At 62.7% G+C, this 55,461-nt stretch carries 53 protein-coding genes (1 of these 53 only partly in view); 27 read left to right on the top strand and 26 right to left on the bottom strand.

Annotation, left to right across the window (positions count from 1 at the left end):
- The 4 genes from G1E_RS09190 to G1E_RS09175 all read left to right on the top strand — a co-directional run.
- On the top strand, nt 1–1,298 hold the 3' portion of the coding sequence (locus G1E_RS09190; RefSeq protein ID WP_009684483.1) for an acetyl-CoA carboxylase biotin carboxylase subunit. It extends 118 nt beyond the left edge of the window; only the last 1,298 of its 1,416 coding nucleotides appear in the window; its start codon lies off the left edge, out of view; its stop codon occupies nt 1,296–1,298.
- A gap of 98 nt (nt 1,299–1,396) precedes the next feature.
- Entirely contained in the window at nt 1,397–3,205 is a 1,809-nt protein-coding gene (gene oadA, locus G1E_RS09185) for a sodium-extruding oxaloacetate decarboxylase subunit alpha (RefSeq protein ID WP_047149780.1), read from the top strand.
- A 214-nt stretch (nt 3,206–3,419) separates the two neighbouring features.
- Nucleotides 3,420–4,745 carry a type II toxin-antitoxin system HipA family toxin gene (locus G1E_RS09180; RefSeq protein WP_009684486.1) on the top strand — a complete coding sequence of 442 codons (1,326 nt, stop codon included), beginning with the start codon at nt 3,420–3,422 and terminating at the stop codon, nt 4,743–4,745.
- Nucleotides 4,742–5,020 carry a helix-turn-helix domain-containing protein gene (locus G1E_RS09175; RefSeq protein WP_009684487.1) on the top strand — a complete coding sequence of 93 codons (279 nt, stop codon included), beginning with the start codon at nt 4,742–4,744 and terminating at the stop codon, nt 5,018–5,020. Before G1E_RS09180 ends, G1E_RS09175 begins: the two co-directional genes overlap by 4 nt.
- 48 nt (nt 5,021–5,068) lie before the next feature.
- On the opposite strand, the gene G1E_RS09170 is transcribed toward G1E_RS09175, so the two are convergent.
- From G1E_RS09170 to G1E_RS09160, 3 genes are read right to left on the bottom strand one after another with little or no spacing between them, the layout of a single operon-like run.
- Complete coding sequence (locus G1E_RS09170) at nt 5,069–5,740, bottom strand: GNAT family N-acetyltransferase (protein ID WP_009684488.1); 672 nt, start codon at nt 5,738–5,740, stop codon at nt 5,069–5,071.
- A gap of 5 nt (nt 5,741–5,745) precedes the next feature.
- Nucleotides 5,746–6,192: a GNAT family N-acetyltransferase gene (locus G1E_RS09165; RefSeq protein WP_009684489.1), complete on the bottom strand. Its 447-nt coding sequence runs from the start codon at nt 6,190–6,192 to the stop codon at nt 5,746–5,748.
- A 12-nt stretch (nt 6,193–6,204) separates the two neighbouring features.
- Nucleotides 6,205–6,834: an FMN-binding negative transcriptional regulator gene (locus G1E_RS09160; RefSeq protein WP_047149779.1), complete on the bottom strand. Its 630-nt coding sequence runs from the start codon at nt 6,832–6,834 to the stop codon at nt 6,205–6,207.
- Nucleotides 6,835–6,924: 90 nt separating this feature from the next.
- Between G1E_RS09160 and G1E_RS09155 the strand changes: the two genes are divergently transcribed.
- Nucleotides 6,925–8,457 carry a PLP-dependent aminotransferase family protein gene (locus tag G1E_RS09155; protein WP_009684491.1) on the top strand — a complete coding sequence of 511 codons (1,533 nt, stop codon included), beginning with the start codon at nt 6,925–6,927 and terminating at the stop codon, nt 8,455–8,457.
- 122 nt (nt 8,458–8,579) lie between these two features.
- Here the strand turns inward: G1E_RS09155 and G1E_RS09150 are convergent, their stop codons facing one another.
- The 4 genes from G1E_RS09150 to aspA all read right to left on the bottom strand — a co-directional run bounded on the left by G1E_RS09150 (nt 8,580) and on the right by aspA (nt 13,541).
- A complete protein-coding gene (locus G1E_RS09150) occupies nt 8,580–9,683 on the bottom strand; it encodes a polyamine ABC transporter substrate-binding protein (protein WP_009684492.1) in 1,104 nt (367 codons plus the stop codon).
- Nucleotides 9,683–10,726 carry a histone deacetylase family protein gene (locus G1E_RS09145; protein WP_009684493.1) on the bottom strand — a complete coding sequence of 348 codons (1,044 nt, stop codon included), beginning with the start codon at nt 10,724–10,726 and terminating at the stop codon, nt 9,683–9,685. The genes G1E_RS09150 and G1E_RS09145 overlap by 1 nt, the downstream gene beginning before the upstream one ends.
- 163 nt (nt 10,727–10,889) lie before the next feature.
- The gene (locus G1E_RS09140) at nt 10,890–11,882 is read right to left on the bottom strand and encodes an AraC family transcriptional regulator (protein ID WP_047149778.1); all 993 of its coding nucleotides are present in this window, start codon (nt 11,880–11,882) and stop codon (nt 10,890–10,892) included.
- Between the two features lie 234 nt (nt 11,883–12,116).
- Complete coding sequence (aspA, locus tag G1E_RS09135; protein WP_029886441.1) at nt 12,117–13,541, bottom strand: aspartate ammonia-lyase; 1,425 nt, start codon at nt 13,539–13,541, stop codon at nt 12,117–12,119.
- Between the two features lie 182 nt (nt 13,542–13,723).
- On the opposite strand from aspA, the gene G1E_RS09130 reads away from it, so the two are divergent.
- Entirely contained in the window at nt 13,724–14,629 is a 906-nt protein-coding gene (locus G1E_RS09130; protein ID WP_161891645.1) for a LysR substrate-binding domain-containing protein, read from the top strand.
- A gap of 6 nt (nt 14,630–14,635) precedes the next feature.
- Here G1E_RS09130 and G1E_RS09125 read toward each other — a convergent pair whose 3' ends face one another.
- Nucleotides 14,636–15,253 (bottom strand): hypothetical protein, encoded by a 618-nt coding sequence (locus G1E_RS09125; protein ID WP_009684499.1) that lies wholly within the window; start codon nt 15,251–15,253, stop codon nt 14,636–14,638.
- A gap of 269 nt (nt 15,254–15,522) precedes the next feature.
- Here G1E_RS09125 and purE point away from each other — a divergent pair, with 269 nt between their 5' ends.
- The 4 genes from purE (at nt 15,523) to G1E_RS09105 (ending at nt 18,031) form a co-directional block, all read left to right on the top strand.
- Nucleotides 15,523–16,014: a 5-(carboxyamino)imidazole ribonucleotide mutase gene (gene purE / locus G1E_RS09120; protein ID WP_009684500.1), complete on the top strand. Its 492-nt coding sequence runs from the start codon at nt 15,523–15,525 to the stop codon at nt 16,012–16,014.
- Between the two features lie 10 nt (nt 16,015–16,024).
- Complete coding sequence (locus G1E_RS09115; protein ID WP_009684501.1) at nt 16,025–17,107, top strand: 5-(carboxyamino)imidazole ribonucleotide synthase; 1,083 nt, start codon at nt 16,025–16,027, stop codon at nt 17,105–17,107.
- A 96-nt stretch (nt 17,108–17,203) separates the two neighbouring features.
- Nucleotides 17,204–17,449: a GlsB/YeaQ/YmgE family stress response membrane protein gene (locus tag G1E_RS09110; protein ID WP_009684502.1), complete on the top strand. Its 246-nt coding sequence runs from the start codon at nt 17,204–17,206 to the stop codon at nt 17,447–17,449.
- A 48-nt stretch (nt 17,450–17,497) separates the two neighbouring features.
- Nucleotides 17,498–18,031, top strand: coding sequence for a DUF3299 domain-containing protein (locus G1E_RS09105; RefSeq protein WP_033690729.1), 534 nt, complete (start codon nt 17,498–17,500; stop codon nt 18,029–18,031).
- 249 nt (nt 18,032–18,280) lie between these two features.
- Here the strand turns inward: G1E_RS09105 and G1E_RS09100 are convergent, their stop codons facing one another.
- Nucleotides 18,281–19,177 (bottom strand): D-hexose-6-phosphate mutarotase, encoded by an 897-nt coding sequence (locus tag G1E_RS09100; protein ID WP_009684504.1) that lies wholly within the window; start codon nt 19,175–19,177, stop codon nt 18,281–18,283.
- A gap of 71 nt (nt 19,178–19,248) precedes the next feature.
- Entirely contained in the window at nt 19,249–19,647 is a 399-nt protein-coding gene (locus G1E_RS09095; RefSeq protein ID WP_003253317.1) for an acyl-CoA thioesterase, read from the bottom strand.
- Between the two features lie 361 nt (nt 19,648–20,008).
- On the opposite strand from G1E_RS09095, the gene G1E_RS09090 reads away from it, so the two are divergent.
- The 8 genes from G1E_RS09090 to G1E_RS09055 all read left to right on the top strand — a co-directional run bounded on the left by G1E_RS09090 (nt 20,009) and on the right by G1E_RS09055 (nt 30,426).
- The gene (locus tag G1E_RS09090; protein ID WP_009684505.1) at nt 20,009–21,298 is read left to right on the top strand and encodes an MFS transporter; all 1,290 of its coding nucleotides are present in this window, start codon (nt 20,009–20,011) and stop codon (nt 21,296–21,298) included.
- A 141-nt stretch (nt 21,299–21,439) separates the two neighbouring features.
- Nucleotides 21,440–22,438, top strand: a complete 999-nt coding sequence (locus G1E_RS09085) for a phosphate ABC transporter substrate-binding protein PstS (RefSeq protein ID WP_009684506.1) — start codon at nt 21,440–21,442, stop codon at nt 22,436–22,438.
- Nucleotides 22,439–22,577: 139 nt separating this feature from the next.
- Nucleotides 22,578–24,866 (top strand): ABC transporter permease subunit, encoded by a 2,289-nt coding sequence (locus tag G1E_RS09080; RefSeq protein WP_009684507.1) that lies wholly within the window; start codon nt 22,578–22,580, stop codon nt 24,864–24,866.
- Between the two features lie 71 nt (nt 24,867–24,937).
- A complete protein-coding gene (pstA, locus tag G1E_RS09075) occupies nt 24,938–26,554 on the top strand; it encodes a phosphate ABC transporter permease PstA (protein ID WP_154211365.1) in 1,617 nt (538 codons plus the stop codon).
- A gap of 101 nt (nt 26,555–26,655) precedes the next feature.
- On the top strand, nt 26,656–27,489 hold the full coding sequence (gene pstB / locus G1E_RS09070; RefSeq protein ID WP_009684509.1) for a phosphate ABC transporter ATP-binding protein PstB: 834 nt from the start codon (nt 26,656–26,658) through the stop codon (nt 27,487–27,489).
- Between the two features lie 130 nt (nt 27,490–27,619).
- Nucleotides 27,620–28,390: a phosphate signaling complex protein PhoU gene (gene phoU / locus G1E_RS09065; protein ID WP_009684510.1), complete on the top strand. Its 771-nt coding sequence runs from the start codon at nt 27,620–27,622 to the stop codon at nt 28,388–28,390.
- A 162-nt stretch (nt 28,391–28,552) separates the two neighbouring features.
- Nucleotides 28,553–29,449 carry a response regulator gene (locus G1E_RS09060; protein WP_009684511.1) on the top strand — a complete coding sequence of 299 codons (897 nt, stop codon included), beginning with the start codon at nt 28,553–28,555 and terminating at the stop codon, nt 29,447–29,449.
- An 80-nt stretch (nt 29,450–29,529) separates the two neighbouring features.
- On the top strand, nt 29,530–30,426 hold the full coding sequence (locus tag G1E_RS09055; protein WP_009684512.1) for a peptidoglycan DD-metalloendopeptidase family protein: 897 nt from the start codon (nt 29,530–29,532) through the stop codon (nt 30,424–30,426).
- A gap of 94 nt (nt 30,427–30,520) precedes the next feature.
- On the opposite strand, the gene G1E_RS09050 is transcribed toward G1E_RS09055, so the two are convergent.
- From G1E_RS09050 to phoB, 3 genes are all read right to left on the bottom strand, one after another.
- On the bottom strand, nt 30,521–31,861 hold the full coding sequence (locus tag G1E_RS09050; protein WP_009684513.1) for a hemolysin family protein: 1,341 nt from the start codon (nt 31,859–31,861) through the stop codon (nt 30,521–30,523).
- 117 nt (nt 31,862–31,978) lie between these two features.
- Nucleotides 31,979–33,286 carry a phosphate regulon sensor histidine kinase PhoR gene (gene phoR / locus G1E_RS09045; RefSeq protein WP_009684514.1) on the bottom strand — a complete coding sequence of 436 codons (1,308 nt, stop codon included), beginning with the start codon at nt 33,284–33,286 and terminating at the stop codon, nt 31,979–31,981.
- 135 nt (nt 33,287–33,421) lie between these two features.
- Nucleotides 33,422–34,111 (bottom strand): phosphate regulon transcriptional regulator PhoB, encoded by a 690-nt coding sequence (phoB, locus tag G1E_RS09040; protein ID WP_003253341.1) that lies wholly within the window; start codon nt 34,109–34,111, stop codon nt 33,422–33,424.
- A 173-nt stretch (nt 34,112–34,284) separates the two neighbouring features.
- Between phoB and G1E_RS09035 the strand changes: the two genes are divergently transcribed.
- Nucleotides 34,285–34,653, top strand: a complete 369-nt coding sequence (locus tag G1E_RS09035) for a hypothetical protein (RefSeq protein ID WP_033690727.1) — start codon at nt 34,285–34,287, stop codon at nt 34,651–34,653.
- A 64-nt stretch (nt 34,654–34,717) separates the two neighbouring features.
- Here G1E_RS09035 and ubiA read toward each other — a convergent pair whose 3' ends face one another.
- Nucleotides 34,718–35,608, bottom strand: a complete 891-nt coding sequence (gene ubiA, locus G1E_RS09030) for a 4-hydroxybenzoate octaprenyltransferase (protein ID WP_009684516.1) — start codon at nt 35,606–35,608, stop codon at nt 34,718–34,720.
- Nucleotides 35,608–36,165 carry a chorismate lyase gene (locus G1E_RS09025; RefSeq protein ID WP_047149777.1) on the bottom strand — a complete coding sequence of 186 codons (558 nt, stop codon included), beginning with the start codon at nt 36,163–36,165 and terminating at the stop codon, nt 35,608–35,610. The genes ubiA and G1E_RS09025 overlap by 1 nt, the downstream gene beginning before the upstream one ends.
- 190 nt (nt 36,166–36,355) lie before the next feature.
- On the opposite strand from G1E_RS09025, the gene G1E_RS09020 reads away from it, so the two are divergent.
- The 4 genes from G1E_RS09020 to G1E_RS09005 all read left to right on the top strand — a co-directional run bounded on the left by G1E_RS09020 (nt 36,356) and on the right by G1E_RS09005 (nt 38,705).
- A complete protein-coding gene (locus tag G1E_RS09020) occupies nt 36,356–36,523 on the top strand; it encodes a rubredoxin (protein ID WP_003253349.1) in 168 nt (55 codons plus the stop codon).
- A gap of 16 nt (nt 36,524–36,539) precedes the next feature.
- Nucleotides 36,540–37,688, top strand: a complete 1,149-nt coding sequence (locus G1E_RS09015; RefSeq protein WP_009684518.1) for an NAD(P)/FAD-dependent oxidoreductase — start codon at nt 36,540–36,542, stop codon at nt 37,686–37,688.
- 187 nt (nt 37,689–37,875) lie between these two features.
- Complete coding sequence (locus tag G1E_RS09010; RefSeq protein WP_009684519.1) at nt 37,876–38,181, top strand: HU family DNA-binding protein; 306 nt, start codon at nt 37,876–37,878, stop codon at nt 38,179–38,181.
- A gap of 146 nt (nt 38,182–38,327) precedes the next feature.
- Nucleotides 38,328–38,705: an SCP2 sterol-binding domain-containing protein gene (locus G1E_RS09005; protein ID WP_009684520.1), complete on the top strand. Its 378-nt coding sequence runs from the start codon at nt 38,328–38,330 to the stop codon at nt 38,703–38,705.
- Nucleotides 38,706–38,736: 31 nt separating this feature from the next.
- Here the strand turns inward: G1E_RS09005 and G1E_RS09000 are convergent, their stop codons facing one another.
- The 6 genes from G1E_RS09000 to exbB form a co-directional block, all read right to left on the bottom strand.
- Nucleotides 38,737–40,140, bottom strand: a complete 1,404-nt coding sequence (locus G1E_RS09000) for an aminoacyl-tRNA deacylase and HDOD domain-containing protein (protein ID WP_009684521.1) — start codon at nt 40,138–40,140, stop codon at nt 38,737–38,739.
- A gap of 78 nt (nt 40,141–40,218) precedes the next feature.
- Complete coding sequence (gene recG, locus G1E_RS08995) at nt 40,219–42,297, bottom strand: ATP-dependent DNA helicase RecG (protein WP_009684522.1); 2,079 nt, start codon at nt 42,295–42,297, stop codon at nt 40,219–40,221.
- A gap of 3 nt (nt 42,298–42,300) precedes the next feature.
- Nucleotides 42,301–43,227, bottom strand: a complete 927-nt coding sequence (locus tag G1E_RS08990) for a hydrogen peroxide-inducible genes activator (protein ID WP_009684523.1) — start codon at nt 43,225–43,227, stop codon at nt 42,301–42,303.
- A 94-nt stretch (nt 43,228–43,321) separates the two neighbouring features.
- Nucleotides 43,322–44,053 carry an energy transducer TonB gene (locus tag G1E_RS08985; protein ID WP_033690730.1) on the bottom strand — a complete coding sequence of 244 codons (732 nt, stop codon included), beginning with the start codon at nt 44,051–44,053 and terminating at the stop codon, nt 43,322–43,324.
- Complete coding sequence (gene exbD, locus G1E_RS08980; RefSeq protein WP_009684525.1) at nt 44,050–44,478, bottom strand: TonB system transport protein ExbD; 429 nt, start codon at nt 44,476–44,478, stop codon at nt 44,050–44,052. Before exbD ends, G1E_RS08985 begins: the two co-directional genes overlap by 4 nt.
- Nucleotides 44,479–44,481: 3 nt before the next feature.
- Nucleotides 44,482–45,447 carry a tonB-system energizer ExbB gene (gene exbB, locus G1E_RS08975; protein WP_009684526.1) on the bottom strand — a complete coding sequence of 322 codons (966 nt, stop codon included), beginning with the start codon at nt 45,445–45,447 and terminating at the stop codon, nt 44,482–44,484.
- A gap of 191 nt (nt 45,448–45,638) precedes the next feature.
- Here exbB and G1E_RS08970 point away from each other — a divergent pair, with 191 nt between their 5' ends.
- A complete protein-coding gene (locus G1E_RS08970; RefSeq protein WP_047149776.1) occupies nt 45,639–46,496 on the top strand; it encodes an SDR family oxidoreductase in 858 nt (285 codons plus the stop codon).
- 142 nt (nt 46,497–46,638) lie between these two features.
- Here the strand turns inward: G1E_RS08970 and G1E_RS08965 are convergent, their stop codons facing one another.
- The 5 genes from G1E_RS08965 to G1E_RS08945 form a co-directional block, all read right to left on the bottom strand.
- A complete protein-coding gene (locus tag G1E_RS08965; RefSeq protein WP_009684530.1) occupies nt 46,639–47,370 on the bottom strand; it encodes a hypothetical protein in 732 nt (243 codons plus the stop codon).
- A 57-nt stretch (nt 47,371–47,427) separates the two neighbouring features.
- Nucleotides 47,428–47,808, bottom strand: coding sequence for a RidA family protein (locus G1E_RS08960; RefSeq protein WP_009684531.1), 381 nt, complete (start codon nt 47,806–47,808; stop codon nt 47,428–47,430).
- 23 nt (nt 47,809–47,831) lie between these two features.
- Nucleotides 47,832–49,940 (bottom strand): bifunctional GTP diphosphokinase/guanosine-3',5'-bis pyrophosphate 3'-pyrophosphohydrolase, encoded by a 2,109-nt coding sequence (gene spoT / locus G1E_RS08955; RefSeq protein WP_009684532.1) that lies wholly within the window; start codon nt 49,938–49,940, stop codon nt 47,832–47,834.
- Nucleotides 49,941–49,999: 59 nt separating this feature from the next.
- Nucleotides 50,000–50,263, bottom strand: coding sequence for a DNA-directed RNA polymerase subunit omega (rpoZ, locus tag G1E_RS08950; protein ID WP_003253383.1), 264 nt, complete (start codon nt 50,261–50,263; stop codon nt 50,000–50,002).
- Nucleotides 50,264–50,468: 205 nt separating this feature from the next.
- Entirely contained in the window at nt 50,469–51,341 is an 873-nt protein-coding gene (locus G1E_RS08945) for a LysR family transcriptional regulator (protein ID WP_009684533.1), read from the bottom strand.
- Between the two features lie 245 nt (nt 51,342–51,586).
- Between G1E_RS08945 and G1E_RS08940 the strand changes: the two genes are divergently transcribed.
- From G1E_RS08940 to G1E_RS08930, 3 genes are all read left to right on the top strand, one after another.
- Nucleotides 51,587–52,930 (top strand): glutamine synthetase family protein, encoded by a 1,344-nt coding sequence (locus tag G1E_RS08940; protein WP_370593786.1) that lies wholly within the window; start codon nt 51,587–51,589, stop codon nt 52,928–52,930.
- A 4-nt stretch (nt 52,931–52,934) separates the two neighbouring features.
- Nucleotides 52,935–53,708, top strand: a complete 774-nt coding sequence (locus G1E_RS08935) for a gamma-glutamyl-gamma-aminobutyrate hydrolase family protein (protein WP_047149775.1) — start codon at nt 52,935–52,937, stop codon at nt 53,706–53,708.
- Between the two features lie 79 nt (nt 53,709–53,787).
- Complete coding sequence (locus tag G1E_RS08930; RefSeq protein WP_047149774.1) at nt 53,788–55,329, top strand: APC family permease; 1,542 nt, start codon at nt 53,788–53,790, stop codon at nt 55,327–55,329.
- Nucleotides 55,330–55,461 lie beyond the last annotated feature (132 nt).

Raw genomic sequence — 55,461 nt, 5'->3', positions numbered from 1 at the left:
TGCACGTCAAGCGTGCCGACGAGGCGCACAGCATTGGTGCCGAGCCGCTGGCCGGGTACCTGAACCCGCGCAAACTGGTGAACCTGGCGGTGGAAACCGGTTGCGATGCCCTGCACCCGGGCTATGGCTTCCTGTCGGAAAATGCCGAGCTGGCAGAAATTTGCGCCGAACGCGGGATCAAGTTCATTGGCCCGGCCGCCGACGTGATTCGCCGCATGGGCGACAAGACCGAAGCACGCCGTACCATGATCGCCGCCGGTGTGCCGGTGACCCCGGGCACCGAAGGTAACGTTGCCGATATCCACGAAGCCCTGAGCGAAGGTGACCGCATCGGTTACCCGGTCATGCTCAAGGCCACTTCGGGTGGCGGTGGCCGTGGTATCCGCCGTTGCAACAGCCGTGAAGAACTGGAGCAGAACTTCCCGCGGGTCATTTCCGAAGCAACCAAGGCATTTGGCTCGGCCGAAGTCTTCCTGGAAAAGTGCATCGTCAACCCCAAGCACATCGAGGCGCAGATTCTCGGTGACAGCTTCGGCAATGTGGTGCACCTGTTCGAGCGCGACTGCTCGATCCAGCGCCGCAACCAGAAGCTCATCGAAATCGCCCCAAGCCCACAGCTCACCCCTGAGCAGCGCGCCTATATTGGCGACCTGGCGGTGCGTGCAGCCAAGGCAGTGGACTACGAAAACGCCGGCACCGTGGAGTTCCTGCTCGCCGATGGCGAGGTGTACTTCATGGAAATGAACACCCGGGTGCAGGTGGAGCACACCATCACCGAGGAAATCACCGGCATCGACATCGTCCGTGAACAGATCCGTATTGCTTCAGGCTTGCCGTTGTCGGTGAAGCAGGAAGACATCCACCACCGCGGCTACGCGTTGCAGTTCCGTATCAACGCCGAAGACCCGAAAAACAACTTCCTGCCCAGCTTCGGCAAGATCACCCGGTACTACGCCCCTGGCGGCCCGGGCGTGCGCACCGACACGGCGATTTATACCGGCTACACCATTCCACCGTTCTACGACTCCATGTGCCTGAAACTGGTGGTCTGGGCGCTGACCTGGGAAGAAGCCATGGACCGCGGCCTGCGGGCCCTGGATGACATGCGTGTACAAGGGGTGAAGACCACCGCTGCGTACTACCAGGAAATTTTGCGTAACCCGGAATTCCGTAGCGGCCAGTTCAACACCAGCTTCGTCGAAAGCCACCCTGAACTGACCAACTACTCGATCAAGCGCAAACCCGAAGAGCTGGCCTTGGCCATCGCCGCTGCCATCGCCGCCCACGCAGGCCTATGAATGCAGCAGCAAGCTGTAAGCGGCAAGCTGCAAGTAGAAGCAGATCAGCTTTTTCTAGCAGCTTGTAGCTTCAAGCTTGCCGCTACGAGGAGATAACAATGTCCAAGAAAATTCACGTAACCGACACGATCCTGCGCGACGCCCACCAGTCCTTGCTGGCCACCCGCATGCGTACCGAAGACATGCTGCCGATCTGCGAAAAGCTCGACAAGGTCGGCTACTGGTCGCTGGAAGTGTGGGGCGGTGCCACCTTCGACGCCTGCGTGCGCTTCCTCAAGGAAGACCCGTGGGAGCGCCTGCGCAAGCTGCGCGCTGCGCTGCCCAACACCCGCCTGCAAATGCTCCTGCGCGGCCAGAACCTGCTGGGCTACCGCCACTACAGCGACGACGTGGTCAGGGCCTTCGTGGCCAAGGCGGCAGTCAACGGCATCGATGTATTCCGTATTTTCGACGCCATGAACGATGTGCGTAACCTGCGCGTGGCCATCGAAGCGGTCAAGGCCGCTGGCAAGCACGCCCAGGGCACCATTGCCTACACCGTCAGCCCGGTGCACACCATCGAAGCCTTCGTGAACCAGGCCAAGCAGATGGAGGCCATGGGTTGCGACTCGATCGCGATCAAGGACATGGCCGGCTTGCTGACGCCGTTCGCCACCGGTGAACTGGTCAAGGCCCTGAAGGCCGAGCAGTCGCTGCCGGTGTTCATCCACTCCCACGACACGGCTGGCCTGGCTGCCATGTGCCAGCTCAAGGCAGTGGAAAACGGCGCCGATCACATCGACACCGCCATTTCCAGCTTCGCCTGGGGCACCAGCCACCCAGGTACCGAATCGATGGTCGCTGCGCTCAAAGGCAGTGAGTTCGACACCGGCCTGGACTTGGAGCTGTTGCAGGAAATCGGCCTGTACTTCTACGCGGTGCGCAAGAAATACCACCAGTTCGAAAGCGAATTCACCGCGGTGGACACCCGCGTGCAGGTCAACCAGGTTCCCGGCGGGATGATTTCCAACCTGGCCAACCAGCTCAAGGAGCAGGGCGCCCTCAACCGCATGAACGAGGTGCTGGCCGAGATTCCGCGGGTCCGCGAAGACCTTGGTTTCCCGCCGCTGGTCACCCCGACCTCGCAGATTGTCGGTACCCAGGCGTTCTTCAACGTGCTGGCCGGCGAGCGTTACAAGACCATCACCAACGAGGTGAAGCTTTACCTGCAGGGCGGCTACGGCAAGGCCCCGGGCGTAGTCAACGAGCAGTTGCGCCGCCAGGCCATCGGCAGCGAAGAGGTGATCGACGTGCGCCCGGCCGATCTGCTCAAGCCGGAGATGACCAAGCTGCGTGGCGATATCGGTGCCTTGGCCCGGTGCGAAGAAGACGTGCTGACCTTCGCCATGTTCCCGGATATCGGGCGTAAATTCCTCGAAGAGCGCGAAGCCGGCACCCTTACTCCGGAAGCGCTGCTGCCGATTCCGGAAGCCGGTGTGGCTGCCGCCCCAGGCGGTGAAGGCGTACCGACCGAATTCGTCATCGATGTGCACGGTGAAACATACCGCGTCGACATCACCGGTGTGGGTGTGAAGGCCGAAGGCAAACGCCACTTCTACCTGTCGATCGATGGCATGCCGGAAGAGGTGGTGTTCGAGCCGCTCAACGAGTTTGTCGGCGGCGGCAGCAGCAAGCGCAAGCAGGCCAGCGCCCCAGGCCACGTCAGCACCACCATGCCCGGCAACATCGTCGATGTGCTGGTCAAGGAAGGTGACATGGTCAAGGCAGGCCAGGCGGTGCTGATCACCGAAGCCATGAAGATGGAGACCGAAGTGCAGGCGGCCATCGCCGGCAAGGTCGTGGCCATCCACGTGGCCAAGGGCGATCGCGTTACACCGGGCGAGATCCTGATCGAAATCGAGGGCTGATACAGGCCCTCGTCTACAAGCGGTTTACCTCTGGGGAGCGGATGCTCCCCTTTTTTTGAGGTTGAATATGCATTTTAATGCAGGAATAGCGTGAATCTTGGTCCATATCTGCATTAAATTGCAGAATTCACACTGAAACATCAGGGAATCTGCACTATGATGCAGATTCATCGACCGAGTCGGTTGTCCGCATGCGGTAAATTGCAGGTGCACCATGTACAGACTCACGCTTCAACTCCATGATCAGGCGCAGTGGCATGATGCTGTTGCCATCGCCTTTGTCGAGCCTGAAAAGGGCCTCTCCAGCCCCTGCGAGTTCGGCTATACCTCCGAGTACGTCAAAACCCATCTGGAGGCATACGACAGCCTGTTCTGCCAGGCGGCAAGCGCGAGGCTGCCGGTGGATTTTGGTTCTCATCGTCTGCAGCATGCTCCCGCGTTCCTTTACGACATCGCGCCCGCCGGTGCCGCCAAGCGCTTCCTGCTCCGGCATATCGGCCGTGAGAAACCAGAAGGCATGGGGGATGACCTGTTTCTCCTGGGGCGGTCCACTCCGGCGCCAATCGGCAACCTGCGCATCAAGGAGTCGGCTGAGCTACTGGATTATGCCGACCCCATCGGGTTTGCCCGTCAGGATGTGATCACCCGCGATCAACGGTTTCTCGAATACGCCTATGAGCGAGGTGCGGCCATCGGTGGCGCGACAGGCGCCGGTGGGGAGGCGCCAAAGCTGTTGATGACCGAGGCAGAAAACGGCCTGTTGTATCCCGACGCGGTGCTGGCGGATGAACGTGCCCGGCGTCACTGGTTCATCAAGTTCGCCAGGAACCAGGCACTGGCTGATGATCAGCAGATACTGCGGGCCGAGTATCTCTACTACAAGGCGTTGCAGCAGCTTGGCATCGAAACGGTGGCCACTGAATACATGGCGCTGGAAGAAGGCTCCAAGCCCAGCCTGTGGCTGGAACGCTTCGACCGGCAGGTTTGCGCGCAGGGTGTGCAACGCTTTGCCGTGGAGTCGATGTACTCCCTGTGTGGCGTGACCGAGCCTGGCAGCCGAATGGGGCACCTGGAGGCGATTGAGGCGCTTGCCGTGGTGTGGAAACTGGCCGGGCAGGGTAGGCAGCTGCCTGACCTGGTTGCCGATTATCTGCGGCGCGACCTGATCAACAAGATCCTGGGTAATGCCGATAACCACGGGCGTAACACTGCGATCATCCGTACCCGTGACACCGTGCGCCTCGCACCGATCTACGACCTTGCACCGATGGTGATGGATCAGGAAGGGATAACGCGAACGACGAAGTGGCCAGCCTCGATAGAGCGGGCTGGCGATATCGACTGGCAGGCTGCCTGTGCTGCACTGGCCGAATTTGTCGACCCGGGCGAAGCTTTTGAGCGTCTGCGGCTGGATGCCCGGCACCTGTTGGCATTGCCGGATATCTTGTCCGCCCTGGGGCTGCCTGATGCGGTGATGAATCACCCGGCAATTGCGCTGGGCAGGCTTGAGCGCCGGATGGTTGAATGGGGGTTGGCATGACGGTTTCCATCGATGCCCGTGGGCTGCTGATCGACGGAGTACGCGAAGGTATCGCCAACGGCAGTCTTGAGCTGGGTGCTGCCGTGCGGCGGCTGCGTGTGGAGGTGGCGAAGATGCAGCAGACTCAGTTTGCACGCATGTGCAAGATTTCCGTGCGTACGCTGATCCAGATCGAGCAGGGCGGTGGTAACCCCACGCTGAACTCGTTGAACGCCGTGTTCAAGCCATTTGGCTTGCAGATGGGGGTTGTCAGGCGCGCGAGTCTGATCAGGTAAGCCACTGCACCGATCACAGGCCCGTGAGCCCGTGACCGGTTGTGCAGGTCAGCTCCTGCGGCAGGCCTCAAGTGTTCGTGCCTGCCCTTGCGGGCGCTGGTTCTCGGTACTCAACCACCGCTCGAAGCCAGCCGCCACCTGCGGCCACTCATCATCGGTAATCGAGTACCACGCCGTATCACGGTTGTGGTCCTTCACCACCAGGTGCTTGCGGAACACCCCTTCAAAGACGAACCCGAACCGCTGCGCTGCACGCTTGGAGCGGGCATTAGCGTTATTGCACTTCCATTCCAGGCGGCGGTTCCCGAGTGCGAAGCTCAGCTTGGCCAGCAGGTAGACGGCCTCGGTACTCCTGGGTGTGCGCTGCATGGGCGCGCCGAAGGCGATGTGGCCGATCTCGATGCGGCCATGATCAGGCACGATCGACATCAGGCTGAGGATGCCCTGAGCCTTGCCGCTGGCGCGGTCGATCACGGTGAAATACAGCGGGTCGTGGCCGGCGGCGTTACCTTGCAGCCAGCGGTCGAAGGCAGCGCGTTCGGTAAACGGGCCGTAGGGCAGGTAGTCCCACAGTACCGGGTCGGCGCCCGGGCCTTGCAGGGCAGCCCAAAGGTCGTCGCCGTGGCGCACCGGGTCGAGTTTTTCCAGGCGGATGAAGCGCCCGTCGATGGGCTCGGCCTTGGGGGATGCGGCGGGTTTCCAGTGCAGTGCGTCAGTCATGTGGCCTACAACCCTTTGCGGAATTGGATGAAGCCCGGGCGCTCGGCAACCTGCTCGTACAGGCTGATGGCGGTGGCGTTGGTTTCGTGGGTCAGCCAGTGCACCTTGTTGCAGTTGTCGGCCTTGGCTGCAGCATAGACATGTTCGATCAGCTGGCGACCGATGCCCAGGCCCCGCTGTGCGCTGTGCACGTAAAGGTCCTGCAGGTAGCAGGCATTTTCGATGCTCCAGTTGGAGCGGTGGTAGATGAAGTTGACCATGCCCACGGCCATGCCATCTACCCAGGCCAGGGCCGAATGGGTTGGCTCGTTGGGGTCGAGCAGGCGCTGCCAGGTACTGAGGCTGACGTCATCGGCCAGTTCGGTTTCGTAGAAGTGCAGGTAGGCCTGCCACAAGGCATGCCAGGCGGCGTGATCTTGAGCGGTGACAGGGCACAGGGTAACGCTGGGCATTGGGCTACTCCTTCACAGAAGGCGCATGTGCGCGGCAAGTTGGTTGTCCAGGTGATCGGGGCTGGCGCTCAGGCTTTCGCGCACGCCGGCAATGTCCTGCTCAGCGCGGTTCTGGCTCAGCTTGCGCGCGCCTTGCAACCGCTGGATCGGCAGGCGAATGCCAACAATGGCGCGGAGCATGCCGTCGATGTAGTCGGCGGGCGCATCGCTCACCTGCCACGGCTCACTGCGGCCGTGCTCATGGCGGTCGGTGAGCCGGCTGACAATTGCCAGCAATGGCTCGGCGTCGTGGATCACGTCGGCTACACCATAGGCGTGCACAGCCAGGTAATTCCAGGTTGGCACCACCCTGGGGTTATCGGCCTTGCTTGGGTAGTAACCGGGGCTGACATAGGCATCGGCCCCGGGAAACACCAGCAGCGCTTCGGCCCCCTGCGCCAAGTCCTGCCACTGGCGGTTGGCCCTGGCCAAGTGGGCGTACACGGTGCCGAACTCGCCTTCTGCGGGGTCGAGCAGCACCGGCAAGTGGGTGGCCAGCAGGCCCTGCTCGCCATGGCTGACCAGCACGGCCAGACGCGTGTCGAGCATGTGCCGCTGCAGCCGGGCGAGGTCGTGTTCCTGGTGAGGCTTACTGTTGTACATGGCCTGAGTCCTTGTCGAATGGTCCCATCCTAGGCAGGCTAATGGTTCTGGGTAAGAGCCATTACTGCCTGTTTTCATAGGTCCAATGCCATGCACGAAAAGCCCCTCATCCTGCCTTTCGACCCGGCCGGGATTTCGCTGGATCGCCGCCGCGGGTTGAGCCAGCAGCTTTACCAGGCGCTACGCGAGCGGGTGCTCGACGGGCGGCTGTGCAGCGGCACACGGCTGCCTGCCACCCGCGACCTGGCAGCCGTGCTGGGGCTGTCGCGCAACAGCGTGGTGCGCGCGTATGACCAGTTGTACGCGGAGGGCTATATCGAAAGCCGAGTCGGTGACGGCACCTACGTAACCCGGCTGCCGAAACTATCCACACAACTGTCCACAGGGTTATACCGGGGGTTATCAACAGGTTTATCCACATTTGGCCAGGAAAATACTGAGGATTTATCCAGCCAGCACAGCTGGAGCGAGCCTTTGCAGCGCCTGAAAAATCACCATCTGCCGCCCCCCAAACAGGGCGCGCCGCGGGCTTTTCGTTTGGGGATACCTGCCTTCGATCTGTTCCCCTTCGACGTTTGGGCCAAGCTGCAAGCGGGTTTCTGGCGTAACCCTGCGCCTGCACAGCTGGGTTATGGCGACCCGGCGGGTGAACCGGCACTGCGCGAGTTGATCGCTGCCTACTTGCGGCGCTCGCGGGGGTTGACCTGTACCGCTGAGCAAATAGTGATCACCAGTGGCGCGCAGCAGGCCATAAGCCTTTGTGCACAGTTGCTGTTGCAGCCCGGCGACCGGGTGGCTGTGGAAAACCCGGGCTACCGGGCGGCGGCGCACGCCTTTTCAATGGCGGGTGCTGAGGTCGCCGGCGTGCCGGTGGATGAAGAGGGTATGGAGTGCGCACGGTTGGGCCGGTTGCCGGATTGCCGGTTGGCCTATGTCACGCCCGCCCATCAGTACCCGACCGGGGTAACCATGAGCCTGCCCCGGCGCCTGGCGTTGCTGGGCTGGGCAGAACGCAACGATGGCTGGATCATCGAGGACGACTACGATGGCGAGTACCGTTACAGTGGCGCGCCCCTGGCCCCGCTGGCTGCACTCGACCGGGCCGGCCGTGTGTTGTACGTGGGCACCTTCGGCAAGATCGCCTTCCCGGCGCTGCGCTTGGGTTACCTGGTATTGCCGGCGCAGTTGGCACAGGCCTTCAGCCAGGGTAAGGCGTTGGCAGTACGGCATTCGGAGGTCAGCAGCCAGTGTGTGATGGCCGAGTTCATGGCCCGTGGGCATTTCCAGCGGCATATTCGCCGCATGCGCAAAGCGGCGTTGAGCCGGCGCAATGTGCTCAAGGCCGGCTGGCCTGTGGATATTGCCGGGCTGGGCAGCATGCCCGAAGTGGCTGCTGGGCTGCACGTAAAGGTGTCTGTGGATAACTTTGCGCGTGAACAGGCGCTGGTGGCCAAGGCAGAGGCGGTCGGCGTTGAAGTGGCAGCATTGAGCAATTTCTGGCTGGCCGACAGCGAAGTGCCTGTGGATAAGCGTGCAGGTCTGGTGCTGGGGTTTGCCGCAGTCCCGGAGGGTGAGATTGCCGCGGCATTGATGAAATTGCGCAAGGCGTGGCGCAAGGGTTGAGGCTGCCTGCCTCTTCGCGGGTAAACCCGCCCCCACAGGTATGGCCGGGTGGTCTCAGGTGCGGCGCATATCCTGTAGGAGCGGGTTCACCCGCGAAGGGCTGCAAGGCAGCCCCAACTGCGTCAGGTCCCCGACTTGATCCGCGTCCAGGCCCGGGTTCGCGCCCGCTCCGCATCGCGCTGCAACGGCTTGAGCGTGTAAAGCTTGGCCATCGCCTCCGCCGTCGGGTACAGGTTGGGGTTGTTGCGAATCGCAGGGCTCACCTTGTCGGTGGCATCCTTGTTGGGGTTCGGGTAGCCGACAAAATCGCTGATCGGCGCAATCACCTCGGGCCGCAGCAGGTAGTTGATGAATGCATGGGCGTCTGCCGGGTTGGCGGCATTCTTCGGAATCGCCAGCATGTCGAACCAGATCGGCGCGCCTTCCTTCGGCAGGCGCATGTCGACCGTCACACCATTTTTCGCTTCGCGGGCGCGGTTGGCAGCCTGCGAGAAGCTGCCGCTGTAACCCACCGCCACGCAGATATCCCCATTGGCCATGTCAGCCATGTACTTCGAGGAGTGGAAGTAGGTGATGTACGGGCGAATCTTCAGCATCAGCGCTTCGGCCTTCTTGTAGTCGGCCGGATTATCGCTGTTCGGTGGCAGGCCGAGGTACTGCAGGGCCAGCGGCAGGATCTCCGACGGCGAGTCGAGCAGCGCTACCCCGCACTGCTTGAGCTTGGCGATGTTCTCTTCCTTGAAGATCAGGTCCCAGCTGTCCACCGGCGCGTTATCGCCGAGCGCGGCCTTGACCTTGGCCGGGTTGAAGCCGATCAGCACGGTGCCATACATATAGGGCACGGCAAACTTGTTGCCTGGGTCGTTGGCCTCGATCAGCTTCATCAGCGCAGGGTCCAGGTGTTGCCAGTTCGGCAGCTTGCTGCGATCCAGCGGCTGGAACACCCCGGCCTCGATCTGCTTGGCGAGGAATACGTTGGACGGCACCACCACGTCATAGCCGGAGTTGCCGGTGAGCAATTTGGCCTCCAGCGCTTCGTTGGTGTCGAAGATGTCGTAGATCAGCTTGACGCCGCTGTCCTTCTGGAAATCGGTCAAGGTCTGCGGGGTGATGTAGTCGAACCAGTTATACACACGCAGGGTGCGCTGCTCGGCGTGCGCCTGCAGGGCACCGGTGAACAGGGTGGCAGCGATGAACGGGGCGAGCAGACGCTTGAGTCGGGCCATTACCGGGCTCCTGGCTGGGCGCGCTGGAAACCTTCCAGCACATTGACTGCGTTGATACCAATTTCTTCCACAGCGTAGCCGCCTTCCATCACGAACAGGGTCGGCTTGCCAAGCTGGCCGATACGCTTGCCCATTTCCAGGTAGTCGGGGCTGTCCAGCTTGAATTGCGAGATCGGGTCATCCTTGAAGGTGTCCACACCCAGGGAGACCACCAGTACGTCGGCATCATAGCTGGCGATGCGCTGGCAAGCCTCTTCCAGGGCAGCGCTCCAGGCAGACCAGTCGCTGCCGGCGGGCAGCGGATAGTTGATGTTGCAGCCCTCGCCGACGCCTTCGCCGGTTTCGTCGGCATAGCCGAGAAAGAACGGGAATTCGTCTTGCGGGTCGCCGTGGATCGAAGCGAAGAACACATCGTTGCGGCGGTAGAAGATGTCCTGGGTGCCATTGCCGTGGTGGTAGTCGACATCGAGGATGGCAACCTTGCGCCGACCCTGGTCGAGGAATGCCTGGGCGGCGATGGCGGCGTTATTCAGGTAGCAGTAGCCACCCATCACTTCGCCGGCGGCGTGGTGCCCTGGTGGGCGGCACAGGGCAAAGGCGCTATGCGCGCCTTGCTGGATCGCTGCCTGGGCGGTGAGGGCGACCTGGGCGGCACTGTAGGCCGCCTGCCAGGTGCCGGCGGTGATCGGCGCACCGGCATCGAAGCTGTAATAGCCCAACTCGCCGTGCAGGCCGGTAGGTTTTACCTGGCGCAAGGTGCGTGCAGGCCAGGTGAACGGCAGCAGGTCGCCTTCCTGGCCCAGCGCCGCCCAGCGCGCCCAGGCGCCTTCGAAAAAGTCCAGGTAGTCGGCGCTGTGGATGCGCAGCAAGGGCGCGCGGCCGAAGTCGGTAGGGCCCTGGACGTCACCGAGGTTGCGTTTTTTGACCTGGTCGAGCACATGGTCAGCGCGCGAGGGCATTTCGAAACACGGCATCAGCTTGCCGTCGATCAGCTCGCAGCGGCCATGGTGCAGGCGGTGATCATCGGAATAGATCGTCAGCATTGTTGTTCTCCGGTAGGGACTGGCGTGGGGCCATTTTCAGCGGTGGGCCAGTGGCGGAGAACGACGCAACTGGCCAAAAGGGGATCGATGTGGCCAAGCTCTATGGCCGGGTTTTCCTGTGCTGGCTGCTTCGCGGGCGAGCCCGCGAAGCAGCCAGCACAGGTCAGCCGCGGAAATGGCTGGGCGCTACACCACTCCAACGCTGAAAGGCATGCCGGAAACTGGCCGTTTCGCTGAACCCCAGGGTTTCGGCAATGCGGTAGATTGGCATCTGCTCATCGGCCAGCAACTGCTTGGCCCGCTCGAACCGCAGTTCGTCCAGCAACTGCTGGTAACTGCTACCCAGCGCCTGCAAATGCCGGCGCAACGTGCGCGACGAGCAGTTCATCTGCCGTGCCAGCCCGTCCAGCCCTGGCGCGGCGTCCAGTTGTTGCGTAAGCAACTGGCGAATCCGCCCCAGCCAGGCCTGGCGACCCGTGAATTCCAGGTTCAGGCGCCGGCAGCGTTCGCTCATGGCTTTGTGGGTGATCGGGTCAGCCAACGGCAGCGGCGTATCCAGCCAGCGCCGCTCGAAGGCAAAGGCATTGTCTTGCGCCGCAAACACCACTGGGCACTGGAACGCACCGGCATAGCGTGCATGGTAGTCAGGCCGAGGGTGCTCGAAGCGTGCCTCCAGCAGCGGCAATGGGCGGCCAAGCAGGTCGTCACAGATGACTTTCAGCGAAACCAGGCAGAACTCGGCATTGAAAGCGCTCAATGCCGGGTTGTCGTGGTACTCGCTGGCGCTGAACCAGACGCGTTGGCCATCGTCGCGCAAGCGCAGCGAGAAGACTGTTCCCAGCAGTGCCGGATACTGAAGCGCCAGGCGCAGGGCGTCACCCAAAGTGGCACTGGAGAGCAGGGCGTAACCGAGCATGCCATAGCACGACACATGCATGCGCTGGCCCAGCTCCAGGCCGATGTCTTCGCGCCGGGCCACGGCGTTGGCACACACTTGCAGTTCCTGCTGTGTGGTGATGCGCGCGTCGGCGTGCCCCAGGTCTGCCGGGCCAATGCCGCTACCGGCGAGCAGCGCCGAAGCCTCAGCACCGTCTGCCTGGAAGACGTTGAGTATCAGCGAAACCGCGTTGAGGGTGGTCAGGTGGCTGTGCAGCATGCTGGGTAATCCCGTGGGCCTGGAACACATTATGGAGCAAGTTGTGTGCCGATATTCAAAGGCCGCAGTGCAGCCCCTTTGCGGCGCCAGGCCGCTCCCACGTCTACCGGTGTAGGCAGGGCACGCGCCTGCGCAAGCCAGCAGGCAAAAAAAAGCCCGGTGCATAAGCCCGGGCTTGGAAAGGTTGAGAGGTGTCTAGTCCCTTAACCTGGTGAGACAGTGTGCAGCAGCCGGTTACGCCTTCAGCGGAACCAGGCGTGGCGCGATCATGTTTTCCGGACGCAGGATGTCGTTGAGCATCGCTTCGTCCAGCAGCTTCTCTTCACGCACCAGTTCCAGCACGCCGCGGCCGGTTTCCAGGGCAACGCGGGCGATACGGGTGGCGTTTTCGTAGCCGATGTATGGGTTCAGGGCGGTGACCAGGCCGATCGAGTGTTCGACCAGCTCACGGCAGCGCTGCTCGTTGGCGGTGATGCCGACGATGCAGTGCTCGCGCAGCATGTCCATGGCGCGTTGCAGCAGGCGGATCGAGTCGAAGATCTTGTAGGCGATCAGCGGCTCCATGACGTTCAGCTGCAGCTGGCCACCTTCGGCAGCAACGGTCAGGGCCAGGTCGTTGCCCATGATGGCGAAGGCGACTTGGTTGACGGCTTCCGGGATCACCGGGTTGACCTTGCCTGGCATGATCGAACTGCCTGGCTGACGCGCTGGCAGGTTGATTTCGTTGATGCCGGTGCGTGGGCCGCTGGACAGCAGGCGCAGGTCGTTGCAGATTTTCGACAGCTTGACCGCGGTGCGCTTGAGCATGCCGGAGAACAGCACGAAGGCACCCATGTCGGAGGTGGCTTCGATCAGGTCGGCAGCCGGTACCAGCGGCTGGCCGCTGATGATTGCCAGGCGTTGTACGGCCAGGGCCTGGTAGCCAGGGTCGGCGTTGATGCCGGTGCCGATGGCGGTACCGCCCAAGTTGATTTCGGTCAGCAGCTCCGGCGCCAGCGAGCGCAGGCGCTGCAGGTCTTCGGTCATGGTGGTGGCGAAGGCACGGAATTCCTGGCCCAGGGTCATCGGCACGGCGTCCTGCAGCTGGGTGCGGCCCATCTTCAGTACGTGGTCGAATTCCTTGCCTTTGGCGGCGAATGCCTGGATCAGGCTTTCGAGGCTGGCCAGCAGGGCGTCGTGACCCAGCAGCAGGCCCAGGCGAATGGCCGTCGGGTAGGCGTCGTTGGTCGACTGCGCCATGTTCACATCGTTGTTCGGGTGCAGGTACTGGTACTCACCCTTCTGGTGGCCCATGGCCTCCAGCGCGATGTTGGCGATGACTTCGTTCGCGTTCATGTTGGTGGACGTACCGGCGCCACCCTGGATCATGTCGACCACGAACTGCTCGTGGTAGTCGCCCTTGATCAGGCGGCCGCAGGCGGCGCTGATGGCAGCATGCTTGGCATCGCTCAGGTGCCCCAGCTCACGGTTGGCGTCGGCAGCAGCCTGCTTGACCATCGCCAGGCCCACTACCAGTTTCGGGTAGTGCGACAGCGGAACACCGGAGAGGTGGAAGTTGTTGGCAGCGCGCAGGGTCTGGATGCCGTAGTAAGCATCGGCAGGTACTTCCAGGGTGCCCAACAGATCTTTTTCGACGCGGAACGATGCAGCAGCGGACATGATGTATATCATCTCGATGTTGACCCGGCACATGCCGGAATGGCGCCAATCCTAGGCCTTAAGGGGATTTTGCGGCCAATGCTGTTGCACGCTAACCTATGCACAAACGGCATAGTGATTCATGTGACGCCAATCGAAATTCGAGCGTGTTCCATTTTGGTGCACGACGGGAGATGTGCTTCGTGAACCTTGAAAGCAAATGGCTGGAAGATTTCAGTGCGCTGGCCGCCACCCGCAGTTTTTCCCAGGCGGCAGAGCGGCGCTTCGTCACCCAACCGGCCTTCAGCCGGCGTATCCGCAGCCTTGAGGCAGCGTTGGGCCTGCAACTGGTCAACCGTTCCCGCACGCCGATAGAGCTGACCGAGGCCGGGCAGCTGTTTCTGGTTACGGCGCGCACGGTTGTCGACCAGTTGGGCGAAATTCTCCGCCATTTGCATCACCTTGAGGGTGGCCAGGGGGAGGTCATTCAGGTGGCTGCAGCGCACTCGTTGGCGTCGGGCTTTTTCCCGCGTTGGGTGGCACAGCTGCGTAATGACGGCCTGAATATCGCCACCCGCCTAGTTGCGACTAACGTAGGGGATGCCGTGCATGCACTGCGCGAGGGCGGCTGCGACCTGATGCTGGCGTTCTACGACCCAGACGCCGCCTTGCAGATGGATGCCGAGATTTTCCCGTCGCTGCACATGGGCAATACCGAAATGGTGCCGGTATGCGCGGTGGGCGCCGACGGCAGGCCCATGTTCGACCTGGAAGGTGAAAGTAGCGTGCCACTGCTGGCTTATACCGCCGGGGCCTTCCTCGGGCGGTCGGTCAACCTGCTGCTGCGCCAGCGCAATGTGCGGTATACCACCGTCTACGAAACCGCCATGGCAGACAGCCTGAAGAGCATGGCGCTGGAAGGCATGGGCATTGCCTGGGTGCCCCGGCTTTCGATGCGGGGCGAGCTGGAACGCGGTGAGTTGGCGATCTGCGGAGGCAGCCAGTGGCACGTACCACTGGAAATCCGCCTGTACCGCTGCGCGTTGGTGCGCAAGGCCAATGTGCGGCTACTTTGGCGCAAGCTGGAAAATACGCCTGCGCCGGAGTGAGCCTCTTCAGTTACGAAGCGCGTGATCAAGGTGATTGGCGATGGCCGCTCTGTTCTGGTCGCTGTAGCGGTAGCAATTGGCTCGAAGCGAGAAGCGGGCCGGATAGACAAAGGTCTCGCATGGCCATGGGTTGTAGCGTAACTCTGCTGCCTCGTGAGTGGCGTTCATCAAGTGACCCAGTTCATGCCCCAGGGTGCCATAGCTGGTCATTGAGGCGATCGCGTGGGCATAGCCCAATTTGGCCAGGCCAAGGTGTTCTGCGCCTTCGCTGTTGAGGCCGAAACTATCGCGCGTCAGCAAAATCGATTTCTGCCACCTGAACTGTGGATGCGCTGCAGCGCTGAAGACCCTGTGGGTATCTTCTGGAGGCATCTGGCGATAAGGAATATCGGTAATGCCTGCAACATCACGCTTGAAGATGACCTCAATTGAGTGATTGCTGATTCTGCGCATTTCTTCCAGCCACGGCTGCACGTAGTCTTTATCGATCTGTTTGTCGCTCACATCGGCTAGTTCATCGTGCGGATAGATAGTAACCACCAAGGTTCTCGCAGCCCATGTGGGGGAGGCCTGAAGGGCCATCGTCATGCAAAACAGCAGTGAGGTGAAAAATGGTCTGGCCATCTTTTTCTCCAAGAAGTTTGAACAGGGGTGTTCAATCCTCTTGCAACTGCCGTTACGCATCGCAGCCGGAAAAAGTTGTCCCGCGAGACAGCTTGCCCTTTTATCTGTCATGTGCTTGCAGGGGTGGGCGGCCCGCCTGCAAGTACGCTACAATCCCGCGCCTTCGGCCACCGGGCCGATTAGAATCCGTATGACAAGCCACGCCGGCCTACCCGCGTGGCTTGTTGCTTTATAGCGCGCCAGAAGGCGCTTGCAGGAGAGGCTCGACGATGAGTGCACTGGTTGGCGTGATCATGGGCTCCAAGTCCGATTGGTCCACCCTTAGCCACACCGCCGATATGCTGGAAAAACTCGGCATTCCCTACGAAGTGAAGGTGGTGTCCGCCCACCGCACCCCGGATCTGCTGTTCCAGTACGCCGAAGAGGCCGAGGGCCGGGGCATCGAGGTGATCATCGCGGGTGCTGGTGGCGCTGCCCACCTGCCGGGCATGTGCGCCGCCAAGACCCACCTGCCGGTGCTGGGCGTGCCGGTGCAGTCGTCGATGCTCTCGGGCGTCGACTCGCTGCTGTCGATCGTGCAGATGCCAGCCGGCGTACCGGTTGCCACCCTGGCCATCGGCCGTGCCGGTGCAGTGAATGCGGCGCTGTTGTCGGCCAGCATCCTGGGTGCCAAATACCCGCAATTCCACGCTGCGCTGAAGCAATTCCGCACGGAACAGACCGACACCGTGCTGGACAACCCAGACCCGCGCCAGGCTTGAGGCTCAACCCATGAAGATCGGTGTAATCGGTGGCGGCCAGCTGGGCCGCATGCTGGCCTTGGCGGGTACCCCGCTGGGCATGAATTTCGCTTTCCTCGACCCGGCGCCGGATGCTTGCGCTGCGCCTCTGGGCGAGCACCTGCGGGCCGATTACGGCGATCAGGAGCACCTGCGCCAGTTGGCTGACGAAGTTGACCTGGTGACCTTCGAGTTCGAGAGCGTCCCGGCCGAAACCGTGGCTTTCCTCTCGCAGTTCGTACCGGTCTACCCCAGTGCCGAAGCGCTGCGCATCGCCCGGGACCGCTTGTTCGAGAAAAGCATGTTCCGCGACCTGGGTATTCCTACCCCGGCTTTCGCCGACATCCTCTCGCAAGCCGACCTGGATGCCGCAGTCGCCAGCATCGGCCTGCCGGCCGTGTTGAAAACCCGTACCTTGGGTTACGACGGCAAGGGCCAGAAGGTGCTGCGCACGCCTGAAGACGTGGTTGATACCTTCGCCGAACTGGGCAGCGTGCCCTGCCTGCTGGAAGGCTTTGTACCCTTTACCGGCGAAGTCTCGCTGGTGGCCGTACGGGCCCGTGATGGCGAAACCCGTTTCTACCCGCTGGTGCACAACACCCACGAGAGCGGCATCCTGCGCCTGTCGGTGGCCAGCCAGGCACACCCGCTGCAGGCTTTGGCTGAAGACTATGTAGGCCGTGTACTGCAAAAGCTGGAGTACGTGGGCGTGATGGCGTTCGAGTTCTTCGAAGTCGACGGTGGCCTGAAGGCCAACGAAATCGCCCCGCGCGTGCACAACTCCGGGCACTGGACCATCGAAGGCGCCGAATGCAGCCAGTTCGAGAACCACCTGCGCGCGGTGGCCGGCCTGCCGCTGGGCTCCACCGCCAAGGTGGGCGAGAGTGCGATGCTCAACTTCATCGGTGAAGTGCCTGCCGTGGACAAGGTGATCGCCATCGATGGCTGCCACCTGCACCACTACGGCAAGGCTTTCAAGGCCGGCCGCAAGGTTGGCCACGCCACCCTGCGCTGCCACGACATGGATACCCTCGAGCGCAAAATTGCCGAGGTAGAGGCCCTGATCAGCAACTGATCGAACTTCTACCAGCGGCTTGCCCTCTGAAATGGCAACAAGTCGAAGCGCTGTCTAGGCTTTGGCTTGTTCCATTTTCACTGCAGAGGGATTGCCATGGGCATCATCGGAACCATCTTCATCGGCCTCATCGTCGGCCTACTGGCCCGCTTCATCAAACCAGGCGACGACAGCATGGGCTGGATCATGACCATCCTGCTGGGTATTGCCGGTTCGCTGTTGGCCACCTATGGCGGCCAGGCGCTGGGCATTTACCAGGCTGGGCAGGCGGCGGGCTTCTTCGGCGCGCTGGTCGGTGCCATTGTCCTTCTGGTGATCTACGGGTTCATCAAGAAACGCTGAATACCGGTTAGAATGCTCGGCAATTCCATCGAGTTGCCGAGCATTGTCATGCGTGCCTTTTTTCTCCTGCCCCTGCTGTTGGCCAGCACCCTGGCCCATGCCGAACTGCCTGAAACCGACTGGCTTGAACTGATGCCCAAGTCGGACCAGAAGGCGCTCGAGCAGATGCCCGAAATCGACCATAACTCGCCGGAAGCCATGGGTACCTTCACCGACAAGGGCGGCCTCAAGCAGAGCAAGGGTCTGCCGGCGGTGATGTATTCCACCAAGACCGTGCCAGCCATGAATGGCAAGGACATCCGCCTGGGCGGTTATCCGGTACCGCTGGAAAGCGATGCCAAGGGTAACAGCACGTTGTTCTTCCTGGTGCCGTACCCGGGCGCGTGCATCCACGTACCGCCTCCGCCGCCCAATCAGCTGGTGCTGGTGCGCTACCCGAAAGGCCTGAAGATCGATGACATCTACACCCCGCTGTGGGTCACCGGCAAATTGAAGGTGGAGAAGGTCAGCAATGATCTGGCCGATGCCGCCTATGCGCTGGATGCCGCAAAGGTGAGGGTGGTGGAAGACGCCGACCTCTGAGCCCTCGCCACACAAGGCCGCACCTGCAACGGCACGCGATCGCCAGTAGGAGCAACTGTCTTTCCCAAAATTTGAAAAGCCTGCGCGATTCATTGTGGGAGCGGTGAATGACAGCTTCTGCTCCTGCTCGTGCTCTAGGCACCTGCGGCATTCAGCTTGTCATTCACCGCTCTCACTGCAGATTCTAATCCCTTCTCAAGACACAAGCGGCCTTGTGTCGCGAAAGGACCGCGCAGCGGTCCCGGGTACTCAAAGCGCTTCGCTAGCCAGCACCACGCCCAGCGAATGACTGGCCCCAGGCTTCAACTCCACCAGGTCATCCCACACATTCGCCGTCTCGATGCACAGCATCCGTTGCCAACCCTCATCGGCCATGTCCGGCAGCTCCCTGGCCCGTTCGGTCCAGGGGTTCCAGATAACCGCCGAACGCGAGCCACTGCTGGTCAGGGTTATCCGCCGGTTCCAGTGCGGGTCGACAATGCTCAGCGTTTGCGGGGCGCCGAGGTAGATCCGGTCAGTCTCCCCGGTGAACGTGAGCGGCCCCTGCTGCTGGCGCTGTTGCCAGTCAGCCAAGGTTTCGATGTAACTCAGCCCATCCACCCCTTCGACCTGGGCCTGGCGCACGTCACTGACCGCAAAGTAGCTGTGCAGGGCTTGGCTGATGGTGACGGGTGCAGTGCCCACGTTGCGACTGGTGAGGTTCAGTTTCAGGTCCGCGCCAAGCGCTACCATCAGTTTCAGTTCGACTGAATGCGGCCAGTCGGGCAGTTGACCCTGCGCTTCTGGCAGCGCGAATTCGATCTGCAGTTGCTGGCCGACTTCCTCGATACCCAGCAATTGCCAGTCTCGGGCGCGCGCAAGGCCGTGGGCAGGCGCCTGCGCTCCGTTGTACATGGCCTGCACAGCCTGGGGGTTACGCTGCAGGTTGCCGAACCACGGCCAGCACACGGGTACCCCGGCGCGCACCGACTTGCCCTTGCCGAAGATGGCCTGGTCGCTCAGCCACAGCAGTGGCGGCTCGCCCACCCGCTGGTAGCTGAGGATCTGTGCGCCCTGTTGGGCGATCAGGAGTTCGGCGCGGTCGCTGCTGATACGCCAGCAGTTCAGTTCGCCATGTTGCTCGGTTACGACCTGGAAGGTTGCCATTGCACTTGTCTCATTGATTGCCAGTGGGCCTTGGACCCGGGCACCTGCAATGAGTTTACCGCCGGCAAGGCTCAGCGACGAGGGACCGAGCGCGTGCGGCCGCTGCCGTCGATGGCGACGAAGACGAATACCGCCTCGGTGACCTTGCGCCATTCGCTGGACAGCGGGTCGTCGCTCCACACTTCGACCATCATCTGGATCGAGCTACGGCCGATTTCCAGGGTCTGGGTATAGAACGACAGCTGCGCGCCCACGGCGACCGGCACGAGGAACGCCATGCGGTCGATGGCCACGGTGGCTACCCGGCCACCGGCGACACGGCTGGCCATGGCAGTGCCGGCCAGGTCCATCTGGGCGACCAGCCAGCCGCCGAAGATGTCGCCAAACCCATTGGTCTCGCGCGGGAGTGCAGTGATCTGCAAGGCCAGGTCGCCCTGCGGGATAGGATCTTCTTGTTCGAGCTCAATCATGCGATGGGGCCTCTGACCCGTGACGCTTTCGTTGGTGTGGCGCAAGGGCCGGGTAAACGATTCAGCTTGAAACATACTACGCCGATTTCGTTTCACTGGGCGGCCGTAGGGAAACTCTGCGAAACCGCCTGACAATAAAGACCGGCGTTTTCGCACAACATCCCACGTTAGGCGCAACCTTTTCCTACGAGTTGCCAGTATATAGAGCATAACGGCCAGCGACGACCGCACATTCGTGAATATCTGTAGGGTTTTTGTAGCGCTATCAGCACGCCTCGGCAATTTGCTATCTTCGCTGGTCTCCCAATCCAGAAGCCGCGCGCCCAGCGGCCTGCATGCCCTATAAAGAGAACAACCAGCGATGACTTCCGTGCCGAGCAGTATCGAGCAGCCCTCGCGGCCGCTGACCCGCAGTGACTACAAGACCCTCTCACTGTCCGCACTAGGCGGGGCGCTGGAGTTCTACGACTTCATCATCTTCGTGTTCTTCGCCACGGTGGTCGGCAAGCTGTTCTTCCCGGCCGACATGCCCGAGTGGCTGCGCCTGATGCAAACCTTTGGCATCTTCGCGGCCGGTTACCTGGCGCGGCCGCTGGGCGGCATCATCATGGCCCACTTTGGCGACCTGCTCGGGCGCAAGAAGATGTTCACCCTGAGCATTTTCATGATGGCCCTGCCGACGCTGATCATGGGTCTGCTGCCAACGTATGCCCAGATCGGCATGTGGGCACCGATCCTGCTGCTGCTGATGCGGGTTATCCAGGGCGCTGCGATCGGAGGGGAAGTGCCGGGCGCCTGGGTGTTCGTTTCCGAGCACGTACCGGCGCGTAACACCGGTTACGCCTGCGGCACCCTCACGGCCGGCCTGACTTCGGGCATTCTGCTGGGGTCGCTGGTCGCCACGCTGATCAACACGGTCTACAGCCCTGCAGAAGTCGCGGATTACGCCTGGCGCATCCCCTTCCTGCTGGGTGGTGTGTTCGGCCTGTTCTCGGTCTACCTGCGCCGCTGGCTGCACGAAACGCCGGTATTCGCCGAGATGCAGCAGCGCAAGGCCCTGGCAGAAGAGCTCCCGCTGCGTGCAGTGCTGCGCGACCATCGTGGCGCGATCATCTTGTCGATGCTGCTGACCTGGATGCTGTCGGCGGCCATCGTCGTGCTCATCCTGATGACCCCGGCGCTGTTGCAGAGCATCTACCACATCAGCCCCACCGACTCGCTCAAGGCCAACAGCCTGGCCATCGTGCTGCTCAGCTTCGGCTGCATCAGCGCTGGCAGCCTGGCGGACCGATTTGGCGCGGGCCGAGTGTTCGTGATTGGTAGCCTGTTGCTGCTGATAACCTCCTGGAGCTTCTACCATAGCTTGCCAACCCGGCCCGAGTTGCTGTTCCCGCTGTACGCGGTAACCGGCCTGTGCGTGGGGGTGATCGGCGCGGTGCCTTATGTGATGGTCAAGGCGTTCCCGGCGGTGGTGCGCTTCAGTGGGTTGTCGTTCTCGTACAACGTGGCCTACGCGATCTTTGGCGGGCTGACGCCGATGGTGGTAACGGCGCTGCTCAAGATCAGCCCCATGGCGCCGGCCTACTATGTGGCGGGGTTGTGTGCCGTCGGGCTGGGCGTAGGGGTTTATCTGCTCGCCAACAAACGCTGAGCTGCGCTGGCGGTTGGCGCGGCCCTACAAATGATGGCCTTTAATCCATTTGTCACAATTAGGTCATATCGTGTTCATGCGGCCTGCCGATACTGGGGCCCGTTCCATCCAGCACCCCAATATTCCTGCTAGGAGCAAGGCATGAAACTGAAGCGTTTGATGGCGGCCCTCACGTTCGCCGCCGCTGGCGTTGCAACCGCCAACGCGGTGGCCGCTGTCGATCCTGCGATCCCGACGTACACCAAGACCACCGGTGTTTCGGGCAACCTCTCCAGCGTTGGTTCCGACACCCTGGCCAACCTGATGACGCTGTGGGCCGAGGCCTACAAGAAGGAATATCCGAACGTAAACATCCAGATCCAGGCGGCGGGTTCCTCCACTGCGCCACCTGCGCTGACCGAAGGCACTGCCAACCTCGGCCCGATGAGCCGCAAGATGAAGGACGTCGAGCTGCAAGCCTTCGAGCAGAAGTACGGCTACAAACCGACCGCCATCCCGGTTGCCGTCGACGCCCTGGCCGTGTTCGTGCACAAGGACAACCCGATCAAGGGCCTGACCATGGCGCAGGTCGATGCCATCTTCTCCTCGACCCGCTTGTGTGGGGGCAAGGCCGAGGTCAAGACCTGGGGTGATGTAGGTGTGACCGGCGACCTGGCCAACAAGCCGATCCAGCTGTTCGGCCGCAACTCGGTTTCCGGCACCTATGGCTACTTCAAAGAAGAGGCCCTGTGCAAAGGCGACTTCAAGCCTAATGTCAACGAACAACCCGGTTCGGCTTCGGTCGTGCAGTCGATCAGCTCTTCGCTCAACGGCATCGGTTACTCGGGCATCGGCTACAAGACAGCCAGCGTCAAGACCGTAGCCCTGGCCAAGAAAGAAGGCAGCGCGTTCGTTGAAGACAACGAAGCCAACGCCCTGAACGGCACCTACCCACTGTCGCGCTTCCTGTACGTGTACGTGAACAAGGCGCCGAACAAGCCACTGGCGCCGCTGGAAGCCGAGTTCGTCAAGCTGGTGCTGTCGCAGGCTGGGCAGCAGGTGGTGGTCAAGGACGGCTACATCCCGCTGCCGGCCAAGGTCGTCGACAAGACCCTGGCAGATTTGGGCCTGTCGCATGCCGGTAGCGTTGCCAAGCAGTAAGTAATTGCAGGGGAGGCCGGTACCACTGCCCGGCCTCTTCCACGAATTCCCGGCCCGAAGCCAGGTAACCTGTGCGGCGGGCTTTCGCGCGTCACCATTTTGTAATGTTTTTGTCACACGGGACCGCTAGGGTGTGCGCATGAATGATCTGGCCAACTCCAACATGACCCAAAAACCCCAGCCCGTGCGCATTGATTTCAATACGCCCGAGTTGCAACGCAAGCGCCGCTTGCGCGCGCTCAAGGACCGCCTGACCCGCTGGTATGTGCTGGTGGGCGGCCTTGCCGTTTTGGCCGCCATTACGTTGATCTTCTTCTACCTGGCTTATGTAGTGCTGCCGCTGTTCCAGGGCGCCGAGCTGACGCGCAAGCAGGCCCTGCAGCCAAACTGGCTGCAGCAGGATGCCGGCAAGCCGCTGATGATCGCGCTGGAAGAGCAGAACCTGGTGGGCATGCGGGTTTCGGACGAAGGCCAGGCGTTGTTCTTCGATGCCAAGACCGGCCAAGCGCTCAAGCGCATCGACCTGCCGGTACCAGCCGGTACCCAGGTCACCTCGATCGGGGCCGACCAGCCGGGCAGCCCGCTGGTGGTGCTGGGCCTGTCCAACGGTCAGGCGCTGGTGTTCCACCACGCCTACAAGATCACCTACCCGGACAACCAGAAGGCGATTACCGCCAGCATCGACTACCCCTACGGCGAGCAGCCATTCGTGCTCGACGAGCAGGGCCGTGCGTTGGAGCACGTGAGCGTCAATGCCAACGGTGACACCCTGGTGCTGGCCGGCTCCACCGGTGCGCAACTGCAGGTGCTGGAGTTGACCCGTAGCGAGAACATGCTGACCGAAGAAGTCACCACGGAGCAGAACCGCATCGTCCTGCCGCAGATGACGGAGGTGGTGAAGAACATTTTCATCGATCCGCGCCAGCACTGGCTGTACGTGATCAACGGCAGGGCCACGGCCGACGTGTTCAGCCTGCGCGACAAGAGCCTCAACGGCCGCTATAAACTGGCCGACAATGCCGACACCGAAGTGACCGCCTCGGGGCAGTTGGTGGGCGGCATTTCGCTGATCGTCGGTGACTCCAGGGGTGGCCTGGCCCAGTGGTTCATGGCCCGCGACCCGGATGGCGAATCGCGCCTCAAGCAGATCCGTACCTTCCAGCTGGGCAAGGCACCGATCGTGCAGATCGACGCCGAAGAGCGCCGCAAGGGCTTCATCGCGCTGGACGCGAACGGCCAGCTTGGAGTGTTCCACAGTACGGCGCACCGTACGCTGCTGGTCGAACCCGTCGCCGAAGGCCCGGGCATCCTGGCCCTGTCGCCGCGTGCCAACCGTATCATCATCGAACAAGGCGGCAAGCTGCTGCCGCTGAGCCTGCGCAACCCGCACCCGGAAATTTCCTTCAGCGCGTTGTGGGGCAAGGTCTGGTACGAGAACTACGACGAGCCTAAGTACGTCTGGCAGTCGACCGCTTCCAACACCGACTTCGAGCCCAAGCTCAGCCTGTCGCCGCTGACCTTCGGTACCCTCAAGGCCGCGTTCTACGCCATGATCCTGGCAGCCCCGCTGGCGGTCGCCGCCGCCATCTATACCGCTTACTTCATGGCCCCGGGCATGCGGCGCAAGGTCAAGCCGGTGATCGAACTGATGGAGGCGATGCCGACGGTGATCCTCGGTTTCTTCGCCGGCCTGTTCCTTGCCCCCTACCTGGAAGGTCACCTGCCGGGGGTCTTCAGCCTGTTCCTGCTGATGCCGTTCGGCATTCTGCTGGTGGGCTTCGCCTGGACCCGCCTGCCAGAGGCGATACGCCTGCGTGTACCTGACGGCTGGGAAGCGGCGATACTGATCCCGGTAATCCTGCTGATCGGCTGGTTCGCCCTGGCCATGAGCCCGCACCTGGAAAACTGGTTCTTTGCTGGCGACATGCGCCTGTGGATCACCAACGATCTGGGCATCACCTATGACCAGCGCAATGCCCTGGTGGTCGGCATCGCCATGGGCTTCGCGGTCATCCCCAACATCTACTCCATCGCCGAAGACGCCGTGTTCAGCGTGCCGCGCAGCCTCACCCTGGGCTCGCTGGCCCTGGGCGCCACCCCCTGGCAGACCCTGACCCGCGTGGTCATCCTGACTGCCAGCCCGGGCATCTTCTCGGCGCTGATGATCGGCATGGGCCGCGCAGTGGGCGAGACCATGATCGTGCTGATGGCCACCGGCAATACGCCGGTGATGGAAATGAACCTGTTCGAGGGCATGCGCACCCTGGCCGCCAACGTGGCCGTGGAAATGCCCGAATCGGAAGTCGGCGGCAGCCACTACCGCGTGCTGTTCCTGGCCGCGCTGGTACTGCTGATGTTCACCTTCGTCATGAACACCTTGGCCGAGCTGATTCGCCAGCGTCTGCGCAAGAAATACTCGTCGCTTTGATAGAAAGGTAGCGATCCGTGAAAAAGGATTCCCTCAAAGGCTGGTTCAAGAGCGGCGCCCCCGGTGTGTGGATGAGCGGCGGCGCAGTGGCCATGGCGGTGATCATGACCGTTGGCCTGCTGGCGGTCATCGCCGTGCGCGGCCTGGGCCACTTCTGGCCGGCCGACCTGGTACAGGCCACCTACCAGGTGCCGGGCCAGGCTGGCCAAGTGGTGATTGGCGAAGTGGTGCAGCAGGAGGACGTGCCGCGTGCCCGCCTCAAAGGTGCCGGCCTGCCGGTACCGGACCAGGGCCCGGAGTTCATGAGCCGTGAACTGATCAAGGTCGGTAACCGCGACCTCTATGGCAGCGATTTCACCTGGGTGGTCGGCGATTGGCTGGTCGACGAGCAGCGCCCGGCCGACCTGATGGCCCTGGAGCGCCGCGAGTGGGGCAACTTCTATGGCTACCTGGTCAGCGTCAAGGAACAGGGCCGGGTGGTTGCCGAAGGCCCGGCTGCCTGGAGCGAGTTGCAAGCGCGGCTCAAGCGTGCCAGCCAGCTCAACGGTGAATTGCAGCAACTGGAGAAGAAAGACATCGGGGCCATCAACCATGGCCTGGAGCGCCTGCGGCTGCATGCCCGCAAGCTGGAGCTGGACGGCAAGCTGGACGCTACCGCCCAGGCGGACATGGACGCCGAGCGCGCCGAACTGAACAGCCGCTACCAGGCTATCGAAGCGCGCCTCGGCGGCCTGCACCAGGCTCTCGCGCGTGACAGCCTGGTGGCCCGCGATGGCAACGGCCGTGAAGTGGAAATCAGCCTGAACAAGGTGGTGCACGCCCTCCAGCCAAACGGCATGTCTGCTTTTACCAAGCTTCGCACCTACTTTGCCAAGGTATGGGAATTCCTGAGCGACGACCCGCGTGAAGCCAACACCGAGGGCGGCATCTTCCCGGCCATCTTCGGTACCGTGATGATGACCCTGATCATGGCCGTGATCGTCACCCCGTTCGGCGTGCTTGCGGCAGTCTACTTGCGTGAATACGCAAGGCAGGGGCCGGTAACCCGGCTGATCCGCATTGCCGTGAACAACCTGGCGGGGGTGCCGGCGATCGTCTACGGCGTATTTGGTTTGGGTTTCTTCGTGTATGTGCTGGGTGGCTCGATCGACCGCCTGTTCTTCCCCGAAGCGCTGCCCGCGCCAACCCTGGGTACACCAGGCTTGCTGTGGGCGTCGCTGACCCTGGCGCTGCTGGCAGTGCCTGTGGTGATCGTGGCCACCGAAGAAGGCCTGGCGCGCATTCCGCGTACGGTGCGTGAAGGCTCGCTGGCGCTGGGTGCGACCAAGGCCGAAACGCTGTGGCGGATTGTGTTGCCCATGGCCAGCCCGGCGATGATGACCGGCATGATCCTCGCCGTGGCCCGCGCTGCGGGCGAGGTGGCGCCGCTGATGCTGGTGGGTGTGGTGAAGCTGGCGCCGTCGTTGCCGGTTGACGGTAACTACCCGTACCTGCACCTGGACCAGAAGATCATGCACCTGGGCTTCCACATCTATGACGTCGGCTTCCAGAGCCCCAACGTAGAAGCCGCGCGGCCGCTGGTCTACGCCACGGCGCTGTTGCTGGTGCTGGTGATCGCGGCCCTGAACCTGTCGGCGGTATGGATCCGCAACCACCTGCGCGAAAAGTACAAGGCGCTGGACAGCTGATTGAAGCTTTAAGCCACAAGCGGCAAGCTCCAAGCAGATTGCCGCTTTGCCCAAACTTGCAGCTTGCAGCTCGAAGCTTGCAGCTACAAACGGAGTCAACCATGCAGAACGAATCCCACACCCACGGCATCGACATGTCTGCCCTGGGCCGCAGCAAGCAGGGCCTGCGCCTGGCCGAAGAAACCGTGGCCATCGAGGTACCGGGGCTAAGCCTGTTCTACGGCGACAAGCAGGCCTTGTTCGATGTCAGCATGAACATCCCCAAGCAGCGCGTGACCGCGTTCATCGGCCCCTCCGGCTGCGGCAAGTCGACCTTGTTGCGCACGTTCAACCGCATGAACGACCTGGTTGACGGTTGCCGCGTACAGGGTGCCGTGAACTTGTATGGCAACAACATCTACCGCAAGGGCGAAGATGTCGCGGAGCTGCGCCGCCGTGTGGGCATGGTGTTCCAGAAGCCCAACCCCTTTCCCAAGACCATTTACGAAAACGTGGTCTATGGCCTGCGCATTCAGGGCATCAACAAAAAGCGCGTGCTCGACGAGGCCGTCGAGTGGGCGTTGAAGGCCGCGGCGCTGTGGGACGAGGTCAAGGACCGCCTGCACGAGTCGGCCCTGGGCCTGTCTGGTGGTCAGCAACAACGCCTGGTCATCGCCCGCACCATCGCCGTGGAGCCTGAGGTGCTGCTGCTGGATGAGCCGTGCTCGGCGCTGGACCCGATCTCGACCCTCAAGGTCGAGGAACTGATCTACGAACTCAAAGCCAAGTACACCATCGTCATCGTGACCCACAACATGCAGCAGGCTGCCCGTGTTTCGGACTACACCGCGTTCATGTACATGGGCAAGCTGGTCGAGTTTGGCGACACCGATACCCTGTTCACCAACCCGGCGAAGAAGCAGACCGAAGACTACATCACTGGTCGCTACGGCTAAGAGCGCCTTTGGCGCAGCTGCAAGCTTCGAGCTGCAAGCTGCAAGATGAAGCGGTTAGCGCGGAGCCAGGGAACGACACGAACCACTTGAAGCTTGCAGCTAGCGGCTAGCAACTTCGCGGAGCGACAGCATGATCAACAAAGAAAGCCTTACCCACCACATTTCCCAGCAGTTCAACGCCGAGCTGGAAGAGGTGCGCAGCCACCTGCTGGCCATGGGCGGGCTGGTTGAAAAACAGGTCAACGACGCGGTCACCGCGCTGATCGAAGCCGATTCGGGCCTGGCCCAGCAAGTGCGCGAGGTTGACGAGCAGATCAACCAGATGGAGCGCAATATCGACGAGGAATGCCTGCGTATCCTCGCCCGTCGGCAGCCGGCGGCCTCCGACTTGCGCCTGATCATCAGTATCTCCAAGTCGGTGATCGACCTGGAGCGCATTGGTGACGAATCGACCAAGATCGCCCGCCGGGCCATCCAGCTGTGTGAAGAAGGCGAGTCGCCACGGGGCTATGTGGAAGTGCGCCACATCGGTGACCAGGTGCGCAACATGGTCCGCGATGCGCTGGACGCCTTTGCCCGCTTCGACGCCGACCTGGCACTGTCCGTGGCTCAGTACGACAAGACCATCGACCGGGAGTACAAGACCGCCCTGCGTGAACTGGTGACCTACATGATGGAAGACCCGCGCTCGATTTCGCGGGTACTGAGCGTGATCTGGGTGCTGCGCTCGCTGGAACGTATCGGCGACCATGCACGCAATATCTCCGAGTTGGTGATCTACCTGGTCCGCGGTACCGATGTGCGTCACATGGGCCTCAAGCGAATGACTGCAGAAGTGCAGGGCACCGCGCCCGCCGATGGCGAAAAGGCTAATGTTCCTGGTGAATCTGACGATAAGTAAGGTTGCCCCCGAGCAGCGACGCCCGGCCTTGGCCGGGCGTTTTCGTTTACGGCCGAGAGCCGGCAGGCACCCGCGAACGATCGGATGAACGCCCGGCGTTACCAGGTGGTAGCAAGTAGCCAGTATTTGGCAGTAGGCTAGTCGGGTTCAGAAGGAGTTTCGATGAGTAAAGTGAATGTGCTGGTCGTGGATGACGCCCCGTTTATCCGCGACCTGGTCCGCAAGTGCCTGCGCAGTGCCTTCCCGGGCATGACGATCGACGATGCCGTCAATGGTCGCAAGGCCATGGCCATGCTGGGCAAGGAGGCGTTCGACCTGGTGCTGTGCGACTGGGAAATGCCCGAGATGTCGGGCCTGGAACTGCTCACCTGGTGCCGCCAGCAGCCTGCGTTGAAGCACCTACAGTTCATCATGGTGACCAGCCGTGGCGACAAGGAAAACGTCATCCAGGCGATCCAGGCCGGTGTTTCCGATTTTGTCGGCAAGCCATTCACCAACGAGCAGTTGCTGACCAAGGTGAAAAAGGCCCTGACCAAGATCGGCAAGCTCGACAGCCTGACGGCCATCGCCCCGGCGCGCGCCAACCCGGCGTTCGCCAACGATTCCTTGAGTGCGCTGACCGCCGGCAAGCCGGAGGCGGTAAAGGTTGCAGCGCCGGCACTGGCACCGGCTGCTGCCAGGCCAGCGGCCAAGGCGCCCACGCCGGCCGCGGCCACCCCGACCGGTCGGGGGCAAGGGCAACTGCGCCTGGCCGGTGGCATGCAGCCGTGCGTGATCAAGGCGTTAAGCCTGAAAGAGGCTCTGCTGGTGGTACGCCGCGGCGATGTGCTGCCACAGGTGCTGGAAGGTGCAGTGTTGGACCTGGAGCAAGGCGAAAGTGCCGAAGTCGCCCGCCTGAACGGCTATCTGCACGCCGTCGCGGCGCTGGAGCCCAAGCCGGACAGCGACTGGCTGCAACTGACCTTCAAGTTCGTCGACCAGGATGCGCAGAAGCTCGATTACCTGTCGCGGCTGATTGCCCGTGGCACCGCGCAGAAGCATTTCACCCCAGGGGCCTGAGCCATCCGACCAACTGCAACACTTGCCGTTAAACCTGCTGCTAGTCTTCGACAGACCTCAACTGTCAAAAAGCCACTATCATGCCCGGGCGCCTGCTGCTGTTCTGTGCACTTTTCATGGCCTCGGCGTCGAGCCTGGGTGTGACCCTTTACAAGAGCACCGACGAGTCCGGTGTCATTTCCTATTCCGACCGCCCCGGCCCTGGCGCCAGGCCGTTGAATTTGCTTGAGCCCATGGTCGAAACGCTCGAAGGCCAAGTGTTCCTGAACGCGAAAGTGTTCAACGGCGGTGTGAGCTTTTCGGCACGCAACCAACTGCATGTTCCGGTCGAGGTCGAGCTGCGCCTGGACAACCTGGTGAACGCCCAGGGCGGTGATGCCCCGCGTATCGTGCGCCGGCTGCTGCCACCGGGCACCACGCAAATGCTCAGCGTGCTGAGGGGGCGGCCCGGTTTGTTGCTGAATTACCGCTCGACCCTGCTGCAGGCCATGGGTGACCCGGGCAAGCGGCCGCAGGGCTTCCGCTACGGGTTCGCGTGGCTTGGCGGGCCATTCCGCGTGACCCAGGGCCCCAATGGCCGTGTCAGCCATTTCGGGCCTAAGGGGCGCTATGCCATGGATATCGCCATGCCCGAAGGCACCACCATTATCGCGGCGCGCGAAGGGGTGGTGGTGAAAACGCAGAATGGCCAGAGCGGGCGCGAGCCCAACCCGTCGGGCAACTTTGTCAGGGTGCTGCACTCGGACGGCACCATGGGCGTGTACCTGCACCTGATGCGCGACTCGGTGGTGGTGAAGGAGGGGCAGCGGGTGCGCCAGGGGCAGATGCTGGCCAAGTCGGGCAATACCGGCAACAGCACCGGGCCACACCTGCATTTCGTGGTACAGCGCAACGTAGGCTTGGCGCTGGAGTCGATCCCTTACCGGTTCGACAGGCCGCTCAGCGGCTTGCCGGACTTTACTGCGGGTAACCCTTGAGAGCGTCGGGCCTGCTTGGCAGGCCATCGCTACACAAGGCCGCGCCTACAGGTATACGCAAATCCAGAGGGGCTGCGCGGCAGCCCCATGGCCATCAATCCAGCTTGAGCACTTTGGCCAGCACGATCTTCGGCCCTTTCATCTTCTTGATGATGATCCGCAGCCCTTCGACTTCCAGCACCTCTTCTTCTTCAGGCACGCGCTTTAGCGTCTCGTAGACCAGGCCAGCCAGGGTTTCCGCCTCGATGTGGTCAAGGTCGACCCCAAGCAGGCGCTCCACCTTGAACAGCGGCGTGTCGCCACGGACCAGCAACTTGCCCGGCTGGTAGGCGAGGATGCCGCGTTCGGTCTTGCGGTGCTCGTCCTGGATATCGCCGACCAGCACTTCCAGCACGTCTTCCATGGTCAGGTAGCCGATCACCTTGCCATCGGCTTCTTCGACCAGCACAAAGTGCGCACCACCCTTGCGGAACTGCTCCAGCAACTGGGCCAGTGGCATGTGGCGCGATACGCGCTCAAGCGGCCGGGCGAGGTCGTCCAGGTCGATGGCTTCGGGCAAGTGCTCCAGCTCCGCCAGCTCCAGCAGCAGGTCCTTGATGTGCAGCAGGCCGGTGAATTCCTCGCGCTCGGCGTCGTACACCGGGTAGCGGCTGAACTTGTGGCGGCGCACCAGGGCCAGGATCTGCTTCAGCGGCGCATGGGCGTCGATGGTGACCATGTCTTCGCGCGAGTTGGCCCAGTCGACCACTTCCAGCTCGCCCATTTCCACGGCCGAAGCCAGCACGCGCATGCCCTGGTCGCTTGGGTCCTGGCCACGGCTGGAGTGCAGGATCAGCTTCAGTTCTTCACGGCTGTAATGGTGCTCGTGGTGCGGCCCCGGCTCGCCCTGGCCGGCGATGCGCAGGATGGTGTTGGCACTGGCGTTGAGCAGGTAGATGGCCGGGTACATGGCCCAGTAGAACAGGTACAGCGGTACGGCAGTCCACAGCGACAGCAGCTCCGGTTTGCGGATGGCCCAGGATTTGGGCGCCAGCTCACCGACAACGATGTGCAGGTACGAAATGACGAAGAAGGCGACGAAGAACGACACGCCTTTGATCAGTTCGGGTGAATCGACGCCGAAATACGCCAGCAGTGGTTCCAGCAGGTGGGCAAACGCCGGCTCACCGACCCAGCCCAGGCCCAGCGAGGCCAGAGTGATACCCAGTTGGCAGGCTGACAGGTAAGCGTCCAGCTGGTTGTGCACTTTACGCAGGATGTTGCCGCGCCAGCCATGCTCTTCGGCAATGGCCTCCACGCGGGTGGCGCGCAGCTTGACCATGGCGAACTCTGCAGCAACGAAGAAGCCGTTGAGCAGCACCAGCAGGAAGGCAAAGATGATCATGCCGAAATCGGCGAATAACGAACTGAGGCTGATACCAGGGGAAGGGTCCATGATGGAGTTTTTACGGGGTCCGTCTTAGAAATGGAGAGAAAAAAAGTGCCAGCTCTTGCTGGCACAGGGGATCCAATGTAGCGGCTGGGGCTGCAAAAGCAAAGGGCCCTGAGTTGCTCAGGCCTTGCTGTTGACCAATTGTGCCGGGGCAAAATGACAGATGAAGGTACTGCCATGCCCCGGGACGCTGCTGATTTCCAGCTTGCCGCGGTGGCGCATCAGCACATGCTTGACGATGGCCAGCCCCAGCCCGGTGCCGCCTGTATTCGAGGCCCGGCTGGAATCCACCCGGTAGAAGCGCTCGGTGAGGCGTGGCAGGTGTTTGGCATCGATGCCCACGCCAGAGTCCTGCACCGACAAATGCGCGCCCTGGGCATCGGCCCACCAGCGGATGCGGATATCGCCTTCATCCTGGGTGTATTTGACGGCGTTGAACACCAGGTTGGAAAAGGCGCTGCGCAGCTCCGACTCGCTCCCCTTGAGCTGCACGCCGGGGGTTGCTTCCAGCGTAATGCGCTGGTTGCGCGGCCCAGACAACGCCTGGGCGTCGTTCTTGATGGCGGCCAGCAGGGCATCGACCGGCACTGGCTGGTTGTCCGACGGATAATCGGTGGCCTCCAGCTTGGCCAGCAGCAACAGGTCGTTGAGCAGCGTCTGCATGCGCGAGCCTTGCTGGCTCATCTGCTGCAAGGCCCGGCGCCAGCGCGGGTTCACGTCCTCGACGTTGTCCAGCAGGGTTTCCAGGTAGCCGGTGATGACGGTCAGCGGTGTGCGCAATTCGTGCGACACGTTGGCGACGAAGTCTTTGCGCATTTGTTCCAGCTGGTGAATGCGGGTGACGTCGCGCACCAGCATCAAGTGCTCGTTGTTGCCGTAGCGGGTGATGTGCAACTGCAGCCGCATGCGGTCGTTGATCGGTGAGGGGATTTCCAGCGGTTCGAGGTAGTTTTCTGCCTCGAAGTACTCCTTGAAGCGCGGGTGGCGAACCAGGTTGGTGACTTGCTGGCCGCCGTCCTGTGGAGTTTTGAAGCCCAGCAGGGTCTCGGCGGCGCGGTTCCACCACTCCAGGTTGCCGTCGCTGTCGAGCATGATCACCGCATCCCGCAGCGCAGCGGTGGACTCCTGAACGCGGTCGATCACCGCTTGCAGGCGGCCCCGCACACGCTGGTCCCGGCGCTGCAGGTGGTAGATGCTGTCGAACACCTCGCCCCACAGGCCATAGCCGTCGGGCGGCGCCTCGTCGGGCTGGTGATTGCGGAGCCAGTCATGCAGGCGCAGCAGTTGCTTGAGGGTCCAAGCCAGATACAGTGCCAGGCCAATGGCCAGGCTCCAGCCATAGTAGCCGCTGATCAGCCCGCCGATCAGGCAGATGCTGATCAGCAACAGCAGGTGGCGAATCAGTGTCGCGTGCCAGTTCTGGTTCAATTGATGGGTCCTTCGGATCCGGCTGCAAGTTGCAAGTTGCAAGCTTCAAGATGAAGCGGATCAGTGGTGCTGATAGTCCTTTTCGAGCCTGATGCTACATGCTCTTGCTTGCAGCTTGCAGCTTGCAGCTTGCAGCTAGCTCTTGGTCGAGAAGCGGTAGCCGGTGCCGCGCACGGTTTGTACCAGATTCTCGTAGGCCTCACCCAGCGCTTTGCGCAGGCGGCGGATGTGCACGTCGACCGTGCGTTCCTCGACATAGACGTTGCCGCCCCACACCTGGTCCAGCAGTTGGCCACGGGTGTAGGCGCGTTCCTGGTGGGTCATGAAGAACTGCAGCAGGCGGTATTCGGTGGGGCCCATTTCAGCCGGCTTGCCGTCGATGGTCACGCGGTGGCTGATCGGATCGAGCAGCAGGCCGCCGACCTCGATCGGTGCCTCACTGTCGCTTGGGCCGGTGCGGCGCAGCACGGCTTTGAGCCGCGCAACCAGCTCGCGCGGTGAGAACGGTTTGGTGATGTAGTCGTCGGCACCCACTTCCAGGCCCTGGATCTTGTTGTCCTCTTCACCTTTGGCAGTGAGCATGATGATCGGAATGTCGCCGGTCAATTCATCGCGCTTCAGGCGGCGGGCCAACTCGATGCCGGAGGTACCGGGCAGCATCCAGTCGAGCAGGATCAGGTCCGGCTTGCGGTCGACGATGATCGCGTGGGCCTGTTGGGAGTTTTCCGCTTCCAGGCAGTCATAGCCGGCCATTTCCAGGGCAACGGCGATCATCTCGCGAATCGGCGCTTCGTCGTCGACGATCAGAATGTTCCTGCCTACCATGCTCAAAACCTCTCCTGGATTCAGTGTCTTGGCCCGCATTAGATAACGGAATTATTGCAGCTGTGTGACAGGGCGTTGGCCGTTCTGGCGACATTGCGTGACTGAACTAGGCTACAGAGGGCCGCGGTTCTGGCAACCCGAACCCATTACCCCCCGAAACGATGGTGAATCCAATGACACGACATACGCTGAGCTGGATGGCCCTTTTCACTGCGCTGGCACTTCCGGGGGTGGCCTCGGCACAACCTGCAATGGAAAAGGATGGCATGTGGGTCGATCATGCCGGCATGACCCTGTACACCTTTGACAAAGATACCGGCGGCAAGTCGATGTGCAATGGCGAATGCGCCAAGAACTGGCCGCCTTTGATGACCAGTGGCGGCGAAAAAGCCGAAGGCAAGTGGACGCAGATCAAGCGGGACGACGGCAAGATGCAGTGGGCCTACGACGGCAAGCCGCTGTATACCTTTGTCAAGGACAAGAAGGCTGGCGACATGACCGGTGACGGCATGAAAGACGTTTGGCACGTCGCCAAGCCGTAAGGGCTTTCAATCCGCCTGTGGGGGCGGGGTAAGCCCGTTCCCACAAGGTAGAGTGCTCACGCTGTCAGCGCAGCGCGTAGTCCAGAACCACCCCCACGAACACCAGCAACCCCGCCCAGTGATTGTGCAGGAAAGCCTTGAAGCACGACTCGCGGTCCAGCTTGCGTGTAGACCAGTACTCCCAGGCAAAGCACGCCAGCGCCCCCAGCAGCCCCAGGTGGAACCAGCCGCCGAGGTCAAAGCGGCTACCGGCCAGCAACAGGCAGCCCAGCGACAACAACTGCAAGGTCAGGATGATGCTGCGGTCGGCCTTACCGAACAGGATGGCCGTGGATTTCACGCCGATCTTCAGGTCGTCGTCCCGGTCGACCATGGCGTAATAGGTGTCGTAGCCCACCGTCCATAGCAGGTTGGCGACATACAGCAGCCAGGCACTGGCCGGCAGTTCGCCGCCAGCGGCCGTGAACGCCATCGGAATGCCCCACGAGTACGCTGCCCCCAGCACCACTTGCGGGTAGTAGGTGTAGCGCTTCATGAACGGGTAGCAGAACGCCAACGCCACCGCGCCGAATGACAGCCACACGGTGCGGCTATTGGTGCACAGCACCAGCAGGAAACTGACCCCGACAAGCATGGCGAACAGGGCCAGCGCCTCGCGCGGGCGCACGCGGCCACTGGCCAGGGGCCGGTCGGCGGTACGCTTGACGTGGCCATCCACCTTGCGGTCGGCAAAATCGTTGATGCAGCAGCCGGCGGCGCGCATCAGTACCACGCCAAGGCCGAAGATCAGCACGTTGGCCAGGGTTGGCGAGCCGTTGCCGGCAATCCATACCGCCGACAGCGTGGGCCACAGCAGCAAGTAGATACCGATCGGGCGGTCCATGCGGCTGAGCTGGACAAAGTCCCAGGCACGCGGGTGCAGGCGGTTCAGCGACTTGAGCAGTTGCAGGTACATCAGCTGTTTTCCTCCTGGGCCGCTTGCCACAGCGCCGGCAGAAACACCTCGGCTACCAGCAGGTCCAGCCCGTCACGTTCAAACCGCGAGCGGCGGGCCCATAGCGCTGGCCGGGCGGCATCTGCCGGCAACCACGCCTGTGGGTAACTGCACACTTCGAGTGGGTGGCGGATGAACGCCTGGTCGCAGAACAGCAACTCGCCCAACGAACGGCTGCCGAGGCGTTCCAGGTCCAACCCGCCGCGCGCCAGGGCACTGCGGCTGGCCACGCTGCGGGCGAACACCCACGGCTGGCCATGGCCGCGCAGGTACACCTCGCGCACCCAGCCTTCAGCGCCAACAGCGATGCCCAGTGCCTGGCATTCGTCGGCGCGCAGTGGCTGCCAGCCCTCGAACAAAGGGGTGACGCAGAAGTCATCGTGGGCCAGGCGCGTCAGGCGGCGGGTCAGTGAGCCTTCGTCGAACAGCCAGTCAAGGGTGGGCTGGTCGATGTCGGTCGCCAGCCGTGAATACGGCAGCCACGCGACAGCGGCTGCTTGCGGGGATTCGTACGACACGTCGGTCTGCTTGTTACAACCTGAGAGGCGGCGAGCTTAGCATGATTGCCCCGACTGCTTGCATACTGCGGGCAGGGCCGCTACAAAGCCCCCAAGCATTGCGCGTTGGTCCCTGTTGCAGCGGGTTCACCCGCCATAGGGCCGTCGGCAGCAACACAAAGCCCCAGCCTGACCCGAGGAAAACAACCTGATGAAAAAGTGGCAATGTATCGTCTGTGGCCTGATCTACGACGAAGCCGAAGGCTGGCCCGACGACGGCATCGCCCCTGGCACCCGTTGGGAGGACGTGCCGGAAGACTGGCTATGCCCTGACTGCGGTGTTGGCAAAAGCGACTTTGAAATGATCTCCATCGGCTAAGCGAGGCAAGCACGACATGACGTCCCCTGTGGTAATCATCGGCACCGGCCTGGCGGGCTACAACCTGGCCCGCGAATTTCGCAAGCTCGATGCGCATACGCCGTTGCTGCTGATCACCGCCGATGACGGTCGTTCCTACTCCAAGCCCATGCTTTCCATGGGCTATGCCAAGCACAAGGGCGCCGCTGACCTGTGCATGGCCGAAGCCGGTGCCATGGCCGAGCAGCTGAACGCCGAAATCCGTACCCATACCCGTATCAGCGGCATCGACCCTGGGCACAAACGCCTGTGGATCGGCGAAGAGGCCGTGGCATACCGCGACCTGGTGCTGGCGTGGGGTGCGCAGACCGTGCAGGTGCCGGTTGAAGGCGATGCCAGCCACCTGGTGTTCCCCATCAACGACCTGGAGGACTACGCACGCTTTCGTGCTGCCGCCGCCGGCAAGCAACGCGTGCTGATTCTCGGCGCTGGCCTGATCGGCTGCGAGTTTGCCAACGACATGAGCCTGGGGGGCTTTCAGGTAGACGTGGTAGCGCCATGCGAACAGGTCATGCCGACCCTGTTGCATCCGGCCGCTGCCGGCGCGGTACAACGTGGGTTGCAAGACCTGGGCGTACGCTTTCACCTTGGGCCGGTTCTGACCCGCTTGCAGCAGGCGCCCCACGGTCTGGAGGCGCACCTGTCGGATGGCAGCGTGGTTGGCTGTGACCTGGTCGTTTCGGCCATTGGCCTGCGCCCGCGTACCGACCTGGCTGCCGCGGCCGGGTTGCAGGTCAACCGTGGCGTCAGCGTGGACCGTGTGCTGCGAACCTCCCACGCCAATATCTTCGCCCTCGGGGATTGTGCCGAGGTAGACGGCATCAACCTGTTGTACGTGATGCCACTGATGAGTTGTGCACGGGCACTGGCCCAAACCCTGGCCGTCAAGCCCACGGCAGTTGCCTACGGGCCAATGCCGATCACGGTGAAAACCCCGGCCTGCCCGCTGGTGGTTTCGCCACCGCCACAGGGGCGAGAAGGCACTTGGCAGGTCGAAGGGCAGGGCAATGACCTGAAGGTGCTGTGCATCGATGCGGGTGGCGGGCTGCTGGGTTACGCCCTGACCGGGGCTGCGGTCACGGAAAAGCTGGCGCTGAACCGCCAGCTACCTGCAGTTATGGCGTAATTGCCCGGCGTTCTGTCTGGTTTGTCCTGTTGTTGCCTGCACAATGGCCGCTCAGATACTGGCGCGGCCCCGAACCACGTGCCATTCTCACTCCCGTCTGCCGCAGGTTAGAGCCTGCGGTGCCTTGAGCGCTGCTCCTGAAGGCAGCACGGCATAACAACAAGAATTCCGTCAAAGAGGCTTTACTATGCGCAAACCAGAACTCGCCGCCGTCATCGCTGAAAAAGCTGACCTGACCAAAGAAAAGGCTAATCAAGTGCTGAATGCGATTCTCGACAGCATCACGGGCGCCCTGGACAAGGACACCGTGACCCTGGTTGGTTTCGGCACTTTCGAAAAGCGTCACCGCGGCGCGCGTACCGGCAAAAACCCGCAAACCGGCCAGCCGGTCAAGATCAAAGCCAGCAATACCGTGGCTTTCAAGCCCGGCAAGAACCTCAGGGACAGCGTCAATACGCCGGCCGCGCCGAGCAAGGCCAGCAAGAAAAAGTAACTGTGCACTGAGGATGCGTTGATCCCGAACGGGCGCCAGATGGCGCCCGTTGTGCTTTACACCCGGTAATTGCTGCGAACTTGCATAAAAAGGTCATTAGGAGGATAAACTGCGCAACTTAGTCACTTTTCCATCGAGGCGTGTCGATGAAGTTCCGCTTTCTTCTCTGGGCCATGGGGCTGCTGATGGCCCGGGCCAGCCGCAATAATCCGGCATTCCAGCAGCAGCTCAAAGGCAAGGACCTGGTGTTCCAGATGCAGACCCTGGACGGCAAGGTCGCCCGGCACTTTATCGTCAGCAACGAGCGGGTCAGCAGCAAAAGCGGGTCGTACTCACAGCCAGCCTTTGCCATTGCCTTCAAGGATGCCGCCTATGGCTTTGCCACCTTGCAGGCAAGCAACAAGCAGTTGGCGTTCATGCAGGGCATTCAGGACAAGAACATCCAGATCAAGGGCAATCCGGCGTTGGTGATGTGGTTTCAGGGGTTGATGAAGTACCTGAAGCCGAAGAAGAAGCAGGGCTGAAATGTTTGGGGCCGCCAAGCGGCCCCGGGCTTCAATGCGGTGCGTTGAACTGCGAAGCCAGCTCCCGCAGCAAGCTCTCGGCCTCCAGCACTTTGTTCACCACATCCTCGGCCTTTTCCCGGGCAATGCCCAAACGCTCCAGCAGTTCGTCAGGAATCTCCTCCAGCGGCCCCGAGCCAATCCCCCGCGAGCGCAGCAGGCGTGTGGCCAGGCATACCAGGTTGGGGAATTCCGAAAACTCGCCGTCGTAGGCCGGGTCGTGCTGGAAACGCAGCGCGGCCGAGAGCTCTACCGGCATGTCCCACAGTTTCATCAACCAGGCACCAATCTGCTCGCGGCTGATGCCCAGCAGGTGTTGTTCCACATAGGTGTGGTTCAGGTGAGGGTTGACCTCCAGGTGGCGACAAATCAGCGAGAAGTGCGGCGGGAAAACGTGTGCCAGCAGCAGGTAACCGAAGTTGTGCAACAGCCCGGCCAGGTAGGTCAGGCCTGCTTCAGGGCGCTCTGCCCGCGGCATGGCTCGGGTAAGGCCCTCGATGATGGCGGCGGTGTAGATCGACTGCTGCCAGTACGGGGTGGCCTGCTGAGGGTTGTCCTTGGGCAGGCTCAGGGTCTTGCCCAGGGCCAGGCCGAGGGCGAGGTTGATCACCAGGTCGAAGCCCAGCACGCGGACGATGGCGTCTTCCACCGAGCGGATCTTGCCCGGCGAGGCGTAGTAGGGTGATGCCGCCCAGCTGACCACCTGGGCGGCCAGGGCCGGGTCGGTTTCTACCACCCCAGTGATATCGTCGATGCTGGCGTTGGGGTCTACCCGCAGTTTGATGATTTTCTGCGCAGTATCGGCCAGCGGCGGGATTTCGATGGTTTCTTCCAGGCGCTTCTGGATGCGCCGGGCAGTGAAGGCTTGCACGGCATTGGTGATTTCGCGGGTATCGTCGTTGGGGCGGTCGAGGTTGGGGCTGATCGCCCCGACTTCCTGGCCAAAGCTGCTGGCGCTGGCCTTGAGCAACATGCGCTTGAAGTGCGCGCGCTCTATTTCCAGCAACAGGCCGGCTTCACCCGAATTGATGTACACCAGGTCGACGTCCAGCAGGCTTTTTTCGTACTGGCACGGTGAGCTGGTGAGCGCCGGGATGCCCGGCAGCGCCTTGAGCTGGTGTTTGTCGAGCATTTGCTTGAGGCGTGGCACCGACACGGCGGTGAGCTTGCGCCCGGTCAGTTCGGCCAGGCGGTTCAGGTCCAGCAGCTGGCTCTGCGGGAACAGCACCATCATGGCGCCCACCTCGTCGTCCAGCAGCACGGCCTGTACCCGCGAGGCTGCGGGCAGGTGCGGATGTTCGACCACCTCGCGGTAGGCTACGCCGAGTTTCTCGAGCAGCAGCCTGATGACGGAAGGCGTGTGTGGGGTTGCGGTGTCCAGGGCAACTTCAGTCATGGTCCGTATCCACTGATTCTTTTAAACGCGAAGTATAACCACCCTGGGCGCAAATCTGGATCCATTATGGGACAGGCGTCACACCTGACCATATTGCTGGCCATGACGCAGCCAACGGTCCAGCAGCGGGCTGACGTGCTCCGGCCAGCGTGCGATCAGGGCCTGGGCGGCATCGCGTACCGCTGGCAACAGGTCGGCGTCGCGCATCAGGTCGGCGACCTTGAATTGCAGCAGGCCGGTCTGGCGGGTACCCAGCATTTCGCCCGGGCCGCGTAGCGCAAGGTCTTTTTCGGCGATGATGAAGCCGTCGTTGGTTTCGCGCATGATGCCCAGGCGCTCGCGGCCGATCTGCGACAGCGGCGGGTGGTACAGCAGCACGCAATGGCTGACGGCGCTGCCGCGGCCCACCCGGCCACGCAACTGGTGCAGCTGGGCCAGGCCGAGGCGCTCGGGGTTTTCGATGATCATCAGGCTGGCATTGGGCACGTCCACGCCCACCTCGATGACGGTGGTGGCGACCAGCAACTGCAGGTTGCCGGCCTTGAACTCGGCCATGATCTCGGCCTTTTCCGCCGGCTTCATGCGGCCGTGGATCAGCCCGACCCGCAGTTCACCCAAGGCGCTGCCCAGCTCCTCGTAAGTGCTTTCGGCTGCTTGGCAGGTCAGTTCCTCGGACTCTTCGATCAGCGTGCACACCCAGTACGCCTGGCGCCCTTCAGCGCAGGCGGCGCGTACCCGTTCGACCACTTCGAAACGCCGGCTGTCGGCCACCAGCACGGTGTTCACCGGCGTGCGCCCAGGCGGCAGCTCGTCGAGCACCGAGGTGTCCAGGTCGGCGTAGGCACTCATGGCCAGGGTGCGCGGAATGGGGGTGGCGGTCATGATCAGCTGGTGTGGGCACAGCTCGCCGGCTACGCCTTTCTTGCGCAGCGCCAGGCGTTGCTGCACGCCGAAACGGTGCTGTTCGTCGATGATGGCCAAGGCCAGGTGCTTGAACTTCACCTCGTCCTGGAACAGGGCGTGGGTGCCGACCACCATCGGGGCGCCATTGGCGATCTGCTCGAGCGACGCCGCCCGGGCCTTGCCCTTGAGTTTGCCGGCCAGCCAGGCCACCTCCAGACCCAAAGGCTCCAGCCAGCGCTTGAAGGTGATGTAGTGCTGTTCGGCAAGGATCTCGGTGGGGGCCATCAATGCCACCTGATAACCAGCCTCCAGGGCCTGCAACGCGGCCAGCGCGGCGACCACGGTCTTGCCGGCACCCACGTCGCCTTGCACCAGGCGCATCATCGGCTCGTGCTGGCTGAGGTCGTAGGCAATTTCGTTGGCGACGCGCTGCTGCGCGCCGGTCGGCTGGAAGCCCAAATTGGCCAGGTATTGCGCCGGCAGCCGGGTGGCCTTGGGCAACACTGGCGCACGCAGGCTGCGCAGGCTCTCGCGCAGGCGCTGTTGCGACAGCTGGTGGGTGAGCAGCTCTTCGAATGCCAGGCGGTGCTGAGCCCAGTGGTGGCCCAGGGCCAACTCCTCGACGTCGGCGTCGGCGGGCGGGTTGTGCAGGTAGCGGATGGCGTCATCCAGCGGCGCCAGCTGGTAGTCGCGGGCCAGTTCGTCGGGCAGCCAGTCGGGCAGGCTGCGCGGGCCGAGCAGGCTCAGGCTCTGTTGGCACAGTTGGCGCAGGCGTTGCTGGGTGAGGCCCTCGGTAGACGGGTAGATCGGGGTGAGGGTTTGGTCGACCGGCGGTGGCGGTTCGTCACCGTTCAATGCGCGGTACTCCGGGTGGTAGATCTCCAGCCCGGAAGCGCCCGGGCGAGCTTCGCCGTAGCAGCGCAGGTGGGTGCCGCGCTTGAGTCCTTCCTTTTGCGCGTTGCTGAAATGGTAGAAGCGCAAGCTCAACACGCCACTGCCGTCACCCAGGCGTACCACCAGGCTGCGACGCTTGCCCATGGTCACGTCGGCACCGCTGACCACCCCCTCGATCACCGCGTCCTGGCCTGGGCGCAGCTGGCCGATCGGAACCACGCGGGTGCGGTCCTGATAGCGCAGGGGCAGGTGGAACAGCACGTCCTGCAAGTTTTCCAGGCCGACCTTGGCGAGCTTTTCGGCCATGGCCTCGCCAACACCCTTGAGCACGGTGACCGGGACGTTCGACAGCTCCGTCATGACTCAGGCCGTTTGTTCTGCAGGGGCCTTGGCTACCGAGCACAGGCGGATCGAGTCGGCGAGGATCTCGATGGCCTTTGGCCGTGGGAAGCTGGCGCGCCAGGCGATGGCCACGGTGCGGAACGGTGCCGGGGCGGTCAGCGGGCGGACTTCGATGACCCCAGGCGCGTAGTGGTGGCTGTGCACCGCCGACAGCGGCAGGATAGACACGCCAAGGCCGGACGCTACCATGTGGCGGATGGTTTCCAGCGAGCTGGATTCGACCGTGGTGTGCCGCGACCCTTCACCCCCCTTGTTCAGGGTAGGGCAGGCTTCCAGCACCTGGTCACGGAAGCAGTGACCTTCACCCAGCAGCAACAGGCTCTTGTCGTTGAGCATGGCGGTGTCGATGGTCTTTTTGGCCGTCCATGGGTGGTCGGCAGGCATCAGCGCGCAGAACGGTTCGTCGTAGAGGGGCAGGGTGAGCACATCGGCTTCATTGAACGGCAGGGCGATGATCACCGCGTCCAGCTCGCCATTGCGCAGCTTCTCGCGCAGCACATGGGTGAAGTTTTCTTCGATGTACAGCGGCATCTGCGGTGCCACGCGGTGCAGTTGCGGGATCAGGTGCGGGAACAGGTAGGGGCCCACGGTGTAGATGGCACCGACCTTGAGCGGCGCAGTCAGCTGGTTCTTGCCAGCCTGGGCCAGTTCGCGAATGCCCTGGGCCTGCTCCAGTACCTTTTGTGCCTGGGCAACGATGCTCTCGCCGACGGGGGTCAGGCGGACCGCGCTTTTGCTGCGTTCGAAGATCAGAACGCCAAGCTCATCCTCAAGCTTCTTCACACCGACCGACAGGGTCGGCTGGCTCACGTGGCAGCGCTCGGCGGCATGGCCGAAGTGCTGTTCCTGGGCGAGTGTGACGATGTAGCGTAGTTCTGTGAGGGTCATAACGTGCGTCCATGAAGTTGCGGCCCCAGCATAGCGGCTGCAATCGATAGACGCACGTTATCAGACTTGCCGATTTGTGACAGAAACAAAAGTCTTAGCGGCGATCCAGCGAGTAGACGAAGGGCGCCACGACTTCGATGGTGCCATTGTTCAACAACTCGGGTGGCGGCTTTGGCACTTTGCCGGCGCGGCGGATCATTTCCATGGTCGCGCGGTCCAGCGCGGCACTGCCCGACCCACCGGCCATCGAATACGACACCACCTTGCCCTCGGCGTCGACCACGAAGCGCAGGCGGTTGATGCCTTGCAGGCCACGGCGGCGCGCGTCTTCCGGGTACCGTTTGTACTTGGCCAGGTGGCGCAGCAGGTCACTCTGCCAGGTCGGCAGGGCGTTGCTGTTGGACGCGATGCTCGGGGCCGGTGCCGCGGACTTCTGCGGTGGCGTATTGCTCGGCGGCGCGTCGACGGTCTGCTCGGTCGGCGGTGCTTCCTTCGGCGGCTCAGGCTTCTTCTCAGGCTTGGGCGGCTGGGGCTTGGCCTTCGGCTTGGGCGGCTTGGGGATGGCGATCTTCGGCTTGGGTGCCTCCACCAGCTTCGGCAAAGGTGGTTCCTCTACCGGTGCAGGTGGCTGCGGCGCCGCTTTCGGGGGCGGCGGTGGCGCGGGTTCCGGCAGCGGTGCCAGTTCGACCATCATGGCTGCTGGCGGCAACTCGATGGCCTGGGGCACAGACCAGTTGAGCGTCAGCAGCACGGCGACCACGTGCACGCCCAGCACGATCGCCAGGCTGCCAGCGTAGCGCGCCATGTTTGAGCGCGGTTTTGTCATTTCTTGGCTGCCGTCTCGAGACCTACCAGGCCGACTTTCAGGTAGCCGGCCGAGCGCATGTTGTTCATCACTTCCATCAGGTCACCGTAATCCACGCCTTTGTCGGCCTGGAAGAAGATGGTGGTTTCCTTGTCACCCTTGGTCTTGGCGTCGAGCATCGGGCCAAGCTGGTCGGGTGCCGGGACCTGATCGTCGCCGACGTACAGCTTCTGGTCTGCCTTCACGCTGACGAACACCGGCTTCTCGGGCCTCGGCGCCGGTTTGGCGGTCGAGGCCGGCAGGTCGACCTTGATATCGACTGTGGCCAGGGGGGCGGCAACCATGAAGATGATCAGCAGTACCAGCATTACGTCGATGAACGGCGTAACGTTGATTTCGTGGTTTTCGGCGAGGTCGTCGCCACCTTCGTTGAGATGCAGGCCCATGGCTTACCCCACTTTCACCATGTGCGGGGCGGCGCGCTCGCTGCCTTGGTGGTCCAGATCGCGGCTGACCAGCAGCAGTACCTGGGCGGAAGCATCGGACACCTGAGCCTTGTAGCCGGCAATGGAACGGGCGAAGACGTTGTAGATGACCACGGCCGGGATTGCCGCGACCAGGCCCAGGGCGGTGGCCAGCAGGGCTTCGGCGATACCCGGGGCGACCACGGCAAGGTTGGTGGTCTGGGTCTTGGCGATACCGATGAAGCTGTTCATGATGCCCCAGACGGTGCCGAACAGGCCGACGAACGGGGCGGTGGAACCAATGGTGGCGAGTACGCCGGTGCCGCTGCTCATGTTACGGCCGCTGGCATGCACCAGGCGCTCCAGGCGGAAGCTGACGCGTTCCTTGATACCCTCTTTCTCGCGGGCATTGGCCGACAGGCGCATCTCTTCAAGGGCGTCGTGCACCAGGGTATGGGCCAGCGTGCCTTCCTTGCTGGAGACTTCGCTGGCATCTTTCAGCGTGGTGGCCTTCTTCAGCTGGGCGATTTCGCCACGCAGGCGGCGTTTGGCGCCCATCAGCTCGAAGCCTTTGGCGATCCAGATGGTCCAAGTGATGATGGAGGCGATAGCCAGGCCGATCATGACGATCTTCACCACGATGTCGGCGTTCTTGTACATGCCCCATGGGGACAGGTCGTGGGCCATGCCCAGCGAGGTATCTTCAACCAGGGCTTCGACGCTTGGGTCTGCTGCAGCTGGTGCACCGGCAGTGGCGCTGGTGGCGGGTGCTTCGCCAGCCGGGGCGGTGCTCGGGGCAGCAGCGGCAGTGGCGGCGGCCGGCGTGGTGGTATTGGCGGTTGGCTCATCGGCCATGGCTGCCGGGGCCAGCACCAGGCTGAGCGTCAGCGCGGCGATGGCGCGCCAGGCGCGCGACTGGGTTGGCGAAGCGGAGGGTTTAGTACGTGTCATGCTGGCCGGACCTGATGAAGAGAAAAGACGAACGTTCTCCAAGGCCTCGAGGCGGGCCGAGAACAACTTGGTCGCCATTATTGCAAGTAATTCTTGTTAACAAAAGTAATATTGTAGCTTTTTTCGCCTATGGTCTAGCCATCCATCGTATAGCGTGGTTGGGCTGATCAGTTGGTTCAGGGAGTTTTGTGATGTCAGACCTTTCCGTGATGGTGGTGGGTTGTGGTGATGTAGGCGGGCGCTTGGCCCGGCAGATGCTGGCACGTGGCTGGCAGGGCAGCGGTCTGCGCCGTTCGGTGGGGCAATTGCCTGCGGGGGTTCACCCGGTGGCTGCGGACTTGGCCGAGCCCTCGCTGCCAGCCGCATGGCCACGGGGTACGCTGGACTACCTGGTGTACTGCGTGGCGGCCAGCCAGCATGACGAGGCGGGTTACCGGGCGGCCTATGTCGACGGTTTACGCCATGTGCTGGCCTGGCTGGCCGAGCGTGGCCAACGGCCGCGCCGCTTGCTGTTCGTGTCAAGCAGTAGCGTGTATGCGCAGAAGGACGGCGAGTGGGTTGAGGAAGGGTCGGCGACCGAGCCCGAGGGGTATTCGGGGCGGGTGATGCTGGAAGCGGAGCGCTTGGCTCTTGGCAGCGGCATACCGGCGAGTGTGGTGCGCCTCACTGGCATCTACGGCCCCGGCCGCGAGTGGCTGCTGAGCCAGGTACGCCAAGGCTATCGGGTGGCTGAGCAGCCGCCGCTGTACGGCAACCGTATTCATGCCGAAGATGCTGCCAGCTTGCTGGCGTTTCTGCTGCAGGAAGATGCTGATGGCAAGGCGTTGGACGACTGTTACATCGGGGTTGACGATGATCCGGCACCGCTGGCCGATGTGGTGGCCTGGTTGCGGGCCTACCTGGGGGTTACCGAGTGGTCAGATGAACAGCGCGTGCGGCGTACCGGTAGCAAGCGCTGCAGCAACGCACGGGTGAAGGCGTTGGGCTGGGCACCGGTGTATCCGAGTTACAAGGAAGGCTACGCAGCCATCCTGGCGGCGAAAGCCTGACCACACCCTTGACGCGACTTCTGTAGGCGCGGCCTGGCGTTGCGATTGGGCTGCAACGCAGCCCTGGCAATCCACGCGCCGACGCTGATGCCCTGGTGCCGTGTTGCGGCCCTGTCGCGAAACAAGGCCGCTGCTGCAGGCTTCAGTTTTTTTCCAGCAACCACTGGCGCTTGCCCGCTGCCAGTTGGGGCATGTCATCAGCCTGGGCACGGTTCACCGCCTGGAAGATCTCCAGCTTGTCGCCGTCACGCTTGATGATGAAAGGCGCACCCCGTTGGTTGCGCTCCAGCCACAGGCTGTCGTTGCTGCCGCCCATGGTGGCGCAGTCGCCGGCCAGGCACAGGGCGAAACGGTCTGGCCCAGGCAAGCCAGTGACGTTGCCGGTATCGCTGAAGCGTACTTTTCCGCCTTGGCCCTGGCCTTCGAGAATGGTCCATTCACCGCCCAGATACGCTTGGTACAGGGCTTTTTCAAAGCTGCTGCCCAGCGAGGCGTTGGCGGTGGCAGAGGGTTGTACGCGGACAAAAGCCTGCTTTGCGCCGCTCTGGTCTGTGGTCAGCAGTTCGTCACCGTCCAGCGCAAGCTGCTCGGTCTGGCCACCGTCAAAGTTGGCCTGCAATTGCTTGTCGAGCGTGACCAGCTGGCCGTCCGCCGCTTCGAAGCCATTGCTGTAGCTGGCCTGCTGGTTGGCGACGTCGAGCTTCCACTCGAATACCGGACCATTTTCATTGAGGGCCTGGCGCAGGCTGTCGCCCTTTACCGCGGCCTTGATCGCAGCCTGGTTGATCCAGGTGCCGTTGAAATCTTCGGGTTTGTGGCTGGCGCAGCCGCTCAGGAGCAGGGCTGCCAGCGCGAGGGGCAGTGCGTGACGCATGTCGGGAAACCTTGCGCAGGAGAGGGGCGACGGGCAGGGTGCCCGTCGCCCAAGGCATCATTCGATGACCAGGATGGCGTCCATTTCGACCTGGGCGCCTTTTGGCAGCGCGGCAACGCCAATCGCGGCGCGGGCTGGGTAAGGCTGTTCGAAGTAGCGGCCCATCACCTCGTTGACCTTGGCGAAGTGGCTCAGGTCAGTCAGGAAGATGTTCAGCTTGACGATGTCCTTGAACGAACCGCCGGCAGCCTCAGCCACGGCCTTGAGGTTCTCGAATACCTGCACGGTCTGGGCTTCGAAGCCTTCGACCAGCTCCATGGTCTTCGGGTCCAGCGGGATCTGGCCGGACATGTACACGGTATTGCCGGCCTTGATCGCCTGCGAGTAGGTACCGATAGCGGCGGGGGCCTTGTCGCTGTTGATGACGGTCTTGCTCATGATGACTCCTTGCGGTTGGCGGACTACGTACGCATGCGGGTGATGCGGACCACACCGGTCAAGGTACGCAGCTTCTTGATCACACGGGCCAGGTGCACGCGATCGTGTACGCTGACCACCAGTTGGACCACGCTGATACGGCCGTCGCGCTCGTCCATGCTGATTTTCTCGATATTGCCGTCGGCCGCGTTGACGCTGCTGGCAAGCAGGGCAATCAGGCCGCGCTGGTGCTCCAGTTCGACCCGCAGTTCGACATTGAACTCGCCGGTGATGTCCTTGGCCCAGGAAAGCTGCACGCATTTTTCCGGGTTGTGGCGGATTTCACTGATGTTGCGGCAGTTCTCCAGGTGCACGACCATGCCCTTGCCTGCCGACAGGTGGCCGACGATCGGGTCGCCCGGGATGGGTGTACAGCACTTGGCATAACTCAGTACCAGCCCCTCGGTACCGCGGATCGCCAGCGGCCCTTCCGGTGCTGGCAACTGTTCGCCTTCGGCTGACAGCAGGCGGCGCGCAACCACATACGCCATGCGGTTGCCCAGGCCGATATCTTCGAGCAGGTCTTCGATCAGTTCCAGGCGGTACTCCGCCAGGATCGCCTGGATACGTTCCTGAGGGATCTTCTCCAGGCTGCTGTCGAAGCCGGTGAGCACCTTGTTCAGCAGGCGTTCGCCCAGGCTGATGGATTCGGACCGGCGCTGCTGCTTGAGCGCGTGGCGGATGTGCGTGCGCGCCTTGCCGGTAACCACGAAGTTGAGCCAGGCGGGGTTTGGCCGGGCGCCCGGGGCGCTGACGATTTCCACCGTGGACCCGCTCTGCAGCGGTTCGGACAACGGCGCCAGGCGGCGATTGATACGGCAGGCGATGCAACTGTTGCCGACATCGGTGTGTACCGCGTAAGCGAAGTCGACGGCCGTCGAGCCTTTGGGCAGCTCCATGATGCGGCCCTTGGGCGTGAACACGTAGACCTCGTCCGGGAACAGGTCGATCTTCACGCTTTCGATGAACTCCAGCGAGTTGCCAGCACGCTGCTGCAGCTCGAGGATGCCTTTGACCCACTGGCGGGCACGGGCGTGGCTGCCCTTGGGTTGCTCGTCGTCGTTGGACTTGTACAGCCAATGCGCCGCGATGCCGTTGTTGGCCATCTCTTCCATCTCGCGGGTGCGGATCTGGATTTCGATGGGCACGCCATGCATACCGAACAGCGTGGTGTGCAACGACTGGTAACCGTTGGCCTTGGGGATCGCGATGTAGTCCTTGAAACGGCCGGGCAGCGGCTTGTACAGGTTATGCACGGCGCCGAGCACACGGTAGCAGGTATCGACTTTGTCAACGATGACGCGGAAGGCGTACACGTCCATGATCTCGTTGAAGGCGCGGCGCTTGCCGCGCATCTTCTTGTAGATGCCATAGAGGTGCTTCTGCCGGCCGCTGATTTCGCCTTCGATGCCATCGGCAGCCAGGCAGTTGGCCAGCGAGTGCTCGATCTTGGCGACGATTTCCTTGCGGTTGCCACGAGCGCTTTTCACCGCACGGTGAATCAGCGACGAGCGCATGGGGTGCATGGCCTTGAAGCCGAGGTCTTCGAACTCCACGCGCACCGTATGCATGCCCAGGCGATTGGCGATGGGGGCGTAGATTTCGAGGGTTTCCTTGGCGATGCGCCGGCGCTTTTCACCGGACAGCACTTCAAGGGTGCGCATGTTGTGCAGGCGGTCAGCCAGCTTGACCAGGATCACGCGGATATCGCGCGCCATGGCCATGGCCATTTTCTGAAAGTTTTCAGCCTGCGCCTCGGCCTTGGTTTCGAAGTTCATCTGGGTCAGCTTGCTGACCCCGTCAACCAGCTCGGCCACGGTCTCGCCAAATTGCTGGCTGAGGGCTTCCTTGGCGATACCGGTGTCTTCGATCACATCGTGCAGCATGGCCGCCATCAGGCTTTGATGGTCCATGTGCATGTCGGCGAGGATGCTGGCCACGGCCAGCGGGTGGGTCACGTAGGGCTCGCCGCTGCGGCGGCGCTGCCCGTCGTGGGCCTGTTCGGCGTAGAAATAGGCGCGCCGGACCAGGTTGACCTGTTCAGGGCCAAGATAGGTCGACAGCCGTTCGGCCAAGGCTTCTATACCCGGCATGGGTTTACCTCCTGCCGAGGAAGAGGGCCTTGCGCCGTGCGACGTCGACCTGGCATCAATCAGACAGCCTCGTTGTTCTCGTCCTCGAACGCGGCGAACACCGGATCCTCGGTGACGATCTCTTCAGCGGCGATGAATTCGTTGGTGACGATGCCTTCGGCGATTTCACGCAGGGCAACGACGGTAGGCTTGTCGTTTTCCCACGCTACGCGTGGTTCCTTGCCGCCGGTCGCCAGCTGGCGAGCGCGCTTGGTCGAGAGCATGACCAGCTCAAAGCGGTTATCCACGTGTTCCAGGCAGTCTTCAACAGTTACGCGGGCCATGGTCTTCCTCAGTAGCAAATGCGGTGGGCGTGCAGCCCAATAGTGGGCAGGCGGACTCGATAGTATAAAAATTCACCAGCCAATAGGGAAGCGCTGTTTTGCCGAGCAGCGTCATCCCCAAGCCTGCCACCGCACCCTGCAGGCGCGGTTTCAGCCGCGAAAGGGCCGAAACAGACACCCTCGACGCATGAGCCTGACGATAACCTCAGAGCATCGCACCGCGCAACCTCGGGGTCAGCTCTTCGAACAAGGTCTGCACCGAGCGCAGCGCCCGGCAGTCCGGGCGGGTCAGCAGCCACAGCTGGGTGTCGCAGCCGGCCAGCGGCCCGCTGAGCGCATCGACGCCGGGCAGCGCATGCACCATGTAGTCCGGCAGCGCCGCCACGCCCAACCCGGCGGTCACCAACTGAGCGATGGTCGACATGCTGCTGCACTGGTAGCGCGGGCTCAACCCAGGGTGCTGCTGGTTGCGCCAGACCACCGTGGGGTGGTCCTGCATGGAGTCGTCAGGGGCGATCCACGGGGTGCTGGCAGGCGATTCGGCCAGCCGCTCGCGCCACTGCGGCTGGCCGCAGATGACATAGGACGTCGAGCCCAGGTTGCGGCCCACCAGGTGTTCAGGCGGTGTATTGGTCAGGCGCAGGGCAATGTCGGCGTCGCGCCGGCTGAGGTTGGCGAAGGTGTTGGAGGTGCCCATTTCCAGCGACAGCGCCGGGTAGTTGGGCATGAACTCGGCCAGCGCCGGCAGCAGCAGGCTGTGCATGACCGCCTCGGTACAGGTCAGGCGCACCGTGCCGCTGACCACTTGCTCGCCACTGGTCATGGCAATGCGCGCGGCCTCCAGCGCCTGCTCGGCACGCTCGGCCTGCTCGGCCAGGGCCTGGGCAGTATCGGTTGGCAGGTAGCCTTTGCGGCTTTTCACGAACAGCGCAGTACCGAGGGCCGATTCCAGCCGGCGTATCGAGCGGAAGACCGTCGATACGTCAACTTTGAGCAACTCGGCGGCCTTCGCCAGCGAGCGGCCACGCTCCAGTGCCAGGACCAGAGTGAGGTCGGCGTGGGTGATCTGATATTGCATTGGTGCACGCTCTGCTTGCCGAATTGCCAATGTCTGTTGCATCAGGGCCATTTTATAGTGAAACCGCCCCCCGGAATCAATGCGCCCGGTCGGGTCAACAATCCCCACGATGGGAAGTGAAAAGAACAACAGCTGCAACCATCGTCGCCCATGAGGCGCCAGCCGTACCCCCCACATCGCCGCAGCAAATCAAAGGATGTACAGCCATGACGTCGGTCACCCCGTGCGCCAGTTCTTCCAGCGAGATGAAAGACTTCCTCCAGGCCCATCCGGACACGCAGTACGTCGACCTGCTGATCTCCGACATGAACGGCGTGGTACGCGGCAAGCGCATCGAGCGAGCCAGCCTGCACAAGGTGTACGAAAAGGGCATCAACCTGCCGGCGTCGCTGTTCGCCCTGGACATCAACGGCTCCACCGTGGAAAGCACCGGCCTTGGCCTGGACATCGGCGATGCCGACCGTATCTGCTTCCCGATCCCTGGCACGTTATCGGATGAGCCGTGGCAGAAGCGCCCCACAGCCCAGTTGCTGATGACCATGCACGAACTGGATGGCCAGCCGTTTTTCGCCGACCCGCGGGAAGTGCTGCGCCAGGTGGTCAGCAAGTTCGACGACCTGGGCCTGGCCATCTGTGCCGCCTTCGAGCTTGAGTTCTACCTGATCGACCAGGACAACCTCAATGGCCGCCCGCAACCGCCGCGCTCGCCGATTTCCGGCAAGCGCCCGCAATCGACCCAGGTGTACCTGATCGACGACCTCGACGAATATGCAGATTGCCTGCAGGACATGCTCGAAGCCGCCAAGGAGCAGGGGCTGCCGGCGGACGCCATCGTCAAGGAAAGTGCCCCGGCGCAGTTCGAGGTCAACCTGCACCACGTTGCCGACCCGCTGAAAGCCTGCGACTACGCGATCTTGCTGAAACGGCTGATCAAGAACGTGGCCTACGACCATGAAATGGACACCACCTTCATGGCCAAGCCCTACCCAGGCCAGGCAGGCAACGGCCTGCACGTGCACATCTCGCTGCTGGACAAGAAAACCGGCAAGAACATCTTCGCCAGTGACGACCCGCTGCAGAGCGATACCCTGCGTCACGCCATTGGTGGGGTGCTGGAGACGATGCCGGCATCGATGGCTTTCCTGTGCCCGAACATCAACTCCTACCGCCGCTTCGGCGCCCAGTTCTACGTGCCCAATGCGCCGAGCTGGGGCCTGGACAACCGTACGGTAGCCGTCCGCGTGCCCACCGACAGCAGCGACAACGTGCGCCTTGAGCACCGCGTGGCCGGCGCCGACGCCAACCCGTACCTGATGCTGGCGGCCATCCTGGCCGGCGTGCATCACGGCCTCACCAACCAGGTCGAACCCCAGGCGCCGATCGAAGGCAACTCCTACGAGCAACTCGAACAGAGCCTGCCGAACAACCTGCGCGATGCCTTGCGTGCGTTGGACGACAGTGAGGTGCTCAACCAATACATCAGCCCGGACTACATCGATATCTTCGTGGCCTGCAAGGAAAGCGAACTGGCCGAGTTCGAAGTGTCGATTTCCGACCTCGAGTACAACTGGTACCTGCACACGGTGTAAGCCCATGAGCGCAACTGCGGTCCCCTTGATCGGTGTCAGCGCCTGCCGCCAGCAGGTGGGGAAGAACTCGTCGCACACGGTTGGCGACAAGTATGTCGAGGCGGCCGCGTTTGCCGGCCTGCCGCTGATTCTGCCGGCCCGTGACGGTGGCAGCGACACGCAAGCGTTGCTGGCCTGCCTGCACGGCATTGTTTTTACGGGCTCGCCTTCAAATATCGAACCGCATCATTACAATGGCGCCCCCAGTGCCGCGGGCACCCTTCATGACCTGGCGCGTGACCGGCTGACCTTGCCGCTGCTGCAGGCGGCGATCGCCGCCGGTGTGCCGGTGTTGTGCATTTGCCGTGGTTATCAGGAACTGAACGTGGCCCTGGGGGGCAGCCTGCACCAGCGTGTGCAAGAGCTGCCTGGCTACCTGGACCATCGCGAGCCCGAGGGCGCGCCCCTGGAGGTGCAGTACGGCCTTCGGCACCCGGTGTTCGTAGAGCCTGGTGGCTTGTTCGAGCGCCTGGGGCTGGCAGCGCAGTTCGAGGTCAACTCGCTGCACAGCCAGGGCATCGAGCGCCTGGCTTCGTGCCTGCGGGTCGAAGCGCGGGCCCCGGACGGCCTCATCGAAGCGGTGTCCATGCCCGGTGCGCCGGGCTTCGTCCTTGGCGTGCAGTGGCACCCAGAGTGGCGGTTCAGCGAAAACCCGGTCTCGCTGCGCCTGTTTCAGGCGTTTCGCGAGGCCTGCATTGCCTATGCAGCACGGGAGGGCGCACGGCTGACGCGCCCCTGACAGCAAGTTTTCAATGAGTGAAAGCGGGCCTTGTGCGCAAGGCCTGTAAGAACAATTCCAAAACTTACGGCAAATACTCATGAGCAATTACACCGAAGCCGCCCGCCCACCCGACGTGGCGGCCGAAGCGGGCAACAATCAGCGCAGCAAAGGCCTGGCCAAGGGTCGCCTGGGCTTGCTGGCCAGCGTGGTACTGGGCATCTCCACCATCGCCCCGGTCTATACCCTCACCGGCGCACTGGGCCCTACCGTGCGTGAGGTAGGAGCACACCTGCCAGCCGTGTTCATCGTCGGCTTCCTGCCAATGCTGCTGGTAGCCTTGGGTTACCGTGAACTGAACTCGGCAGAGCCGGACAGCGGCACCTCCTTTACCTGGTCGGCGCGCGCCTTCGGGCCGATGATCGGCTGGATCGGGGGGTGGGGGCTGGTGGTTGCCACCACCATCGTGCTGTCCAACCTGGCGGGGGTGGCGGTCGACTTCTTCTACCTGTTCCTCGGCCAGATCACCGGCAGGCACGCGCTGGCGGGGCTGGCCGACAACCTGTTGATCAACATCGTCACCTGTTGTGTGTTCATCGCCCTGGCGGTGTGGATCTGCTGCCGGGGCATGGCCACCACCATGACCGTGCAGTATGGCCTGGTGGCCCTGCAATTGCTGGTGTTGGTCGGCTTCGCTTTCGCCGCGTTCGGCGGCACCACCGCGCCACCGCCGATGGCGTTCGACCTGGCCTGGTTCAACCCATTCGGCGTGGAGTCGTTCTCGGCCTTTGCCGCGGGCTTGTCGCTGTCGATCTTCATCTTCTGGGGTTGGGATACCTGCCTGACCGTCAGCGAAGAGTCGGTTGGCAGTGAAGAGGTGCCGGGCAAGGCTGCCACCCTGACCGTCATGCTGATCCTCGGCCTGTACCTGTTCACTGCCATTGCCACCCTGCAGTTTGCCGGCATTAGCGAAACGGGCCTGGGGCTCAACAACCCGCGCATCCAGGAGAACGTGTTTGCCCACCTGGCCGGCCCGGTGATGGGGCCGCTGGCGATCCTGATGTCCATTGCCGTGCTGGCCAGTACCGCAGCCTCGTTGCAATCGACCTTCGTGGCGCCGGCGCGCACGCTGCTGGCCATGGGTTATTACGGCGCAGTACCGCCGAAGTTCGCCAGTGTTTGCCCACGCTCGCAGACCCCACGCTACGCCACCATTTGTGCAGGTGTGGCGGCGGGCCTGTTCTACGTGACCATGCGTACGCTGAGCGAGAACGTGTTGGCCGATACCATCACTGCGCTGGGCATGATGATCTGTTTCTACTATTCGCTGACGGCGTTTGCCTGCGTCTGGTATTTCCGCGGCAGCCTGTTCAGCAGCGTGCGCCACTTCTTCATGCGTGGCATGTGCCCGCTGGTGGGTGGGGTGATTCTGTCGGTGATCTTCGCGCGTACCGCCATCGACAGCGCGTCGCCGGACTTCGGCAGCGGTTCGCATGTCGGCGGGGTGGGGCTGGTGTTCGTGATTGCCGCGATCATCTCGGTGCTGGGCATCGGGCTGATGATGCTGTCACGCCTGCGTGCGCCGGCGTATTTCCTGGGGGCTACCCTGCGCCAGCAGGCCACCCTGCCTTTGCAGGAATAAAGCAAGGGGCCGCGTTGCGGCCCAATCGCCGGCAAGCCAGCTCCCACGGGGATCGCATCAGGGCTGACAGGTGTTTGCCACAAGGTATGCAGCGCCTGTTAGAGCGAGCGCCGCCCGCGCGGCGCATCGCGA

Source organism: Pseudomonas sp. TJI-51, assembly GCF_000190455.2.
GTDB classification, from domain to species: domain Bacteria; phylum Pseudomonadota; class Gammaproteobacteria; order Pseudomonadales; family Pseudomonadaceae; genus Aquipseudomonas; species Aquipseudomonas juntendi.
Note: the sequence above shows the minus strand (reverse complement) of the source record. Positions and strands in the feature narration are given on the sequence as shown.

Excerpts from the sequence above, each read along its gene's own strand:
- oadA (WP_047149780.1), top strand. The coding sequence starts at position 1,397 with ATGTCCAAGAAAATTCACGTAACCGACACGATCCTGCGCGACGCCCAC.
- G1E_RS09180 (WP_009684486.1), top strand. The coding sequence starts at position 3,420 with ATGTACAGACTCACGCTTCAACTCCATGATCAGGCGCAGTGGCATGAT.
- G1E_RS09175 (WP_009684487.1), top strand. The coding sequence starts at position 4,742 with ATGACGGTTTCCATCGATGCCCGTGGGCTGCTGATCGACGGAGTACGC.
- G1E_RS09170 (WP_009684488.1), bottom strand. The coding sequence starts at position 5,740 with ATGACTGACGCACTGCACTGGAAACCCGCCGCATCCCCCAAGGCCGAG.
- G1E_RS09165 (WP_009684489.1), bottom strand. The coding sequence starts at position 6,192 with ATGCCCAGCGTTACCCTGTGCCCTGTCACCGCTCAAGATCACGCCGCC.
- G1E_RS09160 (WP_047149779.1), bottom strand. The coding sequence starts at position 6,834 with ATGTACAACAGTAAGCCTCACCAGGAACACGACCTCGCCCGGCTGCAG.
- G1E_RS09155 (WP_009684491.1), top strand. The coding sequence starts at position 6,925 with ATGCACGAAAAGCCCCTCATCCTGCCTTTCGACCCGGCCGGGATTTCG.
- G1E_RS09150 (WP_009684492.1), bottom strand. The coding sequence starts at position 9,683 with ATGGCCCGACTCAAGCGTCTGCTCGCCCCGTTCATCGCTGCCACCCTG.
- G1E_RS09145 (WP_009684493.1), bottom strand. The coding sequence starts at position 10,726 with ATGCTGACGATCTATTCCGATGATCACCGCCTGCACCATGGCCGCTGC.
- G1E_RS09140 (WP_047149778.1), bottom strand. The coding sequence starts at position 11,882 with ATGCTGCACAGCCACCTGACCACCCTCAACGCGGTTTCGCTGATACTC.
- aspA (WP_029886441.1), bottom strand. The coding sequence starts at position 13,541 with ATGTCCGCTGCTGCATCGTTCCGCGTCGAAAAAGATCTGTTGGGCACC.
- G1E_RS09125 (WP_009684499.1), bottom strand. The coding sequence starts at position 15,253 with ATGGCCAGACCATTTTTCACCTCACTGCTGTTTTGCATGACGATGGCC.
- purE (WP_009684500.1), top strand. The coding sequence starts at position 15,523 with ATGAGTGCACTGGTTGGCGTGATCATGGGCTCCAAGTCCGATTGGTCC.
- G1E_RS09115 (WP_009684501.1), top strand. The coding sequence starts at position 16,025 with ATGAAGATCGGTGTAATCGGTGGCGGCCAGCTGGGCCGCATGCTGGCC.
- G1E_RS09110 (WP_009684502.1), top strand. The coding sequence starts at position 17,204 with ATGGGCATCATCGGAACCATCTTCATCGGCCTCATCGTCGGCCTACTG.
- G1E_RS09105 (WP_033690729.1), top strand. The coding sequence starts at position 17,498 with ATGCGTGCCTTTTTTCTCCTGCCCCTGCTGTTGGCCAGCACCCTGGCC.
- G1E_RS09100 (WP_009684504.1), bottom strand. The coding sequence starts at position 19,177 with ATGGCAACCTTCCAGGTCGTAACCGAGCAACATGGCGAACTGAACTGC.
- G1E_RS09095 (WP_003253317.1), bottom strand. The coding sequence starts at position 19,647 with ATGATTGAGCTCGAACAAGAAGATCCTATCCCGCAGGGCGACCTGGCC.
- G1E_RS09090 (WP_009684505.1), top strand. The coding sequence starts at position 20,009 with ATGACTTCCGTGCCGAGCAGTATCGAGCAGCCCTCGCGGCCGCTGACC.
- G1E_RS09085 (WP_009684506.1), top strand. The coding sequence starts at position 21,440 with ATGAAACTGAAGCGTTTGATGGCGGCCCTCACGTTCGCCGCCGCTGGC.
- G1E_RS09080 (WP_009684507.1), top strand. The coding sequence starts at position 22,578 with ATGAATGATCTGGCCAACTCCAACATGACCCAAAAACCCCAGCCCGTG.
- pstA (WP_154211365.1), top strand. The coding sequence starts at position 24,938 with ATGAGCGGCGGCGCAGTGGCCATGGCGGTGATCATGACCGTTGGCCTG.
- pstB (WP_009684509.1), top strand. The coding sequence starts at position 26,656 with ATGCAGAACGAATCCCACACCCACGGCATCGACATGTCTGCCCTGGGC.
- phoU (WP_009684510.1), top strand. The coding sequence starts at position 27,620 with ATGATCAACAAAGAAAGCCTTACCCACCACATTTCCCAGCAGTTCAAC.
- G1E_RS09060 (WP_009684511.1), top strand. The coding sequence starts at position 28,553 with ATGAGTAAAGTGAATGTGCTGGTCGTGGATGACGCCCCGTTTATCCGC.
- G1E_RS09055 (WP_009684512.1), top strand. The coding sequence starts at position 29,530 with ATGCCCGGGCGCCTGCTGCTGTTCTGTGCACTTTTCATGGCCTCGGCG.
- G1E_RS09050 (WP_009684513.1), bottom strand. The coding sequence starts at position 31,861 with ATGGACCCTTCCCCTGGTATCAGCCTCAGTTCGTTATTCGCCGATTTC.
- phoB (WP_003253341.1), bottom strand. The coding sequence starts at position 34,111 with ATGGTAGGCAGGAACATTCTGATCGTCGACGACGAAGCGCCGATTCGC.
- G1E_RS09035 (WP_033690727.1), top strand. The coding sequence starts at position 34,285 with ATGACACGACATACGCTGAGCTGGATGGCCCTTTTCACTGCGCTGGCA.
- ubiA (WP_009684516.1), bottom strand. The coding sequence starts at position 35,608 with ATGTACCTGCAACTGCTCAAGTCGCTGAACCGCCTGCACCCGCGTGCC.
- G1E_RS09020 (WP_003253349.1), top strand. The coding sequence starts at position 36,356 with ATGAAAAAGTGGCAATGTATCGTCTGTGGCCTGATCTACGACGAAGCC.
- G1E_RS09015 (WP_009684518.1), top strand. The coding sequence starts at position 36,540 with ATGACGTCCCCTGTGGTAATCATCGGCACCGGCCTGGCGGGCTACAAC.
- G1E_RS09010 (WP_009684519.1), top strand. The coding sequence starts at position 37,876 with ATGCGCAAACCAGAACTCGCCGCCGTCATCGCTGAAAAAGCTGACCTG.
- G1E_RS09005 (WP_009684520.1), top strand. The coding sequence starts at position 38,328 with ATGAAGTTCCGCTTTCTTCTCTGGGCCATGGGGCTGCTGATGGCCCGG.
- G1E_RS09000 (WP_009684521.1), bottom strand. The coding sequence starts at position 40,140 with ATGACTGAAGTTGCCCTGGACACCGCAACCCCACACACGCCTTCCGTC.
- recG (WP_009684522.1), bottom strand. The coding sequence starts at position 42,297 with ATGACGGAGCTGTCGAACGTCCCGGTCACCGTGCTCAAGGGTGTTGGC.
- G1E_RS08990 (WP_009684523.1), bottom strand. The coding sequence starts at position 43,227 with ATGACCCTCACAGAACTACGCTACATCGTCACACTCGCCCAGGAACAG.
- G1E_RS08985 (WP_033690730.1), bottom strand. The coding sequence starts at position 44,053 with ATGACAAAACCGCGCTCAAACATGGCGCGCTACGCTGGCAGCCTGGCG.
- exbD (WP_009684525.1), bottom strand. The coding sequence starts at position 44,478 with ATGGGCCTGCATCTCAACGAAGGTGGCGACGACCTCGCCGAAAACCAC.
- exbB (WP_009684526.1), bottom strand. The coding sequence starts at position 45,447 with ATGACACGTACTAAACCCTCCGCTTCGCCAACCCAGTCGCGCGCCTGG.
- G1E_RS08970 (WP_047149776.1), top strand. The coding sequence starts at position 45,639 with ATGTCAGACCTTTCCGTGATGGTGGTGGGTTGTGGTGATGTAGGCGGG.
- G1E_RS08965 (WP_009684530.1), bottom strand. The coding sequence starts at position 47,370 with ATGCGTCACGCACTGCCCCTCGCGCTGGCAGCCCTGCTCCTGAGCGGC.
- G1E_RS08960 (WP_009684531.1), bottom strand. The coding sequence starts at position 47,808 with ATGAGCAAGACCGTCATCAACAGCGACAAGGCCCCCGCCGCTATCGGT.
- spoT (WP_009684532.1), bottom strand. The coding sequence starts at position 49,940 with ATGCCGGGTATAGAAGCCTTGGCCGAACGGCTGTCGACCTATCTTGGC.
- rpoZ (WP_003253383.1), bottom strand. The coding sequence starts at position 50,263 with ATGGCCCGCGTAACTGTTGAAGACTGCCTGGAACACGTGGATAACCGC.
- G1E_RS08945 (WP_009684533.1), bottom strand. The coding sequence starts at position 51,341 with ATGCAATATCAGATCACCCACGCCGACCTCACTCTGGTCCTGGCACTG.
- G1E_RS08940 (WP_370593786.1), top strand. The coding sequence starts at position 51,587 with ATGAAAGACTTCCTCCAGGCCCATCCGGACACGCAGTACGTCGACCTG.
- G1E_RS08935 (WP_047149775.1), top strand. The coding sequence starts at position 52,935 with ATGAGCGCAACTGCGGTCCCCTTGATCGGTGTCAGCGCCTGCCGCCAG.
- G1E_RS08930 (WP_047149774.1), top strand. The coding sequence starts at position 53,788 with ATGAGCAATTACACCGAAGCCGCCCGCCCACCCGACGTGGCGGCCGAA.